We start from the raw sequence: 56489 nt of genomic DNA, 5'->3' as shown, positions 1-56489 counted from the left end.
TGAAGGAGATGTCCGGAGCGAAGCCCGCACGCGCGCACAACCGCAGCAGGGGGCCGCGGCACCGGTCGCAACCCCCGATCCACGGGGAGTCCCGGTGCGCGGACAGGTCGCCGGGCACACCCGAGGTGACCAGGTAGCCGGGGTCGTCCATCAGGTGGGTCAGCCGGACGCCCTCGGCCTCGGCGCCGGTGCCGGAGTGGTGGAAGACGACCGCCACGTCCACGTGGCCGGCGCGGAGCATCCGCAGCGCCTCGTGCGGTTCGGTCTCGGTCAGGCGCAGTTCGAGTCCCGGATGCTCCCTGGCGAGCAGCGAGACCGCCCCGGGCACGAACGTGCCGAGCGCCGCGGGGAAGGCGGCCAGCCTGACCCGGCCCGCGCGCAGGCCGACGTGCGCGGAGAGTTCGGCGGCGGCGGAGTCGATGCGGCCGACGATCTCGGCGGCCCGTTCGGCCAGCAGGCGCCCCGCCTCGGTGAGCCGGATGCCCCGGCCCGCCCGCTGGATCAGTTTGGCCCCGGTCTCGGCTTCGAGCCGGGCGAGATGGTGGCTGACGGAGGGCTGGGAGTAGTGCAGTTCCCTGGCGGCGGCGGTCACCGAGCCGTGCCGTGCGACGGCGGCCAGGACACGAAGCCGTACGACGTCGAGCATGTATCAAAGTTATCGATGAATCAGCGGAAAGACAGGCACTGGACGTTATGCATTGGTACGGCCATGCCGTGCCTATGACCTGCCGGTCGGCTGATCCCCCGGCCCCTCCTCCCGGCCGAGGCCGAGACCGCGCCTGATGTCCTCAAGGCGGGCGGCGCCCTCGACGTCGAGGGTGGCGCGCTCGACCTCCAGCATCCTGGCCTCGACGGAGCCCGTGGTCAGCTCCGCCTCACCGAGGGCACGGGCGTACCGTTTGTCGATCCTCTCCCTGACCTCCCCGAGGGTCGGGGTCTCCCCGGCGGGGCCAAGCCCGGACAGCTCACCCATGGCCCTGTTGAGCTGTTCCTGCATCTCGGCCTGGTCGAGCTGCGACAGCAGGCGCATCCGTTCGGTGAGCGTGCGCTGCAGGGCGGCGGCGTTGGTGTCGACGGCCGCGCGGGCCTGGTCGGAGGCCTGCCGCGCGCGCTCGTACATGAGCCGGGTGTCCCGCAGCGAGTCCTCAGCGGCGACGAGCCGGGAGGCGAAGGCGCGGGCCGACTCCTCGTAGGAACGGGCCTTGGCCTCCTCCCCTGCGGCCCTGGACCCCTCGGCCAGCAGGACCGCCTGGCGGGCGTTCTCCTGGAGACGGTCCGTCTCCTCCGTCGCGCGGGTGAGCCGCAGCTCAAGTTCGTGCTCGTTGCCGATGACCGAGGCCGCCCGCTGGGTCAGCACCCGGTGCCGTTCCCTGGCCTCCTGTACGGCCTGCTCGATCTGGACCCGGGGGTCGGACAGCTCGGAGAGCCTGCCGGACAGGGCGAAGACGAGATGGCGCCAGGCCCTGCGGACGAGTGCGAACATGGGGACTCCTTACCGATTACCGCTCCGGAGGGGGCTGCCGGTCCAGCGCGTCGCGAGTGATCTGTTCGGTTTCACGCAGGCCCACGCGGACCCCTTCGAGCCCGGCGGCCAGCTCGTCGAGCACCCGCGCCGGGTCCAGGACCCCGGTGGCCGACGTCGCCGCCAGCTCGACCACCCGCGCCAGGAGCCCCTCGATGCTGATCGTGCTCGACTCCATCCGGGCGAGCGCCCGGTCCCTGGTCTCCGCGAGCCGGTCGACCACCTCAAGCTGGGCGGCCAGCGAGGAGAGCGCGCGGTCGATGTCCTCGACGACCTCCTTCCTGGCCTGCTCCCTGGCGCCGGTCAGCCGGAGGCGCTCCCGCATGAGCTGGTCGAGGTCGAACCTGTCCAGCGCGGCACAGGCCAGCGACGCCTGCTGGGCCAGCCGCCGCAGGGCGGCCATCGCGTCGTCCACCTGGGGACGCATCAGCGCGACCCGCCCGGCCAGCGGGCCGTCCCCCATCGAGGCGCCCAGTTCGTCGAAGCTCCGCGTCGCCTCCTCCGCCCGCCGCAGCCACCGCTCCTCCTGGCTGCCCGAGGTGACGGTCGCCGTACGGCCGCCGCCCCGGCCCTGCAGGACGGCGCTGCCCACCTTGGTCAGCCAGACGGCGGCCCCGACGAAAACGGCGGCCGCCGGGGGCACGTTCACGGCCCAGGCGGCGCCCGCCGCGGTCACACCGAGCAGCAGCCCCCACGGGTCGCGTAGTTCCTCACCGAGCCGGGACATCAGAAGTTGGACACCACCGCGGTGAACACCTGGTCGATGCTCCCCGGCTCCCTGGAGTCGTAGGCGGCGGCGTTCGTCATCTGGGAGATCTGCCTGAGCACGCCGAGGTCGGCGTCCTGGCCGTAGGCGATGGTGAACATCCGCACCGACTCCCCGGACGGTTCGGTGCGCAGCCCGGCCAGCAGTTTGTCCAGGGAGAGACTGTTGTTGTCCTCGTTCCTGCCGTCGGTGAGGAAGACGACCGCGTTGATCGCGTCACCGCTGTGCCGCCCGCGCACGTGCTGGTAGGCGGCCATCGCCGTGTCGTACAGGCCGGTCCCGCCGTCCGGGGTCAGCCCGCCGAGCCTGGCCCGCAGCCGCTTGCGCTGGGCGTCGTCGACGGTCGCCATCGGGGCCAGCTCCAGATGGTCCTTGGCGCCGTCCCGCTCGGTCGAGAACATCCACAGGCCGACCTGGTCGTGCGGCCCGAACTGGGGCAGCGCGTTGACGGCCGCCTGCTTGGCGAGTTCGAGCTTGCTCCTGCCCGTGCCGGGCACCTGGGCGCCCATCGAGCCGGAGACGTCGATCACCATGAGCACGTTGGCGGGCTTGCGCAACTCGGCCCAGCTGGACAGCACCTTGTCGAGCACGTTGGGGGCGGGCGGGCTGAGCGTGTTCCCCGGTTCGGCGGGCAGCAGCCCGTTCGCCTGGGTGATGAGCCCGCCGGGCTTGCCGTCGTGCGACCTGAAGGCGTGGTCGGTGAACTGCTTCTGCTGCGGCGCCGCCTGGAGGTAGGCCAGGAAGTCGGCGGCCACGGCGCGCTTGGCGTCGTCCACCCACGGCGTGGTCAGCACCGCGTACGGGTTGTCCGAGTAGAGGGTGCCCTCCTTGGGGTAGATCGCGACCAGCGGCACCTTGGGTTTGCCGTGCTCGCCGAGCGTCGTGGGGTCGCCGGTCGGGTTGCCCTCGTTGTAGTCCCAGACGGACTTCTCCTCGACGGCCACGGCGGAGATGTAGCTCAGGCCGGTCCCGGCGTCGTCGGCCCGCTGCAGGTTCGACAGGAACGTCAGCGTCGTGTCGCCGTAGTGCACGATCGAGTGCTCGACCCCCCGCACGAACTCCCGCGCCGCGGGGTCGGCCACGTTGTGCTCGGACAGGTCGCCCGACAGGCCGGTGGCCGCGAAGTAGGTGCCGATGGTGGCGTTCAGGCCACTGGTCGAGAAGTTGGGGTTGGTCTTGCCCAGCCGGAAGGCGCCCCACTCGGGATGGCCGTACTTGGCCCACGAGCTCTTCGACAGTTCGAGCAGGTCGGACCAGCCGAGTTTCTTGCCCGGCCAGCCGAGCGCCTCGGCCATCGGCTTGGGCATCGCGATGACCAGCGGCGTCTTGGCGATCGACGGGTTGTCGTCGGCGACGGGGGAGGCGGTGTCCGCCGCGGCGGCGCGCTGCCTGAGCAGGGCGATCCAGCTGCTGCTCGCCGGAGACCAGACGTCGGGGCGCGGGCCGTCCCGTCCCTCGTCCCAGCCTCTGGCGAGCGCCTGGATCAGGCCGCCGCTCGACCTGGTCACGGCGATCTCGGCGCACCGGCCGCCGACCTTCCTGCCGCTGTAGCCGGCCGCCATCTTCCTCAGCAGCTCGGCCTTCTCAAGGGAGGCGGCCACGGTCAGCCGTATCCCCTCGCCGTCGCAGGCCGCCGCGGTTTCGGTGCCCTTCCGGGATTCGCCGCCTCCGCCGCCCTCGTCGTCCCGGGCTCCGATGAACAGCCGCAGGCCGACGATCAGGCTGCCGGCGACGAGGATCGCGATGACGAACGGGGCGACGTTCCTGCGTCGTCGCTGCGGCTGCTGCACCCGGCCTCCCGAGGATGGTGGTGTCTGTCCGACGCGGAGTTCGCCACCGCCCCGGCGGGAACCGTGATCCGCGATCAAGGGCGAAGAGCCGGTGCATCGTCAGACGATCGTAGGAAGAACCGTTTTACTCGGACAAGAGGTGATCGGCTACCCGTCCGTGGACGAGGTCGACGAGGGTGGCGTGCAACTGTTCGACCGGGCGGGTGGGATGCAGCGCCCTGCGCTCGATCGAGGTGGTCAGGACCATGCCGAACAGCGCGGTCGCCGCGGTCTCCACGTCCAGGTCAGCGCGGACCGTTCCCCGGATGACCGCCTCGCGCAGCGTGTCCGCGTAGACGCCCAGCACCTCCCGCCTGAGCGTGGCGATCGTCTCCTGCCAGGCCGTACGCCACATCTCGGTCAGCAGCACCCGGGCGAAGGCCGCGTACTCCTCGAAGAAGCGCAGCTGCGCCATGATCACCGCGTCCAGCGCCTCCAGCGGGCTCTCCTGGGCCTGGGCCGCCCGGGTCATCGTCTCCGCCAGTTGCCGGATGCCGTGTTCGAGCAGGGCGGTGAAGAGCCCGTCCTTGCTGCCGAAGTTGTAGAAGACCGTGCCCTTGGCCACCCCGGCCCGTTCGGCGATCGCCTCGACGGTCGCCGCCGCGTAGCCGTCCTCGGCGATCACCTCGACCGCCGCGCCGAACAGCCGAAGCCGTGTCGCGGCCCTGCGGCCGTCCTCCCCGCCCGCGGCCCGCTGTCTCGTCATGCGCCAACCGTAGTCACAGCGCCAGCTCCGGGTGCAGGCGGCGCATGGTCCAGGTACGGCCCCGGTGCACCGCGTAGACGCTCAGGGCCAGGCCCAGGACGGTGAACAGGGCCAGCACCCCGCAGGCCTGCCAGGCGACGGTCAGGTCACCGCCGCCGATCAGCCTGCGCAGCGCGCTGACCACCCAGCTCATCGGCAGCCACGGCGAGATCGCCCTGAAGAAACCCGGTGAGGTCTCGATGGGGTAGGTTCCCGCGGCCGAGGTGAGCTGGAGCATCAGCAGCGCCAGCACCGCGACCCGTCCCGGTGGCCCGAGCAGGGCGTTGACCGCCTGCACGATCGCCAGGAACGCCGCCGTGGTCAGCAGCAGGACGCCCACGACCCCGGCCCAGTGCGCGGCCTCCATGCCGAGCCCGAACCTGATCACGGCCAGCAGCACGCCGACCTGCGCCGCGCCCAGGGCGACCCCGGGAAGCCAGCCCGCGAGGGCGATCCGCCAGGCGGGAGCCGTACCGGCGAGCAGGCGCGGGTTGAGCGGGCGCAGCACCATGTAGCTCACCATCGCGCCGACCCACAGCGCCAGCGGGACGAAGAAGGGCGCGAAGCCGGTGCCGTAGTTCGGCACCCGGTTGAGGACCTGGCTGGCCAGCCTGACCGGTTCGCTCATCATGTCGGCGCGCCGCGCGCGCTCGTCCCCGTCGTAGTCGGGGATGCGGGCCGCGCCCTCGCCGAGTTTGTCGCTCAGCTCCTTCGACCCGTCGGCCAGCTTGCCGAGGCCGTCGCTCAGCTCTCCGGCGCCCCGGCTCAGCCTGCCGACGCCGCTGTCCACCCTGGTCGCGCCGTCGCTCAGCCTGACGATGCCGCCGTCGAGCCGGGACAGGCCCTGGCTGAGGCGGTCGGCTCCGGTGCCGAGCCTCGTCAGGCCGGAGGTGAGCCGGCCACCTGCCGTACCCGCCTTGCCGAGTCCGGCGCTGACCTTGGCCGAGCCCGCGGCCAGTTCGCCGAGGCCCGCCTCCAGCTGTTTCACGGCCTTCCTGGCCCGTTCGAGGCGGGCGCCCGCGGAGGGGGCGATCTCGGCGGCGCGGCCCGCGAGTTCGGAGACGCGCCGCGCGTCCCGCCGCAGCCTGGCCGCGGTCTGTCCGTCACGTGCGGGGCCCGAGGGCTCGCCCGCCTGGGTCGAGGCGGAGAGCCGGTCGGCGATGCCGCGCAGCGCGGAGTCGGCCTCCGGGTTGGCGGCGATCCAGTTCTGCAGCCGCCGTGCCTGCTGCGCGGCCTGGCCGGAGACCCGCCCGCCCGACCCGCCCGAGCCGTCCGCGAGCAGAGCCGCGTCCCGCTCGACGGCCTGGGCCAGGGACCGCAGCCGCGCGCCGTTGGCGTCGAGCAGCCTGGTCAGCTCGCCTGCCGCCCTGTCGAGCGCCGCGATCTGGGCGCGGACCTGCCGGTGGACCTTGGCGTTGCCCGCCGCGACCCGTTTCGCGCCGTCGCCGAGCCTGTCCAGGCCCCGGCCGAGCTCACGCGCGCCGTCGCGTGCCCTGCCCAGCCCGCCCGCAAGTTCGGCCGCCCCCGAGGAGAGCTTGCCGGTCGCCGCGTTCGCGCCGCTCAGGCCGGTGACGAGCCTGCCGGTGCCGTCCTTGGCCTTGTCGAGACCGGTGTCCAGGGCGGAGGCGCCCTCGCCCGCCTTGGCCGCGCCGTCGCGCAGCTCGCCCGCGCCGTCGGCGGCCTTGGCCGTCGCCTCGTGCAGCTCTCCGAAGGAGACGAAGACCCGGTCCCAGTAGTCCTTCAGCGCCGTACGGCCCGCGGACTCCCTGACCTCGGCGAACACCGCGTCGGAGATCGTGCGCATGACGTAGCTGCGGCCGGTGTCCACCCGCACGCCCAGCTCGGCCGGGGTGGGCGCGCCCTCCCCTGAGGGGGAGGCGAGCCTGGCGCTGAAGTCGGCGGGGATGGTCAGCGACAGGTAGAAACGGCCGTCGTTGACGCCGTCCAGAGCCTGCCGCGCGTCGGTCGTGTGCCAGTCGAAGACCTCGCGCTCACGCAGCCTGTCGGCCAGCTCCCGGCCCGCGTCGACCGTCTTCCCGTCCACGGTCGCGGGCCGGTCCTCGACGACCAGCGCGACCGGGATGTCACCGAGGTTGCCCTGCGGGTCCCAGAACGACCACAGGTACAGCCCGGCGTACAGCAGCGGCAGCATCACGACCCCCGCCAGCGCCGCCCTGGTCAGCCGTGACCGGGTGAAACGCCGCAGCTCCAGGTCGCCCAGCCGAAGTGATCTCATCGTTCCTCCTGGCCCGGCAGGCGCAGCGTCCCAACCGGGCGCGCCTTGGCGGCCCCGGGGGTCGTGGTGGTTTCGAGGGTTCCACCGGCCCGCGGGGGCTCGGGGGGTTCGGTGCACGCGGCGAAGACGGTCAGGCCCAGCGCGGCCAGTCCGGTGAGCGTCGCCCAGAGCGCCGCGCGCCGTACCGCGTCGAGCCCGGTGTCCACGTTGTCGAGGACGAGCAGTCCCGGTTCGTCGAGCAGGGCGAGGGCGAGGCCGAGCCGTACACGCTGTTCGCGGTCCAGGGCCCGCACCAGGGTCCTGTCACCGGGGGAGCGTTCGAGGCCGGCCAGTTCGAGCGCGACGCCCGCCCGTGTCTCCTGCCGGCCGCCCCGCCGTGACCCCAGAGGACCCCGTGCCCGCTCACGCAGGTGCTCGGCGACCGACAGCGCGGGATCCAGGTCGTTGACCCCGTCGACCAGGCCGAGCGCGGCCACCCGCCTGATGGTCCTGGGCGTGTGCCTTCCGGCGACCGTGAGTGTGCCCGCGGTGGGTTTCATCCGGCCGGCCAGGGTCAGCAGGAGGCTGGTACGCCCGCTGCCCGCCTGTCCGGCGACGGCCGTGAGCGCGCCGGGGGCGGCCTCGGCGGTGACCTCGCGGTAGACCCAGCCGTGCCCGCCCCTGAGGGAAAGGTCGTCGGCGCGCACCGCCACCCCGGTGAACATCTCGCCTCCACGTTTCAAACTGACCAGTCAGTACAAAAACTAACACAACGAAAAACCCCGCCCGTTCCCGGGCGGGGCCTTTCGCGTCACCGCAGGTCAGAAGGGGGCGGAGCCGTACTCCTGGAGGAAGAGCGCCTCCGTGGCGATCGTACGGCGCAGCTCCTCGATGACGACACGCTCGTTGGGCGCGTGGATCGAGGCGTCGTCGTCCTCGGCGCCGAAGAGCAGGATCGAGGCGGCGGGGAACTGCCTGACGAGCGTGGAGACCAGCGGGATCGAACCGCCCGCCCCGACGTCGCGCGGCGGCCTGCCGTAGGCGCGCTCCATGGCCCGGTTCAGCGCGGAGCGGGCGACGCCGCCGGTGTCGGCGAGGAAGCCGGAGCCGAGCACGTGGTCGCTGAAGCTCACCCTGACCCCCCAGGGGGCGACCTGCCGCAGGAAGTCGAGCACGGCCTCGGTCGTGGCCTTCGGGTCGCCCGCCGGGGGCACCCGTACGGTCACCCGCGCCCTGGCGACGGGCTGGACGGCGCTGATGGCGCCGGAGACGGTCGGCACGTCCAGGCCGGTGACCGTGATGGCGTAGGAGGCCCACAGCCGGTCGGCCAGCGAGCCCGAGCCGACCAGGGAGACGTCGTCGAGCACGCCCGCCGTCGCCCTGAAGTCCTCCTCGGAGGGGCCGGTGCCCAGGAAGGTGCCACGGGGCAGGCCGGGGACGCGGATGTCGCCGTGGTCGTCGTGCAGGGAGGCGAGCATCCGGATCAGCGCGGCCAGCGCGTCGGGGGCGGCACCGCCGAACGAGCCGCTGTGCAGCGACTCGCGCAGCGTGCGCACCTCGACGGTGAAGGCGGCCATGCCGCGCAGCGAGGTGGTCACCGCCGGGTCGCCGACGCGGGGGTTGCCGGTGTCGGCGACCACGATCGCGTCCGCGCGGACCAGTTCGGGGTTGTGCTCGATGAAGGACTCAAGGCGCTCCCCGGCGTACTCCTCCTGGCCCTCGACGATCACCTTGACGCCCACCGGGAAACGGCCCCTGAAGGCGCGCAGCGCGGCGACGTGCGTGATGACGCCGGACTTGTCGTCGGCGGCGCCGCGTCCGTGGATGGCGCCGTTGATCTCGGTCGGCTCGAAGGCCGGGGTGCGCCACAGCGCGGGGTCGCCCGCGGGCTGCACGTCGTAGTGCGCGTACAGCAGGACGGTCGGCGCGCCGGGCGGAGCGGGAGCCTCGGCGTAGACGGCGGGGAAGCTCCCTGGGACCGGTACCTGCTGGACGTGCGGCAATCCCGTACTGCGCAGCAGTTCCTCGGTCACCGCGGCGGCGGCGAACACCGGCTCCTCCGGGTGGCCGGGGAAGGCCACGGAGGGGATGGCGACGAGGCGCTTGAGGTCCTCGACCGCCTGGGGCAGTCCCGCGGCGACGGCGCCCTCGATCTCGTCAGGAGTCACAACGTTCCCTCGCATCTCAACATCTGGTCCGTCCTATTGGATCACAACGAGTGGACGACCCTTCGTCATTGGTGTCCGTTTCCATCGTCCAATGGTTTCGCGTCTCATTCCGTGGGACGGAACCCGGAGACCGGAGCGGCATGGGCCGCGCTCGCGGATTTCGTTGATGTCGTGGGATGTCATTGCGGATTCCGATGTCATTGCAGTCCGTTGCCACGTTTTCACTTGGCAAGGTGATGTTCGGCGTGCAGACTGTGGGGAGCCCAGCTCATCGAGGGAAGATCGCCATGAACCACCCCGAAAACACCGACGTCGCCTCGATCATGAAGGCCGCGCAGGACAACCTGTGGCTGCACTTCACCCGGCACGGCTCCTATCGGGACGCGGAGATGCCGATGATCGTGCGAGGCGAGGGCAGCTACGTCTACGACATCCACGGCAAGCGCTACCTCGACGGCCTGGCCGGGCTGTTCGTGGTCCAGGCGGGCCACGGCCGCAGCGAACTGGCCGAGGCCGCGGCCAAGCAGGCGCAGGAGATGGCCTTCTTCCCGCTGTGGTCCTACGCCCACCCCAAGGCCGCGGAACTGGCGCAGCGGCTGGCCGAGCAGACCCCGGGCGACCTCAACCGGGTCTTCTTCACCACCGGCGGCGGCGAGGCCGTCGAGACCGCCTGGAAGCTCGCCAAGCAGTACTTCAAGATCACCGGAAGGCCGCTCAAGCACAAGGTCATCAGCCGCCAGATCGCCTACCACGGCACCCCCCAGGGCGCCCTGTCGATCACCGGCATCCCGGCCTTCAAGCAGATGTTCGAGCCCCTGGTCCCCGGCTCGATCCGGGTGCCGAACACCAACCACTACCGCGCCGACGAGATCACCGGCGTGCCCGGCATGACCCCTGAGCAGTACGGCCACTGGGCCGCGGAACGCGTCGCCAGGGCCATCGAGATGGAGGGCCCCGACACCGTGGCCGCCGTCTTCGTCGAGCCGGTGCAGAACGCGGGCGGCTGCTTCCCGCCCCCGCCCGGATACTTCCAGCGCCTGCGCGAGATCTGCGACGAGTACGACGTCCTGCTCGTCTCCGACGAGGTCATCTGCGCCTTCGGCCGCCTCGGCACCATGTTCGGCGGGCAGAAGTTCGACTACGTCCCCGACATCATCACCTGCGCCAAGGGCATGACCAGCGGCTACTCACCGATCGGCGCCATGATCGCCTCGGAGCGCCTCTTCGAGCCGTTCAAGGACGGCACCGAGATGTTCGCCCACGGCTACACCTTCGGCGGCCACCCGGTCTCCGCCGCCGTGGCCCTGGCCAACCTCGACCTGTTCGAGCGCGAGGACCTGCTCGGCCACGTGACCCGCAACGAGCCGGTCTTCCGCGCCACCCTGGAACGCCTGCGGGACCTGCCGATCGTCGGCGACGTGCGCGGGTCCGGCTACTTCTGGGGCATCGAACTGGTCAAGGACAGGACGACCAAGCAGACCTTCGACCTGGAGGAGTCGGAACGCCTCATCCGGGGCTATCTGTCCTCGGCCCTGTACGAGGCCGGGCTGTACTGCCGGGCCGACGACCGGGGCGACCCGGTCATCCAGCTCGCCCCGCCGCTCATCTGCGGCCCCAAGGAGTTCGACGAGATCGAGTCGATTCTGCGGTCGGTTCTGACAGAAGCGTGGAATCGGCTCTGACTTCACCCTGGCAGCAGCACAATGGATCTCACCCAATCGTCACGGCATTCGCTGAAACGTCACCACGTTCAGCGGGCCATGCGGTGACATCCTTTGGAAGCTGAAAGGACCGATTATGAAGATCGGCGTGCCTGCCGAGGTCAAGAACCACGAGTACCGCGTCGCCGCTACTCCGGCGGGCGTCCACGAGCTGGTACGACACGGCCACGACGTCTACGTCCAGCGCGGCGCGGGTCTCGGCTCGCACCTGACCGACGAGGAGTACCTGTTCGCCGGAGCCAAGATCCTCGACACCGCTGACGAGGTGTGGGGTGAGGCGGACATGATCCTCAAGGTCAAGGAGCCGATCGCCGAGGAGTACCACCGCATGCGTCAGGGGCAGGTGCTCTTCACCTACCTGCACCTGGCCGCGGGCCCCGAGTGCACCGAGGCCCTGTTAAGGCAGCAGGTCACCGGTATCGCCTACGAGACCGTGCAGGTCGGCGGCACCCTGCCGCTGCTCGCCCCGATGTCGGAGGTCGCGGGCCGCCTGGCCCCGCAGGTCGGTGCCTACAACCTGATGCGCTTCAACGGCGGCAGGGGCGTGCTGCCCGGCGGCGTGCCCGGTGTGGCCCCGGCCAAGGTCGTCGTCATCGGCGGCGGCGTCTCCGGCCTCAACGCCGCGCAGATCGCGGTCGGCATGGGGGCGGACGTCACCGTCCTCGACCTCAACGTCGACCGGCTGCGCTTCATCGACGCCGTCTATCAGGGGCGGCTGAAGACCCTCGTCTCGACCTCCTACGCCATCGAGAAGGAGGTCCTTGAGGCCGACCTGGTCATCGGCGCCGTGCTGATCCCCGGGGCCAAGGCGCCGACCCTCGTCTCCAACGAGCTGGTCTCCAGGATGAAGCCGGGTTCGGTCCTGGTGGACATCGCCATCGACCAGGGCGGTTGCTTCGAGGACTCCAGGCCGACCACCCACGCCGACCCGACCTACCAGGTCCACAACTCGGTCTTCTACTGCGTGGCCAACATGCCCGGTTCGGTGGCCAACACCTCCACCTACGCCCTGACCAACGCGACGCTGCCCTACGCGGTCAAGCTCGCGGGCCTCGGGTGGAAGTCGGCCCTGCAGCAGGACGCGGGCCTGGCGCCGGGCCTCAACACCCACGCGGGCCTGCTCACCAACGACCAGGTCGCCCAGTCCCTCGGCCTGCCGTACACCCCGGTCTCGCAGGTCATCGCCGACTGACCGTTCCACACCGTGACCGTGCCCCGCGCTCCCGGCGCGCGGGACACGGCCCCCCTCTCTCCGCGTACGGCCCCGCGCTTCGATTCCGCGCGGGAAAGCCGTTTTCGGCCGCCAATTCTCCGCATATAGTGCCGAGTTCGAACGGCGGAATGTCACGGCCGGGTTGTCCCCAGGTGCCAGCGCTTCTCAGAGAGCGCCGCTTCTGAGCACCGACATCCGCTCGAAATACTCCTCGGCACCGAGCTCGCCCCTGGCATACCGCTCGGCGAGAATCCGCTCGGCCGCCGCCGTTGTGCCCTCCTGGGGCGTCTGGACCTCAGGACGCCGCCACGGCCCCAGACCCCGGCGCCGGGCCCGCACCACCAGCGTCGCGACCCCGGCCCACACCAGCACCCAGAACACCGGGAAGACCGGCCACCAGGGCACGTGCCACCCCCACGGCGGAGCCGCCGCGACGACCTCGTGACCCACGGCGAGAACGTTCATCTTCTACCTCCTTCGACGTCTCCACCCTCCCGTGCGGGACGTGACGGGCAATCGCCCCCACGTCCCATCACGGCGTACGGCGCCGGGCGTATCCGGGGCCGGGGTGGATACGACCCGCTCAGGAGCGCACGAAGACCGAGGTGTCCAATGTGAAGCCGACCGGTTCCGGCAGGTGCACGGGCGAGCCCATCGCGACCCGGGTCGAGGTCAGGTAGGCCCCCTCCTTGGGGTCGCTGAGGACCGTCACGGTCGCCGGGGTGGCCACGGGGTCGATGATGACCATCACCGGGACCTCGCCGAGGGCGTAGACGCCGGGCTTCCTGTCACGGTCGTCGGCGACACTGCCGGGCGAGACGATCTCGGCCACCATGATGAGACCGGACGACAGCAGCTCCCGCTCTCCCCAACGGGGGCAGTCGGGCGGGGCGAGCACGAAGTCGGGCTCCACGGGGTCGCGAGGCCCGTCGATGCAGACGTCGACGTTTCCGCTGAAGCCGTCCCAACCCTTCTCCTCGATGAGAGGAAGAAGCGCGCCGTACAGGCGCATCGCGATCCTGGCGTGTTCGGGGGTGCCCACCGGGCTCACTATGAGTCTCCCGTCGATGATCTCGGTGCGAAGCCCGGGAAGCTGGGGGAGGGCCTCGAACAGTTCGCGTGGCGTCCCGGGCAGGGGGTGGGACGCGGTTTCGGGAGTGGGCCTCAGAGTGGCGGGGCGCCGTCGTGACATCATGAGCACGATTGTTTCCCTTCGTGTCCTTGGGAACACGCAGGGTATCGCCGACATGCCGTGCGGGCATGGGTTTTCCCTGAAAACGATCACAGCCAGCCGGGGCGGACCAGGCCGGACTCGTAGGCGATGACGACGAGCTGGGCGCGGTCGCGGGCGTGCAGTTTCATCATGGTCCGGCTCACGTGCGTCTTGGCGGTCGCGGGGCTCATGAAGAGCCGCTGGGCGATCTCGTCGTTGGTCATGCCGGTGCCGACCAGGGTGAGGACCTCCCGTTCACGCTCGGTGAGCAGGGAGAGGTCCTGGGAGGGGTGCGGCGCCTTGGCCCGGCTGGCGTACTCGGCGATCAGACGGCGGGTCACCCCGGGGGACAGCAGCGCGTCCCCGGCGGCGACGACGCGGACGGCCTGGATGAGCTCGGCCGGCTCGGTGTCCTTGACGAGGAACCCGCTGGCGCCGTTGCGCAGCGCCTCGAAGACGTACTCGTCGAGTTCGAAGGTGGTCAGGATGATGATCCGCGGCCCCGGGGGCATCTCCCTGGTCGCGGTCAGGCCGTCCATGCCGGGCATCCTGATGTCCATCAGCACCACGTCGGGCCGGTGCTCGGCGGCAAGGCGCAGCGCCTGGGCGCCGTCGGAGGCCTCGGCCACGACGGTCATCCCGGGCTGGGCGTCCAGCAGGGCACGGAACCCGGCCCTGACCAGCGCCTGGTCGTCGGCGAGAACGATCTTGATCATGCGGGTTCCTCCGGGATCGGCAGCCGGGCCTCGACGCGGAAACCCCGTCCGTGCGGGCCCGAGGTCAGGGTGCCGCCGAGGGCCGTGGCGCGTTCGCGCATGCCGGGGATGCCGTTGCCGCCGCCCAGGGGTTCGGCCGCGCCGACGCCACCGGTGTCGGTGACCCGGATCAGCAGCTCACGCGGGCCGTACCGCAGGAGCACGGTGACGGTCGAGCCCGGAGCGTGCCGGGCGGCGTTGGTCAGGGCCTCCTGGACGATGCGGTACCCGGCCCGGTCGGTCCCCGGGGGCAGCGCCCTGACCCGGCCCTCGACCTGCCGTTCGATCGTCAGGCCGCCGTGCTCGGCACGTCCGGTGAGCTCGTCGAGGCGGTCGAGCCCGGCCGTGGGGGAGCGGGGAGCGCCCTCGCGGAGCACGTTGATCACCGAGCGCATCTCGGTCAGCACGTCCTTGGAGGCCTGTTTGATCGTGGTGAGCGCGGTGCGGGCCTGCTCGGGGTGGTCGTCGATGAGATGCAGGGCGGTCGAGGCCTGCACGTGGATGAGGGAGATGTTGTGCGCCAGCACGTCGTGCAGCTCCTGGGCCATGGTCAGGCGCTCCTCGCTGGCCTGCCGCCGGGACTCCTCGGCCTCGACCCGCCTCCGTTCGGCGATCCGCTCGCGCCTGGCCCTGGTGTACTCGCCGGCCGCCAGCACCACGCCGATGAAGGCCGCCACGGCCAGGTTGTGGTACCAGGAGGGGATCGGCAGGTTGGCGGCCCAGGTCGCGTAGGACAGGAGGAAGGCGTACATCAGCCCGCCGGTCAGCCAGGCGGCCCTGCGGTGCCCGGCGGAGACGGCGCAGTAGAGCGCGATGGCCGGGCTGGCGAAGACGGGGCCGTAGGAGTATCCGAGGACGACGTACGCCCAGGTCGCGACCTGGGTCACGGCCAGGCTGACGACGGGGTTGCGGTGCCGTACGGTCAGGGCGAGGGGGCCGGTCAGCAGCAGCGCGTATCCCACGGCGTCCAGCGGGACCCGCATCAGCCCGGCGCTGTGCAGCTGGTTCCACTGGGCCCCGGTGCTGCCCGCGACCTGGACGACGGCCACCAGGAACGGCAGCAGCGGAAGGGGAAGGCGGGTGACGCGCACGGTGAGCACTTTACGTCCCGGCCCTGACCTGCGCGTCCGCCCCCGGCGGCAGACGGCACTACACCGCCGGGCGTAGGAGGGGGGCTGACATGGGCGGTCAACTGAGTCAAGCTGGGCTGCGGGAGGCCAACATGATCAGTCGAGGCTCAACCGTGCTCGCCGCCGCGATTCTGGCGGGAAGCTCCGTCCTGCTCGTACGGCCCGCCACCGCGGCCCCGCAGCAGGAGAAACAACCCGTCGCCGAGGGGTACGGCGGCGCGGTCGCGACCGTGGACCTGGACGCCAGCAGAGCCGCGCTCGGCGTGCTGCGCAGGGGCGGAAACGCGATCGACGCCGCGGTCGCGGGCGCGGCCACGCTCGGCGTCACCGAGCCGTACTCGGCCGGGCTCGCCGGGGGCGGCTACATCGTCTACTACGACGCCCGCCACGGCAGGGTGCACACCATCGACGGCAGGGAGACGGCGCCGAGGGCGATGCGGTCCTCCTCGCTGGAGGGCGTCCCGTTCGACGACGCGGTGACCAGCGGCCTGTCCGCCGGGGTCCCGGGCAGCGTCGCGCAGTGGGAGCTGGCCCTGAGGCGGTTCGGCACGCTCTCGCTCGGTCAGGCGCTCAGGCCCGCGATCGAGGTCGCCTCACGGGGGTTCACGGTCGACCAGACCTTCCACGACCAGACGGCGTCGAACGCCGCCCGGTTCAAGGACTTCACCTCGACCGCCAGGCTGTACCTCCCCGGGGGCGCGCCACCCGCGGTCGGCTCGACCTTCCGCAACCCGGAGCTGGCCGAGACCTACCGGCAGCTCGGCAGGCGCGGCGGCTCCTGGCTGTACGGCGGGCGTCTCGGCGCCGAGATCGTGGCCACGGTCAAACGGCCGCCGGTCACCCCCGGCTCGACCAGGACCGTACGGCCCGGCCTGATGGAACTGTCCGACCTGGCCGCCTACCGGGCGGTGGAACGCCGGCCGACCAAGGTCACCTACAAGGGCATGGACGTCTACGGCATGGCGCCCTCCTCCTCGGGAGGCTCGACGGTCGGTGAGGCGCTCAACATCCTGCAGGCCCTGCCCGGGGTCGGGGCGCACGAGTATCTGGAGGCCTCCAAGCTGGCCTTCGCCGACCGGGGGAAGTACGTCGGCGACATCCCCGGGGTGCCGCTTGGGCAACTGCTGTCGGAGGGGTTCGCCAAGGAGCGCGCCTGCCTGATCGGGGAGCGGGCGATCCCCGCCCCGGCCGCGCCCGGTGACCCGGACGGCTCCTACGGGGCGTGCCGGGCCGTATCGCAGGAGAGCGCGAAGCCGATTCCCGCAGAGGGGCCGGAGACCACCCACCTGGTGGTGGCCGACCGGTGGGGGAACGTCGTGGCCTACAACATCACCATCGAGTCCACCGGCGGCAACGGCATCGTCGTCCCGGGACGGGGGTTCCTGCTCAACAACGAGCTGACCGACTTCACCTTCGGCCCGGCCCCCGGCGACCCCAACCTGCCGGGTCCCGGCAAGCGGCCCCGCTCCTCGATGGCCCCGACGATCGTGCTGAGGAACGGTGAGCCGCTGCTGGCGGTCGGTTCGCCCGGCGGTTCGACGATCATCACCACCGTGCTGCAGATCCTGGTCAACCGCTGGGACTTCGGCATGACGCTGCCCCAGGCGCTGGCCGCGCCGCGCGCCACCCAGCGCAACACCGCGCAGACCCAGGCGGAGCAGGGCTTCATCGACCGCTACGGCCCCGAACTGACGGCAAGGGGTCACAGCCTCGTGCTGAACCCGGAGATCGGCGCGGCGACCGGTCTTGAGTTCCTCGGCGGCGGCAGGGTCCAGGCCGTCGCCGAGCCGGTCAGGCGAGGGGGCGGCAGTGCGCTGGTGGTGAGCGGGCGCCGCTGACGACCTCCCGGCCCCGGAGAACGCGAAACGCGCCGATGGCGAATGCCGTCGGCGCTGCGTTCTGTCAGGGTGGCCCCGGGAGGAGCGGCCCTAGCGGAACAGGAGGAAGGCCAGGACCGCCACGATCAGGACTCCGACCACGATCAGGATCGGGGTGAGCAGCGACCGCCCGGCGGGCGCGGCCTCGGGCTCGTTACGCTGGGCGAACGCCTTGAATTGCTGGGTGTTGCCCGCAGGGTCCATCTGAGGTTCAGACATGGGGCTGACTCTAGCGACATCCATGACCGCGTCACTACCGGTTCATGTCACTTTCGTAGGCATCCATGGTGCTTGGGTATTCGGTGGGCGATGCTGAAGACAGGACCACCGGGTCGGGCGGATAGCGTGGTGTCATGCTCCGGACCCTGTTCTCTCCTCGCGCGCTGGTGCTCCACCTGCTCGCGATCGGAGCGCTCGTCGTGTGCGGGCTGCTCGGCCGCTGGCAGCTGGGGGTGTTCGAGGACTCGGGCAGGCCACAGGCGGCGCAGGACCCCGCACCGGTCGCCGTCGCGACCCTCACCCAGCCCGGCAGGCACATGACAAGCGAGGCGGTCAGCCGCAGGGTCACCGCCTCGGGGACTTACGACGCCTCCAGGCAGCTGCTGGTCGCCGGACGGGACGGCGGGGCGTGGCTGCTCACCCCCCTCGACCTCGGCGACGGCACCTCCGTCCCGGTCGTGCGCGGCTGGGTGCCCGGGGCCACGGACCCCGCCGCCGGGGCGGGAGCCGTACCGTCGGGGACGGTGACCGTGACGGGGCGCCTGAAGCCCTCGGAGGCGACCGACAGCGTGCGGCGCGGGGGTGAGAGGCTGCCCGAGGGGCAGGTGCTCACCGTCTCGTCGGCGGAGCTGGTCAACCTGTGGCGCGGGGTGAGGCTGCGGGACGGGTTCGTGATCGCCACCGCCCACAGTCCGGCCCCGGCCGTGGCGGTCAAGCCGGTCGCCGTCGCCCCGCCGACCGAGCCCGGCGGCTTCTCCTGGCGCAACCTCGCCTACGCCGCCCAGTGGTGGATCTTCGGTCTCTTCGCGGTCTTCATGTGGTGGCACTTCCTGCGTGACATGGTGCGAAGCCGTACGGCGGAGCGGGAGCAGGAACCCGAGCCCGCCGCGGCCTGAAGCCCGCGGAAGCCGACATATCGTTTAGTGTCCCGAACTCCCAGACCGAGGTAGATGACGTGGAATCCGCCCTCAAGCCCTTTCGCATCCTGGCGTACGTCGTCGGCGTGATGCTGCTCGTCCTTGTCACGTGCATCGTGCTCAGGTACGGCTTCGACATCGCCGGGCCGTCGAGGGTCGTCTCCCCGATCCACGGGTTCCTCTACATGCTCTATCTTGTGGCCGCGATGAATCTGGGCATGAAGGCCCGCTGGTCGTGGCCGTACATCGTGGGCGTGATGCTCGCGGGCACCGTCCCGCTGCTGTCGTTCGTCTTCGAGCGCAAGGTCACCCGGCGGGTCGAGGCCGAGCTCGCGGCGGCCTGACCGGCCTCTCATGGCCGGCCCTGATGGACGGGCGGGGCCGCGGGGGTGCCGCGGCCCGTCCGCCGGCTATCGTCCGAGGCCGCGCTTGCGGGCGCGCTTGAGCCTGGCGCGCTGCGACGGGTCGAGCATCAGGTAGCCCACGATCGGGGCGGCGATGACGCCCAGGACCACGAGCGTGAACAGCAGACCGGGCAGGAACAGCCACGACAGGAACACCACCGCGCCTGCGCCGAGCAGGTACTTCTGGACCGGCGACATCGTCAACATCCTCCGAACGCGGAGCGCTCGCCCCGCCTGTCGTTCATTGTGCGTCTCCTGTCCAACGCGTGGGCGCCCTCCCGGGTTCCATCCGAGATATATCGTGTTGACCCGGCCGGGATCAGTGGCCCCGGGTGAGTGACTCGACCCCCCACCTGGCCGCGGTGAGGGCGTTGCGCATGATCTCCTCGTCGGCCGGACCGGCGGAGTTCTGGTACTGGACGAAGAGCAGCAGGTTGTTGACCCGGACGATCACGGTCACCGAGTAACCACCCCCGGAGACCTCGCCCACGACGGCCTCGTTGCCCAGCCCACCGACGGGCCTCAGAGGAGTCTGCGCGCTTCCGTAGTCGTTCGTCCGCTTCTTGGCGGCCGTGGCCACGCGGCGAGCGAGTGCCTCGGAGGCCTCGGCCGCCGACGGATACAGCTTCTCCTCGACGGCGAGCTGACGCTTGAGGTTCCCCGGGTCGTTGTCGTTCGCCGTACCCCAGATGAGGTGATCGTCGGGGCCGGTCGGATCGGTCCTCACACCGAGCCGCCCGAGCTGCTCGGCAGTGAAGAGCCCCTTCGCGGCGGGTTTCCCGGCGAAGGGCCCGGGGTCCACGTACGGCGCCACCTCGACCACGGGCGCGGAGGAGCGGGTCAGACCCCAGACGACCCCTCCGGCGACCGCGAGCACCACGGCCGCGACGGCCGCGATGACGAGCGGGGACCGGAGAGGCGACCTCGCGGGCTTGGGGGAGACCTGTTCGAGCGCGAGACGGACCGAGGTCGCGTCGGGACGCTGGGAAGGGTCGGCCGCGAGCAGGCCCTCGACGATCGGCGCCAGCACGCCCGAGCCCGTGGTCACCCCGCCGGTGAGGTCGGAGGGGGCGGCGAGCGGCGAGCCGTCCGCCATCCTGGGGACGGTTACCGACCCGGTGCTCGGCGCCCTGCCCTCCATGGCGGTGAACAGGGTGGTGCCCAGATCCCGCATCTCGTCGGCGCCGGAGGGGTTCAGGATGCCGGTCAGCACGACCCGGCCGTCCGCGGCGAGCACCACCGTGTCGGGGGTCGCGGCCAGGTTGACGCCCCGCTCGTGGGCGGCGTTCAGCGCGTCCAGCACGCGCAGGCCCACCTCGGCCGCCCGCTCGGGGGGAAGCGGACCCTCGTGCCTGACGATCTGGACCAGCGAACGGCCCGTCACCGCCTCGGCGACCAGCCACATCCGGTCGGGGGCCGAGATCACGTCGTGCAGGGTGGTGACCCCGGGGTGCCTGAGGTCGGCCGCCGCGCGGATCTGGGCGAGGAGCCGGTCACGGACGGGGCCGGGAGGCGGCAGCCGTACCTCGGCGATCGTGACCTCCCTGCCGAGCAGCTCGTCGCGGGCCCGCCACGAGGTGCCGGTGTGGTCACGGCGTTCGAGCAGCCGGTAACGCCCGGCCAGCAGACCGGGATCGGGGGACACGTCAGTCACGGCTGTTCAGCTCCTCGGCGGCGAATCTGGCGGCGCGAAGGCTCCGCGCGCGCAGTTCGGGGCTCACCCGCTTGGCCTTCTCCGACAGGCTGACCTCGACCAGCAGATTGCTGATCCGGAAGCGGATCACGGCGTGCGCCTGGTCGAGGACGCCCATGTCGTAGGCGAACGCCTCGGCGCCGACCCGGTTCACATCGCGCAGCGGGCCGACCCAGCCGACGGGGGAGGTCCCCTCGTCGGCCTTGGACTTGACGCGTTCGGCGACGAAGAACGCGTGGGCGACCTCCGGCGCCGTTTTCCCGGAGACCGGGGTCTTACGGGCGAACCGCACCCTGAGCGCGGGGCCGTCCGAGGGGTCGGACCAGCTGCAGTACGCTTCCTCGTCCCCCTTGGCCTTGACGAAGAACGGGGCCGAGGTGGGGCCGAGGGTGCGGACCTGGGCGGGTTCGAGCATGGAGCACGGGTCGGGATCCGCCGAGAACCGCCCCGCGCCCGCCTCCGCCGTCGTCCCGGACGGGGACGGCGAGGGGGAGGGCGTCGCCGTGCCCCCGGTGGCCAGCAGTACGGCGGTCGTCATCCCGGCCGCCACGACCGCGGTCCCGCCTCCGACGAGCCACCCGGTCCTGATCCGCCCCGCCCGCCGCGAGGCTCCACCGGGTTCGGTGACCGGCTCGGCGGGGGTCAGCGGGCCCGCGGGCAGCCCCTGCGCCACCCGCTGCAACGCCGTACGGAGCATCGCCGCACCGGGCCGCAGCCGGGGATCCTTCTCCAGTACGGCCAGCAGTACCGGAGCCAGGTCCCCCGCGCGGGCGGGGAACGGGGTCGGCTCGGTCAGCACCGCGCCCAGGGTCGCCACCGGGACACCCCGCTGGAACGGCCCCCGCCCCTCGACGGCGGCGTAGAGCGCGGCGCCCAGGGACCACAGGTCGGCGGCGGGGCTGTCGTCGCCGCGCAGCCGTTCGGGGGCGATGTACCCGGGGGAGCCGACCAGCGAGTCCGCCGAGGTCAGCTGGGCGTCCCCCTCGACCGTCGCGATGCCGAAGTCGGTCAGCAGCACCCCGCCGTCGTCGGCGAGCATGATGTTGGCCGGTTTCACGTCGCGGTGCATGATGCCCCTGCCGTGCGCCATGGTCAGCGCGTCGAGCACCGCCACCCCGATCGCGGCCACCCGCCGGGGCGGCAGCGGTCCCTCGGCGCGGATCACCCGGTCGAGGGAACGGCCCCGGACGAGGTCCATCACGATCCAGGGGCGCCCCTGCTGGGCGATGACGTCGTGCACCGCCACGATGGACGGGTGGCTCAGCCGGGCCGCCGCCCTGGCCTCGCGGAGGGTGCGTTCGTACGCCTCCACCCGCTCGGCCTCGGTCAGGTTCCGGTTGAGCAGCACCTCCTTGATCGCGACCTCGCGGTGCAGCAGCTCGTCCCTGGCCCGCCAGACCACCCCCATCCCGCCCGCGCCCAGCCGGTCGAGCGCACGGTAACGGCCCGCGAGCACGGGCGGCGCCTGGTCAGCCATTGGTCTTCAGAGAGGTGCTGAGCCAGCGGGCGACCTTCTCCGCGCCCGCCGCGATCTGGCCGTCCGAGTCGTTCTTGACGCCGTACCGGCTGTAGTCGATCTCCGCGACCAGATTGCTGATCCGGAGGACCACGGTGACCCGGTACGCCCCGCCGTACAGGTTGTACTGGTTGAAGACCCCGGTGCTGAAGGCCTCCTCACCGACTCCCTGGAGGGCCTTCGGCGTCGTGGGCTTGGGGGTGAGCACCTTGATCTTCTCCAGGATGTCCTGCCGCTTTCCGGACAGGTACTGCTTGGCGCGTGCCACCCCGGAGGCGTCCTGCTTCTGGGCGACCAGCCGTACGCTGAGGTCGAACTTCTCGACGCCCGGTTTGTGCAGGTCGAGCGAGGCGAGCCAGTCGCAGGAGGAGGGCTCGACCTCGGAGCTACGGAAGCCGGGCACGACCTCGGCGGCCTGCTTGTCGTCCAGCAGGCTGCACGCCCTGGGCGCGGAGGCGAAAAGAGCGCCGCCGGGACCGGGGGCGCGGGCCTCGGCCTCGACGGGGGCGCCGATCCGCTGGGAGAGCAGGACACCGATGGTGACCGCCATGGCCAGGAGCAACCCGCCGGTCAGCCCGACGATCGGGCGGGGCACGAGCACCCCGGAGGAACGCCGCGCCGATGTGGGCGGTCGCGTCGCGCTCTCCTGGATCGGCGACACCGGAACCGGCTCACGCGGGGCGGGTGCCTGCTGGGGCTGCTGGACCTGGATCTGCTGGGCCTGGACCTGCTGAGCCTGGGGCGCAGGGGGCCGCGGTGCCGGGGTCTGCGGCTGGGGATGCGGGTTCTGGGGCTGGTTCGGGAAGGGCGAGGTGGGGATGGCCCCTTCGAACTGCGGCGGTGACTCCGGCGGCGGCCCGGCCAGCAGTTCGGCCAGCGGTTTCGACGGCGCTCCGGGCGCTGCTTCGCGTACCGCTCCGGTCGGTGGTTCGGGCAGTGGTTCAGACAGTGGCTCAGGCTGGGGCCCGGGTCGTGTCTCGGCCTGACGGCTGTTCTCAGGGCCGTTCTGGGAGTGTTCTTGGGGACTGGACGGTCCTGATTGTCCTGTTGGTTCCAGTGTTTCCTGGGCTCCTGACGCCCCTGGAGGGCGCGGCGGTCCCGGCGGCCCTGACGGCCCCGACGGTCCTGACGAGAACGGGTCCGAGCTGAACGGGCCCGAGGTGAAGGGGCCTGAGGAGAACGCCTCGGAGGGCCCTGAGGTGAACGCCTCCGACGGTCCCGAGGCGAACGCCTCCGACGGTCCCGAGGCGAACGCCTCCGAGGGGCCTGAGGCGAACGCCCTCGAAGGGCCCGAGGTGAAGGATTCCGAGGGTCCCGAGGTGAACGCCCCGGAGGAGAGGGGGCCGGAGGAGAACGGGTCCGAGGGGTAGGAGGAGGCCGGGGGGATCGTCGGGAGATCCGCGGGGAAGGGCGTGGAGGCCGCCCAGGGGGACGGCGGAGGCACCGCGTCCGCGCGGACCGGCGGCAACGGGGTGTGGCCGCCGTTGCGGGACAGGTCGAGCAGGGTGTTGCGCAGCACCCCGGGCTCGGGCCGCTGGGCGGGGTCGCCGGAGAGCAGCGCGAACAACACCGAGCCCAGCATCCCCGCGTTGTCCAGGGACCCGCCGGGCGAGGGAGCGCGTCCCTCGACGGCGGTGTAGAGGGTCGCGCCGAGTGACCACAGGTCGGCCGCGGGCCCCGTCACCCCCTCGGGGGCGGTGAACGCCGGGGAACGCAGGGTGGGCGTCGCGAGGGTGACATGGTCACGGGGGCCGATCAGCACCGAACCCGGACGCACGTCACCGTGGAGCATCCCCCGGTTGTGCACGGCCACGAGCTGGTCCAGTACGGCCAGGCCGATGGTGGCGGCCTGCTGAGGGGTCAACGGTCCGGCCCGCTCGACCACCTGCTCCAGTGAGGACTGTTCGAGCACCGCGGAACCGGGCGCGTTCACCGCGTGCCTGCCCGAGCGCCTGCCCTGCGAGTCCGGGACGTCTGGACGGTTCATCCTCTCGCTTTCTGCTTGTTCAGTGCCTGCGCGACCCAGGTCGCTGCGGTGTGGGCGCCCGCCTGGATCGCGGGACCGTCCTTGGAACCGTTGACCACCGTGTAGGTGACGTCGAGGACCAGGTTGTCGACGCGGAGGACCACGTGGCTCTGTTCGAGCCTGCCGGTCTTCCTGTTGTCGTACAGGTCGTAGCCGAACGCCTCGTCCCCCACGGGTTTGACCGTGAGAGGCCCCGTGGTCCTGGCCGAGTGCATGGCCGCCCCGATCTCGGACCAGCCCCACCCGATCTGCCCGCTGGGCAGTGTGCCGTTGCGCTGGTTGACGAAGAGTTCGTGGGCCTGGCGTGGGCTCTTGCCCCACTGTTTGCCGGGGGGAGCGGGCTGGACGTCAAGGCCGATTCCGGGGCTCATCCACTCACAGCCTCCCTGGTTGGTCGGCTTGCCCGGGGCCTTCACGACGGGCAGGAGCTTCTTGACGTCGGCCGCGGAGATCAGCTCGCACAGGTCCACCGGGACGGTGAAGGCGCCCGGCTTCTCGCTGAGCCTGGGCGGCCCCTGCTGGACCGTACGGCCGAAGGCGAAGTGGGCCACCCCCGTGGTCGCCGCGATGACCGCGACGACCGCCGTGACCTCGACGGCCGCCCACACGAGGGTGCGCCCGCGGTTGCCCGCGGGGACGGGCGCCGCCTCGGGTTCCGCCGGGGGGAGGGACTCGGGGGCGGGGGAGACGACGGCCACCTCGGCGCCGGGGCGGCCGAGGGCGATCTCCTGCAGGATGCGGGCGGCCTCCTCGAAGGAGGGCCGTTCCTCGGCCCTGGGGGCGAGCATCCGCATGAGCAGCGGGCCGAGATGCCCCGCCCGCTCGGGAGGTCTGGCGGGGTCGGTCAGCACCCGGCCGATCGCCGCCACGGGGCTCTCCGCCGGGTGCGGGGGTGTTCCCTCGACGGCGAAGTAGAGTGTCGCGCCCAGCGACCACAGGTCGGAGGCGGGGCCGCCGCGTTCGCCGCGCAGGCGTTCCGGGGCGATGTAGTTGGGGGAGCCGATCAGCTGGCCGGTGCGTCCGGCCGTCTCCTCTCCCTCGACCGCCGCGAAGCCGAAGTCGGTCAGTACGGCCCGCCCGGTGCGGGTGAGGAAGACGTTGCCCGGCTTGACGTCCCGGTGTACGACCCCGGCGGCGTGCGCGGCGGCCAGCGCGCTGAGGATTCCCACGCCGACCCTGGCGACCTGGTGCACAGGCAGCGGCTGCCGTCTGCTGACGGTCTCCTCAAGGGAGGCTCCGGACAACAGCTCCATGACGAGCCAGGGACGCTCGTGCTCGATCACCACGTCGTGGACGGTCACGATCGAGGGGTGCTTGAGGCGGGCGGCCAGGTTGGCCTCCCTGAGAACGGAGGCGCACGCCTCCTGCCGCCGGACGGGGTCGAGGCCCGGCGGGAGCCGTACCTCCTTGACCGCCACGTCACGGCGGAGCATCTCGTCAGCGGCGAGCCAGACCGCCCCCGTGTCGCCCTCAGCGAGGGGGTTGAGCAGCCGATAGCGGCCCGCTAGCACTTGAGTGTCGATCCCACCCACCCCGTTCGCCGTCCCATCGCGGACAGCAACATAGCCACTTAGCGCCATATGAACCAATGAATGAGGACTTGCTGAAACGAAAGGTGGCCGCGCACGGGGTGCGGAGTTATCCACAGAACGGGATTCGGTGCCGACGGCCGTTCCCGGATCGGGCCATTCTGTCGGCGTGATGCCCACGGTGACGGTTCCGGGGAGGCGGCTGCACCCCGCTCGGAGGCCGGTTTATCCGGTTGAGCGCGGGTCGCTCGGCCGGTTAACGTCTGCCCGCCGGTCCTCAGGAGGCCGGCCCTGGAAAGAAAGGAGTGAGGAACAGATGCCCACCGATCTGATCACGCGTCCCCGTCTTGGGTGGCAGACCACCTGAGATCCGGGAGGCGCACATGCTTTCTGGAGTTTCACATGTCCGATCTGCTGTTCCGTCCGCTCCAGGCGGACGAGTTCCCCCTGTTCCACCGCTACGGTCCGGTGCCCGCATCGGGAGTCGGCCTGCGTCCCCGGCCCTTCGAGGAGCTCGGCTACCGGTCGGGGTGGGTCTGGGTCGCGTCGCGTGGCGACGAGGTGGTCGCGCGTGCGGCCTTCTGGGCCCCTGAGGGTTCCGACCGTCCGGCCTTTCTCGACTGGTTCGACCCCGGCCACGGTGACGACCGGGTCGAGACGGGCGCCGCCCTGCTGGAGGCCGCCCTTACGGGGCTGTTTCCCGAAGGGGACACCCGGCCCGAGTACCACCTGTTCCTGCCCGTCGGCTGGCAGGAGCAGCCGGACGCGCTGGCGGACGCGACCGACCGGATCGACGCCGCCGAGCGGTTGGGCTGGCGCAGGACCGTCGAACGGCTCAACCTGCGCTGGCTTCCCGAGTACGGTCTGCCACCCAGGTCGGTCCGTCTCACCTTCACCCCGGCAGACGACGACGAGACCGTGCTCGGCCTGCTCGCCAGGGTCGCCGGGGACAGTCTCGACTCCTGGGACCGGCGCACCAGCGCCGAGAAGGGGGCCGAGGCGACGGCGAGGGAGACCCTCACGGCGCTCGCGGGGTATCCCGGCGGGCGCTCCCGCTGGCGCCTGGCTCACGACGCGTCCGGAGCGCTGGTCGGCGTCGTGATGCCGACCCGCAACGACAGCTCGGCGACGGTCGGCTACGTCGGGGTCGATCCCGCGCACCGTGGCCACGGCTACTCCGGCGATCTGGTCACCGAGGCGCTGCACATCTTCGCCGCGGAGGGCGAGCCCCAGGTCTACGACAACACCGACCTGGGCAACGTCCCCATGGCCGCCTCGTTCGCCCGGCTGGGTTACCGCGTCACCGGCCACCGGATGGTGCTCATGTAGTTCCGGCCACGCCCGCGCCCTCTGGCCGTGATGTCGGAGATATCAGAGATGTCCGAGACGCTCGGGGCGCCGGAAGTCGGTCAGGGGGCCGGGCGGAGTGCGCGAAACCTTCACAATTCATCACAGGTGATCTGCACGCGGCCCCCTTACGCTGCGAGGCATGACATCCCCCCAACAACGACGTGTCCTCGTGGTGGAGGACGACGAGACGATCGCGCGGGCCGTGGGGCACCGGCTGACGGCCGAGGGCTTCGACGTCCAGGTCGTGGGTGACGGGGAGGGGGCGCTCACGGCCTACGCCAGGGCCGGGGCCGACGTGGTCGTGCTCGACCGGCTGCTGCCCGGCCTCGACGGCCTGGAGGTCTGCCGCAGGATGCAGGCCGCCAGGCCGGTGCCCGTGCTCATGCTGACCGCACTGGGTGAGGAGACCGACCTGCTCGTCGGCCTCGGGGTCGGCGCGGACGACTACATGGCCAAGCCGTTCAGCATGCGCGAACTGGTCGCGCGGGTGCACGCGCTGCTGCGCCGGGTGGAGCGGGCCTCCCAGCTCGCCGTCGAGGACACGGTCATCCGGGTCGGTGACGTCGAGATCGACACCGCGGAGCGGCGGGTCTACGTGCGGGGAGCGGAGGCGCAGCTCACCAGGACCGAGTTCGACCTGCTGTGCCGTCTCGCCGAGCGGCCGGGCCAGGTGTACGAACGTGAACGGCTGCTCGCCGACATCTGGGGGTTCTCCGAGGCTGCCGCCACCCGGACGGTCGACAGCCACGTGCGCGCGCTGCGCCGCAAACTCGGCCCCGGCGTGGTCAGGACCGTCCACGGAGTGGGCTACGCCCTCGTCCGTAACTGACCCGCTCCTCTTTCAGTACCGGAAATCCTCCGAACCGCCACCACTCGACCAACGGACGGGCCCCATTGAGACCCCTCGACTTCCTCGGCAGGATCAAGGTCAAGATCGGCATGGTCATGCTGCTGGCCGTCGCCGCGGCGTTCGTCGCCAACGAGGTCGGCATCAACGCCGGATATCCGCGCAACGTCCGCGTCGCGGTCGCCGTCGCGTTCGCCCTGGTCATGATGCAGTTGCTCGCCCGGGGGATGACCAAACCGCTGCGTGAGATGGCCGCCGCCGCGCAGACCATCGCCAAGGGCCGCTACGGTCTGCGCGTCGCCGCCACCTCACGTGACGAGGTCGGCGAACTCGCCCGTGCCTTCAACGCGATGGCGGCCGACCTCGGCGAGGTCGACCGGCAGCGGCGCGAGCTGGTCGCCAACGTCAGCCACGAGCTGCGCACACCGATCACCGCGCTCAGGGCGGTCCTGGAGAACGTGGTCGACGGCGTCTCGACGCCCGACCCCGTCACGCTGGGAACCGCCCTGTCCCAGACGGAGCGGCTCGGCAGACTGGTCGCCCAGCTTCTCGACCTGTCCCGTCTCGACTCCGGGGCCAGGCCGATCGAGCTTGAGGAGGTCGAGCTCCGGCCGCTGTGCGAACAGGCGCTGCGCGAAGCCGTACTCGCCAGGGAGGGCGTCACCGCCCGCTGTGAGGTGCCCGCGGGCCTGAGCGCCCACGCCGACCCCGACCTGCTGGCGCAGGTGCTGGCGAACCTGCTGGACAACGCGGTACGGCACAGCCCCGCGGGCGGGGTCGTGGTGCTCGGAGCCGCCCCACGGGAGAACGGCGTACGGCTGCGCGTGACCGACCAGGGGCCGGGCATCCCGCAGGAGGACCGGGCTCGGGCGTTCGAGCGCTTCTCCCGGCTGGACGCCGGGCGGGCGGCGGACGTGGGCGGCGCAGGCCTCGGGCTGGCCATCGTCAAGGAGATCGTCGAGCTGCACGGCGGCTGCATCCACGTCGAGGACGGCGGGGGCTGCCGTGTCGTGGTCGACCTTCCGGAAAGTTCTTCGGCCTCGACCCTCACCCGGGCGTCGCGCGGACCGGCTGACGCCACCGGCCGTACCGGTGCCACGGGGGGCGCCCGGCTCTCCCAGGACGAGGCGCCCGTCGAGGGATCTGGTTTTCGGGAGATCGCAGGATCCGAAACGCCCGGCAACCCCGCCAAGGCGCGAGGGGAAGGCCCACGGCTCCCTGAGACGGCGGAATCCACCGGGGACTCGGGGGTTGAGGCGCTTCGGGAACACGGCGATTCGGACGAGGCCGGGAAAGCCGTGCCTTCCTCCGAGGGGACGGGGTCGCCGGAGATCACGGAATCCGGCAAGTCCGCCGGGCCCGCCCACCGGGCCGGGGGAACCGGTGAGAACGCGAAGCTCTCCGATGCCGTCGAGGGTGGTCTGGCCGGACCCAGGGAAAGTGCCGGCGCAGCCGGATTCGCGCGGTACGCCGAAGGAGACGGTGAACCTCCCCGGAGGACCGAGCCCGGGGCGGTGGAGCCGTCGGCCCCGGGTGAACCGCACCCGTCCTCGGCGAACGGGCCGGTGGTGAGCGAGTCCTCAGCGCGTGAGCAGCCGAGGGCAGGCGAGTCGCATCTGTCCTCCGAGCGGAGACCCGCGGTGGGCGGGTCGTATCGGTCCGCCGCGTGGGGGCCGATGCCGGGGGTCCCCCGTCGGTCCCGGCCGCCTCGCAACTGGGCGGGGGCGTTCGCCGGACTTTTCGGCGGCGGGATCGCCGGACTGGTCTGCGGGGTGGTCACGGGGTTGATCATCGCCTCGATGAGCCCGCTGCTGGGGGCGCTGGCCGGTTTCCTGATCACGCTGGGCGGCGGGTTCGTCGGCACGGTGCTCGGGATCACCGACTCCTACGCCAGGGCCGCGGGAAGCCTCCCGGAGCGTCCCGTCATACCGAGGCCGGCGGGGCACGGCAGCGGGCCGTGGGGCGCGCGAGCGACCGGCGCCACGCGGGAAACCACCGGTGGCGAGCGGGGGACGGGCTCCTCGGGAGGTTCCCCGGACGGCACGCTGGAAGGCCTCCCGGGAGGGACGTCGGAAAGTTCTCCGGGAAGCCCCTTCGGGGGTCCTTCGGGAAAGGGCTCGGGAGGGCCGCCGGGGGGATATGTGGCCCCGCCGTTGTTCCCCAGGCCCGAACTGCCCGCCACCCCCCGCTGGATGCTCGCCGCCGGCGCCTGTGTCGGCCTCGTCGCGGCGCTGGCCCTGCCGTACAGCCGGATCGGGCTGGGGTTCGTGCTCGTCGCCGTCGCCATGGGTGTGGCGGTTCTGCCGGTCGCCCGGCACCGGATCACACCGTGGTCGGCAGGACTGGGGGTGGTCGCGTACGGACTCGTCACGGTCGCGGTGTTCAGGGACTCGGACTGGCTGGTCGCCTCGCTCCTGCTGGCCGGGTTCCTGCTGGCCGCCCTCGCCCTGTCGGGGGTGGGACGCGGCTGGCTCGGGGTGGTCAGGGGCGCCGCCTCGGTGCTGATCGCGCTACCGCCCGTGCCGTGGTTCCTCGCGGAGTCGGTCAAGGGGGCGTCCCTGCGCAGACGAGTGGTGCCCGCGCTGGTCGGGGTCGGGCTGAGCCTGGTGCTCGTACTGCTGTTCGGCGGGCTGTTCGTCTCGGCGGACGCGGTCTTCGCCGACGCCGTCGAACGGATTCTGCTGGCGCAGGACTGGGCGGCGTCGATGCCGGTGCGGATCGTGCTGTTCGCGGTCTTCGGGGTGCTGGTCGCCGCGGCGGTGCTGGTCGGCCTGCGTCCCGTGGCCGAACCGAGGGTTCCCACGCTGCGGCTCACGGTCGGCCGGAGCCTGTGGGTGCCTCCGCTGGTCGCTCTCAACCTGCTGTTCGCCGTGTTCGTGGGGATGCAGCTGACCGTGCTGTTCGGCAGCACCCGGTGGGTGGTCTCCGCCGTGGGGCTGACCTACGCCGAGTACGCCAGGTCAGGGTTCTTCCAACTCGTCATCGTCAGCGTGTTCGTGCTGGCCATCGTGGCGGCGGCCTCGGTCCTGGTCGATCTCGGGGGGCGTGAGAGGTGGCTGATGGCCGGCCTGCTCGGCCTGCTCTGCGCGCTGACCCTGGTGGTCCTGGCCTCCGCGCTGCACCGTCTCGACCTCTACGTCGACGCCTACGGCTTCTCCCGGCTGCGGGCCTCGGTCGAGGCGGCGATCTGGTGGCTGGGCGCCGTCTTCGTGCTGGTCCTGGCCGCGGGGGCGGTACGGCTCACCCGGCGTGGCCACGCGGGATGGCTGCCCAGGGCGATGGTGATGATGACCGGGGTCGCGCTGCTGGCGTTCGCCGTGTGGAACCCCGACCTGCGGGTCGCCGAGACCCAGGTCGCCATCCGGGGTGTCGAACGGCTCGACCAGGCCTACCTGGGCGACCTCGGGGCGGAGGCCGTACCCGCGCTCGACCGGTTGCCCGAGCCGATGCGCAGCTGTGTGCTGCGGGACGTGGTCGCCGCCAACGACCTCGCGGCCCCCGACCCGTGGAACGGATGGAACCTCGCCCGCCAGCGGGCCAGGGATCTGCTGGCCGAACGCCCGGTGCTCTCCGGCCCTGAGTGCGCGACCACCTCCTCCCGGGGGCCGTACGACTGATTCCGGCGGGGACTCGCCGACCGCCTCCGGCGTCACGGCGAGTCACCCCCGGACGGCTGGAACGCTCGAAGATGCACGGAATCCCTCTTCAATGATTGAATCCGAGCATGTCCTTTGATGTGTTGATCAGAGACGGCTGGGTGTTGGACGGAACCGGCGCCCCGGCCTTTCTGGCGGACGTCGGGATCACCGGGAGCGAGATCACCGCGGTCGGCAGACTGACGGGGGCGGAGGCCGCGACGGTGATCGACGCCTCTGGGCGCCACGTCATGCCCGGTCTGATCGACTGCCACGTCCACGGCGACGCCCTCGTCTTCGACCCGGAGGTGCAGCTCGCCGCGCTGCGCCAGGGCGTGACGACCTTCGTCCTCGGTCAGGACGGCCTGTCCTTCGCCCCCACCTCGACCCCCGAGACCTTCGCCTACGCCACCCGCTACTTCGCCGCGGTCAACGGCGCCCACCCCCACGCGGAGGGCCCGCTGAGCGTGGCGGAGCTGCTGGCGGGCTACGACGGGGCGAGCGCGCTCAACACCGTCTACCTGCTGCCGCACGGCACGATCCGCTACGACGTGATGGGCGCCGCGGAACGGGCGGCGTCGGCCGACGAGCTCGCCGCCATGCTCGCCCGGGTCGAGCGCGGCCTGTCCGAGGGGGCGGCCGGGTTCTCCACGGGCCTGGAGTACGCCCCGGGACGCTACGCGGACGCCGCCGAGCTGGCCGCGCTCTGCGCGCCCCTCGGCGCTCTGCCGTACGTCACGCACATGCGCGGCTACGGCGTCAATGCCACGACCGGGATGACCGAGGTGACCGACATCGCCAGGCGCTCGGGCGCCGCCGTGCACGTCTCGCACTACCACGGTCCGGCGGCGACCCTGCTGCCGATGGTCGACCGGGCGCGCGACGAAGGTCTCGACGTCACCTTCGACACCTATCCTTACCTGCGGGGCAGCACGATCCTGGCGATGGTCGCGCTGCCGTCGTGGATTCCGGCCGCCGACACGGACAGGGCGCTCAGTCTGCTGGAGTCCGAGCGGATCGAGTGGGACGAGACGATCTGGCCGAGGATCACCCTCTCGCACGTCCCGGGGGCCGAGTGGGCGGAGGGGCTGACGCTGCCCGAGGCGGCGGAGCGGGCCGGCGCGGAACCGGGTGAGTTCTGCCGCGCGATCCTGGTCGCGACCCGCCTTGAGGCCGGGTGCGTGATGGCCCGCCCCGACGAGGGACCGGAAGGGGAGGAGTCGGTCCGCGCGATCCTGCGGCATCCCGCCCACACCGGTGGTTCCGACGGCATCTACGTCGGAGGGCATCCGCACCCCAGGGGCTACGGGGCCTTCGCCCGCATGCTCGGCCACCACGTCCGCGACACCGGTGACCTGACCCTGGAGCAGGCCGCCGTCCATCTCGCCTCCCACCCCGCCCGGCGTTTCGGCCTGACCGGCAGGGGCCTGATCCGCGCGGGTCAGGTGGCCGACGTCGTCGTTCTCGACGCCGCCCGCGTCCAGGACCTGGCCACCTACGCCGACCCCCGCGTCCCCGCGGCCGGTGTCGACGACGTCCTCGTCTCCGGAGTCGCGGTGCTCGCCGGAGGAACGCTCACCGGGGCCACCCCCGGAAGGGCGATCAGACCCTGACGGATAGGGTCCAGCAAGGGAAGCGAAGGGGGTAACACGTGAAGGGGATCGTCGATCCCAGTCGGGCGGTCGGGTCCTCACTGTTCGGGGGAGCCTTCAGCTTCCCCGTGATGGTGGCCAACCGTGACGCGCTCGAACACAACATCGCCACACTCGCGGGATTCGCCGCCGACCACGGGTTGCTCCTCGCCCCGCACGCCAAGACGACCATGTCGCCGGAGCTGGTCAGAGCCCAGCTTGAGGCGGGCGCGTGGGGGCTGGCGGTCGCGACCCCGAGCCAGGCGCTGACCCTGCGCGAGTTCGGCGTGTCACGCGTCCTCATCGCCAACCAGGTCTTCGACCCCGCGGGCCTTGACGCGATCGCCGCCCAGCTGGACCAGGACCCGTCGTTCGAGTTCCTCTGCTTCGCGGACTCGGTCGCCGGTGTCGAGACACTCTCCCGGCACGCGGGCGGCAGGCCGTTCCAGGTGCTGGTCGAGCTGGGACACGAGGGCGGCAGGGCGGGCTGCCGTACGCTCTCCGACTTCCTTGAGGTCGCCGCGGCGGCCCAGGAGGCGTCCGGCGTCGAACTGGTGGGCGTCGCGGGCTACGAGGGCGGGCTGGGGAACGCGCAGGAGGTGCGCGCCTACCTCGGCAGGCTGGTCGAGGCGCTGGAGCACCTGCGGGTGCGCGACCCGATCCTGTCGGTCGGCGGCAGCCAGTGGTTCGACGTGATCGGCAGGGAGCTGGCCACCTGCCAGGCCAGGGTCGTGCTGCGCAGCGGCGCCTACGTCTCCCACGACGACGGCTACTACCGCGAGCGCACGCCGTACAACCGGATCGAGGGGGAACTGCGGGCGGCGCTTGAGGTGTGGGCGTACGTGCTGAGTGTGCCCGAACCCGGTCTGGCCGTGGTGGGCTTCGGCAAGCGGGACGCCCCCTTCGACGAGGGGCTGCCGGTGCCCAAGGGGGCCGTCGAGGGCGCGACCGTGCTCAAGGTCCAGGACCAGCACGCGATCCTGCGGCTCACGCCGGACTCGACGGTGAAGCCCGGAGACCTGGTCTCCTTCGGCATCTCCCACCCGTGCACCGCCTTCGACAAGTGGCGGGTCATCCCGGTCGTGGACGACGACCACACGGTCGTCGATCTGATCACGACCTATTTCTGACGTTCTGTCGTTGTCGTAGAGAGTCTCCTAAGGAGTTGTGACATGAGTGGCAAGCAGGAACTGCGGACGGACGAGGGCGCCGCGCCGGTCGGGGCGTACTCACAGGGCCTCGTGGTCGGTGACTTCGTCTACACCTCCGGCGCGGGCCCGCTCGACCCCAAGACCGGTGAGGTCGTCGGCACCGACGTGGCCGAGCAGACCCACCAGGTGATGCGCAACCTCGGCGCGATCCTGGCGGCCCACGGTCTCGGGTTCGACGACGTGGTCAAGTCGACCGTCCACCTTCAGCACTTGAAGCGGGACTTCGCCGCCTACAACGAGGTGTACAAGTCGTACTTCACCCAGCCGTACCCGGTCCGTACGACCGTCGGCTCCGACTTGATGGACATCCTCGTCGAGATCGACTTCGTCGCTTACAAGGCACGTTAGAGTCTGACCGACTGCGTGGGAAGGCGGCGGTTTGGACAGCTCGCTATACGTCTACGTCGAGGACGTGCGGGGTGAGGGCCTTGAGGCGGTCCTCGACCGGGTCACCGGGTACGGCGTGGCGGGCGTGACCGTCGCCGCCGCCTATCACCGCGCTCGCGACGTCACCCCGCACGGCCGCCCCCGGGTGACCGTGCGTGACGACGGCGTCCACTTCCTTCCGCCGGCCGACCTGTTCGACGGGCTCCGCCTCGTCCCGCCTGTGCAGGCGGGTGCCGAGGAGGAGCCCCTGACCGCGTTGCGTCTGGCCACCGCGGAGCGGGGCCTGAAGCTGCACGGCTGGACCGTCTTCCTGGAGAACACCACACTCGGCCTGGCCAACCCCGACGTCACCGTGCGCAACTGCTTCGGCGACCGGGGTTCGCCCGCCGAGCTGTGCCCCTCCAACCCCGACGTGCGCCGCTACGCGGTGGCGCTCGGCAGGGCCGTGGCCAGGCAGGGGGTGGACAGTGTGGTCGCCGAGGCGCTGCACTTCGGCACCTTCGGCTGCGGCTACCACAACGACCGCTGCTTCGTGCCGCTCGGGCCGATGGACGTCTTCCTTCTGGGCCTGTGCTTCTGCGACTTCTGTATCCGCCGCGCCGCGGACCTCGGTGTCAACGCGGAGGTCGCCAGGGAGGAGTGCGCCAGGATCGTGGGCGGTGTCCTCGACGGCGACCCGCCCGCGCAGGGCGAGGTGACCAGGGCGGCGCTGACCGCCTACGCGGGGCCCGAGGTCGTCTCCTACGCTCGGGCCCGCTCCGAGGTGGTGACCTCGCTGGTCTCCGAGGTCTCCGCCGCGGTCACCGCGGAGGGCACCAGGTTCGTCTTCCTCGACGCGACCGGCGCGGCGAAGGGCTACATGGACGGTCTCCCCCCTTCCGGGCTGTCCGCGCACGACTCCTGGCAACTCGGCGTCGACCTGGTCGCCCTGGGTGACCTGGTCCCCTCGCTCGGAGTGCTCGCCTACGCCCGCGACGCCGAGCGCGTCGCCGACGACCTGGTGGCCTACCGTCGTTCCACGGGCAAGGAGCTGCGGGCGGTGCTCCGGCCCGGAATGCCGGACACCGACTCGGCGGAACGGCTGGCCGCCAAGGTCAGGGCCGCCAAGGTCGCCGGGGCGGACGCGGTCGACTTCTACGCCTACGGGCTCATGCCGTACCCCATCCTCGACCGCATCCCCGGGGCTCTGTCCGGCTGACCGTTCACGGAACTGTCACGCCGGTCGGTGGCGGGGGATCACCAGGGCGGGCACCAGGGCCACGGCGATGATCACCAGAGTCCAGGTGAAGCCACCGGAGAAGGCGGCGGTGCCGTACGAACGGGTCAGCGCCTGCAGGACGACCGCGGTCACGGCGGCGCCGAGCGCGCTGCCCACCCTGATCACGATCTGCGAGGCGGTCGCGGCACCCGGAACGGCCGCCCTGGGCAGGGTGCGGTAGGCCGAGGCCATGATCGACGGGGTGACGAGACCGTGCCCGAGGCCGATCACGAAGAGCGCGGCGGCCGACGGGCCGATCACGGCGCAGGCGAGGGTCCCGGCGAGCACGGTCACGATGCCCGCCACCCCGGGCAGCCGGGCGCCGAGCCGGTCGGTGAGCCGTCCGGCCAGCGGCATGGTGACGATCGCGCCCACGCCCATCGGGGCGATCAGGAGGCCCGCGTCCAGCACGCCCGTTCCCGGGACGCTCTGCGAGTACAGCGGCACCAGCAGCAGCACACCGAAGACCCCGACGGAGTAGAGGAACAGGGACGCCGCGGAGGTGGTCAGCCCTCTGTCGCGGAAGAGACCCACGTCGATCAGGGCGCCGGTGCCCCGGCGCAGCGAGTGCGTGACGAAGACCGCGACGAGCGCGGCGCCGAGGCCGAGTCCCAGGACCGCCCGCGTACCGCCCCCCGCCTCACCGAACTGTGACAGTCCGTAGACCAGCGCGGCCAGCCCGGGGGACAGCAGCACCAGACCGAGCAGGTCCAGCCGCCCGGCGTCGCGCTCCCGGTCACCGGGCAGCAGCCGTACGGCCAGCAGCAACGCGACCACGCACACCGGGACGTTGACGTAGAACATCCACCGCCAGCTCAGGTGGTCGACGAGCACCCCGCCGAGCAGCGGCCCGAGCACCGGGGCGAGCATCGACGGGACCGAGATCACGGCCATCACCCGGCCCAGCCGTTCGGGGCCCGCGGCGCGGGCGAGCAGGGTCTGTGCGATCGGCATGAGCAGCCCGCCGCCGATCCCCTGGAGCACGCGGAAGGCGATCAGGGCGCCCACGGACCAGGCGGCCCCGCACAGGACCGACCCGGCTCCGAAGATCGCGAGCGAGGCGATCCAGGTCGTCTTGGCGCCGAAGCGCCCGATGGCCCATCCGGTCACCGGGATCGTCATGGACAGGGCGAGCACATAGCCGGTGACCGTCCACTGGACGGTGCTGAGCGGGACACCCAGGTCACGGCCGAGAACGTCGATCGCGACGTTGACGATGGTCGCGTCCAGCATGGTCATGATCGTGCCGAGCACCACGGTGATGGAGACGGCGCGCAGTGCGGGGTCGGATCGGGCTTGGGTGACGGTCATCCAGATCACCGTTCCGTACGTTGTATCGGTTTTCCGTACACTGTAGCGCTCATGCGCTACGCCGTACACTCTTCGGATGGGAACCGAACAGGCGCAGGGGCCGGTCTGGGCACGTGAGACGGCCGGGCGCCGTCCGAAACTGACCCGCGAGGCGATCGTGAGGACCGCGATCGAGGTCGCCGACGCCGAGGGGCTCGACGCCGTCTCCATCCGCAGGATCGCCACCGAGCTCGGGGCGCGGGCGATGAGCCTCTACACCCATATCGAGCGCAAGGAGGACCTGCTCGACCTCATGGCCGACGAGACGAACGCGGAGATCCTGGTCGAGGGGGAACTGCCCGACGACTGGCGCGAGGCGATCTCAGCCGTCGTACGGCGCACGCGGGAGACGATCCGGCGCCATCCCTGGCTGGTCGATCTTGTCGCCAGCCGTCCCCAGGTCGGCCCGAACGGCCTGCGGCACGGGGAGCAGTCACTGGCCGCGCTCTCCGGACTGCCGATCCCGCCCGAGCAGAAGTGGCGGATCATCGCCGCGGTCGACGACTACGCGCTGGGGTTCGTGATCAGGGAGACGCTGCGGGGGGAGGGGCGCAGCGGATACACCTGGACACCGCAGGAGCGCGAGGCCCTCATGCGGCCATACCTACGTGAGCTTCTCGAAAGCGGCGAGTTCCCCAACCTCGCGCCACTGGTGAACGAGATCGCCTCCGGCCCCGCCGACCCCGCCGCGGCGGACGAGGACTTCGAGCAAGGCCTGCGCTGGATGCTGGACGGCATCGCCGGGGACCTCGGCCTCTAGCGCACTCCGTCAAGGACGACGGACACCGCCTGGGTGGCGAAGTCGTCGTCGAGAGGGAGGCCGCGGAAGATCGTCCGAATCCACACCGCGCCCCCGAGCAGATCCACGATCAGCAGCGGATCGGCCGTCTCCGGAAGCTCGCCGCGCCGCCGGGCACGGTCGAAGACCGCCTCCTCCCTGGCGAACCGGTCGGTGAAGAACCGCCGGACCGCCGTGGCCAGCTCGGGATGGTTCACGGCCGCGCCCAGCGTCGCCACCGCCACGTCCGAACTGGGGGAGGTGGTCAGGAGTGTGGCCATCCCTCGCACCAGCTCCTCCAGGTCTCCCCTGAGGGTGCCGGTGTCCGGAGGGTCGAACAGGAGCAGGTCCGCCTGGGTCAGCGCGGCGGCGAGCAGGGCCGCCTTGGAGGGCCACCAGCGGTAGATGGTGGTCTTGTTGACTCCGGACCGCTCGGCCACCCCCTCGATGGTCAGTCCCTCGTATCCCCTCACGGTGAGCAGTTCGAGCGTCGCCTGGAAGATCTGCTGCTCCTTGCGCGGTGCCATGCGCCAACCATAGCAACGCAACGGTGCGTTGTGTTTCAATGGGGCTGTTCGTCCGACATGTCTGGAGATCTCCCATGCAGCCAATCGTCTTCCTGCACGGCATCCGGGTCAGCGCGACCATGTGGGACCCCGTTATCGACCACCTCGACCGCCCCGCGAAGGCCGTTGACCTGCCGGGCCACGGCACCCGCGCGGGAGAGCCGTTCTCCATGGACGACGCGGTCTCCGCGGTGTCCGCCGCGATCGACGCACTCGGCGGCAGAGCCGTCGTGGCGGGCCTGTCCCTGGGCGGCTACGTCGGCATGGCGACCGCCGAGCGCTTCCCCGACAAGGTCGCGGGCCTGGTGGCCATGGGCTGCACGTCCCGCAGCCAGTCGATGCTCGGGGTCTACCGGTTCGCCGCCAGGCTCGCCGCGAGGAACCCCGCCCGGGCCAACCGGATCAGCGAGTACGGCTTCCGCCGCTTCCTGCCCGCCCCCTCAGCCGCCGCGATGGTCGCCGGGGGGCTGTCGTGCGAGGTGCTGCCCCAGGTGGTCGAGGCCGTCGCCGCGCACGATCAGCTCACCGCACTGGCCGCATACCCCGGCCGTGTGTGGCTGGTGAACGGCTCCCGCGACCCGTTCAGGGCCGACGAGCGCGACTTCCTGCGTGCCTGCCGGAACGGCAGGCTCATCCTGATCCCCGGGCGTGGCCACCTGGGTGTACTGGCGGCTCCAGGCTCCCTGGCCCGCCTCGTCGACGACCTGTGCTCCCAGGTCGAGCCGTGCTCTCCGGTGGGTCCGGGCGGCTGGTCCGAGCCGGGTTGTGCCTCCGGCCCGGATGGTTTCCCGGGCTGAGCCGATCCCTCAGGCCGTGCGTCCGTTTCCGGATCGGGCGTCTGGCCTCTCTGGCCGTGCGTCGGGTTTCCCGGATTGAGGGCCTGGCCTCTCTGGTCGTGTGTTCGGTTTCTCAGATGGACGTCCGGTCTCTCAGGCTGTGTGTTTGGTTTCCCGGTTGAGGGTTCGGTTTCAGATGGACGTCCGGTCTCTCAGGCGGAGCCTGATCTCTCAGACCGAGCGTCCGGCGAGCGCCGTCGCGACCCCCAGGCCCAGGTAGACCACTCCGCTGAGGCGCCCGACCGTGTTCGAACGGCCACGCAGCCTGGAGCCGAGCATTCCCGCCCCCAGTGCGTAGACCATGTCCGAGACCATGCCGAGAAGCAGGAGGGTGACACCCAGGACCACGACCTGCAACGGGACCGACCCCGCCTCGGGGTGCACGAACTGTGGAAGGAAGGCCAGGAAGAACAGGATCACCTTGGGATTGAGCAGGTTGACCACCATGCCCTCCAGGAAGATCGCGCGAAGCGGCTGGGGCCGGGTCTCGTAGGAGGCCTCCTCGTGCCTGCGGACCAACGCCCTGAGCCCGAGATAGGCCAGGTAGGCCACCCCGGCCCACTTGATCACGTTGAAGAGCGTTGCGGACCTGGCGATCACATAGGACAGTCCCGCGGCCGCGGCGGCGATGTGCACCAGCGTGCCCGTCCCGACGCCGAACACGCTCGCGATCCCGCCGGACCTGCCCTGGGCGATGCTCCGGGCGGCGATGTACAGGTGGTTCGGCCCCGGAATCAGGACGAGCGCCGAGGATGCGACCACGAAGACCAGGAACGTGGACATCGAGACCATGCCCCAACCATAAGAGCGTTTCGGTCCTATGGAACGGGCCATCAACTTTGTCGACGCACGGTGGCATACTCACCAGGTGGGACAGAGAGCTTCGAACGGTGTTCTGGGCGCCACTTCGGGCACCGCTTCGAGCGGAGTCCTGATCGGACGGTCGTCCGAGCTGGGCAGGCTCGCCGCGCTGCTCCGCGCGGCCTCCGAGGGCCTCGCGGGTGTCGCCCTGGTCGGCGGTGACGCGGGCATCGGCAAGACACGTCTCGTCACGGAGCTCGCCGAGCAGGCCAGACGGGACGGCTTCGCCGTACTGGTCGGTCAGTGCGCCGAACTGGGTGACGCGCTGCCGTACCTCCCGCTGGCCGACGCCCTGCGCGGCGCCCCAGCCGAGCTGCGTGCGGAGATCGACGCCCGTCCCGTCCTGGGGAGGCTGCTGCCGGGAGGCACCGACCCGGGCACCGAGAGCGCCTCCGGCCTCACCCAGCAGCGGCTGTTCGGGTCGATGCTCGGCTTCCTGGCCGTACGGCCCATGCTGCTGGTGCTCGAAGACCTGCACTGGGCCGACCGTTCGACCCGTGACCTGCTGGTCTTCCTCAGCCGGATGCTGCAGACCGAACGTGTGCTGCTGGTCGGCACCTACCGGACCGACGACCTGCATCGACGCCACCCACTGCGCCGGGTCCTCGCCGAGCTCAGACTCCTGCCCTCGGTGACCTCCGTCGAACTGACCCCGCTCGACCAGGCCGAGATGGCCGACTATCTCGCGGCCCTCGGCGGCACCGACGCCCGGGTCATGGACGAGGTCGCCGAACGAGCCGAGGGCAACCCGTTCTACGGCGCCGAGCTGCTCGAAGCCGTGACCGAGGGCTCCTCGATGACCGACGACCTCGCGGGCCTGTTGCTGTCCAGGGCCGAAGTGCTCTCCGACGAGGCCCAGCGGGTGCTGCGCGGCGCCGCCGTCGCGGGAAGGCGGGTCGACCACGACCTCCTCCAGGAGGCCTCCGGCCTGCCTGACCTGGCCTTCGACGAGGCCATGCGGGAGATCGTCTCGCGTGGGCTGCTCCGCCCCGACGGAGAGTACGGCTACGCCTTCCGGCACGCCCTGCTCCAGGAGGCCGTCTACACCGACCTGCTGACCGGTGAGCGGATCAGACTGCACTCCGAGTTCGCCCGCCTGCTCACGGCCCGTCAGGGAGCGGCGGCCGAACTCGCCTACCACTACCTCGCGGGCCACGACCTCGCCGAAGGCCTGTCCGCGTCGGTGGAGGCGGGACGCAGGGCCGAACGTCTGGGCGCCCCCGCGGAGGCCCACCGCCACTTCGAGCAGGCGCTCAGCCTGTGGGACCGCGTCCCGGACGCCGAACAGCGCGCCGGGACCGATCGCGTACGGCTCACACTGCGCACCGCCGCCGTCGCGGCCGACATGGGCGACAACCACCGGGCCATAGCCCAGTTGCGTTCTCTCACCCCCTCGGCGGAGATCTACGAGCGGCTCGCCTACTACCTCTACGACTCCGACGACGTCGAGGGCGCGGTCGCCGCCGCCAGGGCGGCCGTCGATGCGGCACCTCCGGACAGCCCTGACCTGGCCAGGGCACTGGCCACGCTCTCCCGCACACTCGCCTGGCCACCACGACCGGCCGAGGTCAAGGTGCTGGCCGAACGCGCGCTCGGGGTGGCCAGGGCCACCGGGACGAGCGACGCCGAGAAGGGAGCGATCCTCGTTCTCGCCCTCTGCGCCGAATACGAGGGGGACGTCGAAGAAGCCGAGAAGCTGCTCGACTCCGTCGTCCTGCGAGACTCCGGCGACCTGGCCATGGACCTGCGCGCCCTGTTCCACCACGCCCGGACGCGATACGAGCGCGGATTCATGGCGAGTGCGGCCGAGACAGCCGAGCGTGGTGTACGGCTGGCCGAACGCACCGGACTGTCGTGGAGCACCTACGGCACCGACCTGCGGTTCCTGTGGCTGCTCGTCCACTACTCGTCAGGAGAGTGGACCCGCGCCGCGGAGATGGCCGCCGGGTTCGGCGCCAGGGTCGGCAGGGTCGCCGAAGCCGTGTTGTCCTCCTTCGCGTTGTTCGTGGAGGTCGCCTCAGGGGCGCCTCAGGTTGAGCAGCGTCTCGCCTGGCTCAGGCCGTTCTGGTCCGACCCCCTTGTCGCTTACATGTCACGCGGCCTGGCCGCCGAGCACGCCCTCTGGCAGGGCGACCCCGAACTCGCCCTGGAGCATGCCACCGCTGTGCTGGACACGATCTACCCCGCTGACCTCGGGGTGATCCGTATCAGCGCCGTCGCGCTGTGGGCACTGGCCGACCTTGGCCGCACCGAAGGGGCCGACGAACTGCTCGCCCGCGCCCGTGGTGCGGTCAGGGCAGGGATGGGCACCGAGGGACACGGATGGATGGCACGCGCCGAGGCCGAGTGGCACCGCGCGAACGGCCGTTTCGACGTCCAGGCCTGGCGTCGGGTCGTCGAGATCTTCGACCCCGCCTTTGTCTACGAGACCGCACGCGCGCGGTGGCGGCTGGCCGAGGCGTTGCTTGCCTCAGGAGATCGCGCCGCCGCGCTTGAGGAGTGGCGACTCGCTGTCGAGACCGCCGACTCCCTGGGTGCCAAACCTCTGGCCAAGGCTCTGGCCGAACTGGGACAACGCGCCAGGTTCGTCACCGCCCAGCAGAGCCTGCTCACCAGCCGCGAACAGGAGGTGCTGGCCCTGGTCGCCGAGGGCCTGCCCAACCGCGAGATCGGCGAACGGCTGTTCATCGCCCAGAAGACCGTGAGTGTGCACGTCTCCAACATTCTTGGCAAACTCGGTGTCTCCTCTCGAACGCATGCCGCCGCTCTCGCGCGTAAGCGGGGCCTTCTCTGAGATCTGTCCTTGGTTTTCCTTTAGTGATATCACCCGGCGGGAACAGGGATTCGAGGGTTTTGATGGGCTTCGATAGGTGGGCCCGCCTTTGTTGTGAACCTGTCTTGTTGTAGACACGGCGCAGGACTCAGTGGCGACTCGCACTCAGCAGGGTAGGCGGGCCGTTTCACCACGTGGCGGGATTAGGTCCCGGCGTAGGGGCCGGAGGTGATCGTGACCTGGGCTGATCCGCCGTCTCCCTGGCCTGTGCGGTCGCCGGCCAGGATGCTCCAGCCCAGCGCCGGGGAGATCTCGTGTCGGGTCCCGTCGGAGCCGGTGTAGCCGCCGTCCGCGTGTGCGGCGGGAATCGTCGTCAGCGGTCCTGTGGGAACGGCGATCGCGGTGACAAGAAGAGCACGCCAGAACCGGATATCGCGGTGATTCCCGGAGCTCATGTGCGACTTCTTCATTTCATTGAAAGGGAACGTTCTCATCCGGGAGGCGTTCCGCCCGGAGAATACGCCATGGATGGAGTGGGTCAAGAGAGCCCGTGGCGTCTTCGAGTCTTTTCCTGAGGTGTTCGCTTACTTGGATTCGGCGCCGAGGTTCCGGAACGCGGAGGTTTCAAAGGAGCGGCATCGAGGTTTTCGAGTTCGACGCCGAAGATGATCTTCGTTCGGGAGGCCGAGGCTTCTGAGTGAACGGCGGGTTCTTGGGGCGTTCCCGGGCAGGCGTCTGTCTGGAGTCCGGAGGCATGTGATCTTGCTCGGCGTGCTGGGCGGCCGTTATCGGTCGTGCCGCCCGGCTGGGACGGCCACGACAGGCAGGCTTGTGCCGTTCGGGGGAGCGGGTTCAGCCGTTGTGGGCGGCCAGGGCCAGGTCGCGGACGACCTGAATGAGCTCGGACGGGTCGAACGGCTTGGTGAGATAGGCGTCGACACCGATCCCCAGCCCACGCCGCTTGTCGTCCTCCTGCGCCCGTGCGGTGATCAGCACCACCTTGATGTGGCTCGTCTCCTCGTCGCCGCGCAGTCTTGTCGCCGTCATCCAGCCGTCGAGCCTGGGCATCATGACGTCGAGCGTGATGACATCGGGCCGCACGTCCAGCACCCGATCGAGGCAGTCCTGCCCATCGGAGGCCGTCTCGACCTGGAACCCCTCCAAGGTGAGATTGACCGCGATGAGCTGTCGGATGACCTCGTCGTCATCCACCACCAACACTTTTCCCAGAGGCTCGCCCACGGCCGTGAGGCTAACTCCTCGAAGAGGTGTCCCGCGCGGTTTTCGATGGATGTGTACACAGAGCTGTTCATGGGCGACAGGTTCCCGCAGGCGGGGACCGGCCAGGAAGACGTTTTTCGTCAGGTTTCCCACCTCCAGGATGGCTGTCACCGTCGTGCGCTCCACGGATGGCGTCGATCATCGGGGCTCTCCCTCGGGTGGTCGTTCGGGGCGCTGCGCCGTACGGGGCGTCGGAGAACATCTTCAGCCCGGAGGCGCGCGGAAGCGGTTACCGAACGCGGTTCTGTGGATAACTTGAGTTATCCACAGAACCGCGTTCGGCCGCTTGGCGACCCCGCCGTTTCTTTGATCCTGGGCCTCGACCGTTCACCGACCCCAGGAGGCCACACATGATCACGACCCTTGTCACCGTCACCGTTCTTGTGGCTGCACTCGTGGTCACCCCCCGGATATCCGTGACCCGACCCTGTCGTGAGGCCGCCGACAGCTGGACGAGGCGGCTCATCATGGGCGGTCCGCCAGGCCTCCTTGAGGGCCTGTCCGGGGGCGAACAGGACGCCTGCCATGCGGAGACGGCCGGAGCCGTGCCTTCACCAGGGGCGGCCGCCTTGACACCGGAGCCCGCTACGAGCCGCGACACCCCGCAGGAGGCTTCCGCAGGGCCAGCCAGGTCCGATACGTCCATCCGCGGGCAGGCCGCTCACCCCATGGCCCCCGTGAAAGCGAATCCTCCGTCCACGGATCCCGGACCTCACGCCTGGAGTCCGGTCGGCTCCCCGCCTGCTCCACCTTCCCTGAGGGCTTCGGACGGGCTCGCTGGCGCCGACGAGACGAGCGACGCCGCAGTAAAGGGCGGTCAGGTCGGCGACAGGACAGGTCACCATGCCGACGAGAACGACATGGCCAGGGGAGACGGTGAGATCGCCGAGATGGCGAGCCCGGAGCCAAGCGGTCCTGAACCGCGCGGATCCGGGACGACCACAGGTCGTAGCGAGGCGGCCGGCAGGATCGCCTTGCGATGGTCGAGCCGTTTATCCCCGGTGAGGACGGCTGTCGCGTTGTCCCCTGGCCGGATGGCCGTGACCGCGGCCTTACGCCAGATCGGCAGGCCCTACGTCTGGGGAGGTGGTTCGAGCACAGGGCCGACCCACGGCGGCTTCGACTGCTCGGGGCTCACCTTGCACGCCTGGGCGAGGGCGGGGGTCCGGCTCACCCACTACACCGGCAGTCAGTTCAGGCAGGGCCGGAGGGTGCCGTTCTCCCGCCTTCGCCCCGGAGACCTGGTCTTCTTCGGGGGAGGCAGTGGAGATCCCGCCCATGTGGGGCTCTATGTCGGTGGTGGCCGCATGATTCACGCCCCACGACGTGGTGACGTCGTCAAGACAACGAGCTTCGCCACCTCGCCCTACTACCGTGCCCGTTACCGGGGCGCCGTTCGCCCCGCAGGCTGACCTCACCCCAGAGCGATCTTCTCCCCGGCCTGTCCGATCTCCACCCCGGTCCCAAGCCGCCCACCCAGGGCTTCCCGCCTGTCTGCCCTCTAGATCACCCGCTTCGGGTTTCGAGTGTCGGTTCCCTCCAGGATGCTGGTAGCCTATTCACTCGTTGGCCCCCTTAGCTCAGGGGATAGAGCACCGGCCTCCGGAGCCGGGAGCGCAAGTTCGAATCTTGCAGGGGGCACCAGCGATCTACCAGGGGAAACCCTCAACGACCTGCGGCGACGCAGGTCGTTTCGCTTTTCGGGGTGTGCCGCCCGGTGCGGCCGGATCCGGCCGTGTGCCACTGGTCGCGTACCAGGGGCGTACCGATCTTGTGAGCGGTCATTCGGGTCGCCTGGTCATCGGATCGTTACGGTATGAGCACAAGATGCGATCTGCCTGACGATCGGTGCTTGACGCCTTCAGCATGGGCTTATGGATTGGCAAAAATTCTCTCTGGCGCTCATTGGTCATATCCTATCTTGGCCCGGTTTGGTACTGATCATCATCTTTGTCTTTCGTAAGGCGATCACCGGTCTGTTGGGGCGAGTAAGTAGTTATGAAGGACTCGGGCAAGTTGTGACTTTCGGCGATAAATTAGCGAAGGTTGAGAACGAAGTCGATGTCCTTGCTGTTGACCTTCCGGCCGAAGAGGAAATTTCAGATACGCCTGAGGATACCTCCGCGTCTGATTGGTTAGGAGGGCCTAAGCGAGGAATCCTTCCGCCTCATCCTCTTTCGCTCTATGGAGGGCCTGGGAGTGTTATTCAGGGATGGAATGCGGTAGAGGATGCGCTTGGCCGTTTGGCTTCTGCGGTAAACGTCGAGTCTCGCGGTGAGCGTGTATCGACGGCCTCGGACTTCTTGAGGAGGAGATCTCCTGGAGAGATTGTCGGACTGCTTACGGCAAAGGGGGTTATCCCGAACTTGCTTGGGTCTGTTTTGGATGACCTAAGAATGCTTCGTAATAGAGTTGCCCATGGGAGGTATACGCCTACTGATGGGGAGGCAATCACATATTTTCAGAGGTCGGCAGAAGTGGCTGACGTTATTAATCGCCTTGCTGATATAGCCGAAGGGAAGATTGGAGAGGGTGGGGGTTGATTTATTTGTATTAGGCTCCTTTGCTTTCTTGTCCTTTCAGGGCGTGCTCAACCATGCTGTGCCAGACGTGGTCATGGCCGTCTACGCACTTGGCGTAGATCTTGAGGAGGACTTCCACGCTGTGGCCTGCCCACTCGGCTACCTGGGTTGCTGGGATTCCGGCGTTGAGTTGTAGGGACACACCCGCGTGCCGCAGGTCGTAGGGCCGTCGTGCCAGCTCGCTTTCGACCTGGGTGGGGGTGAGCGCCAGGTGGCGCGCAGCCTTCCAGGTTCGAGCGTAGGCCGACGCTTGGAGCACGCCTCCGCGCTCGGTGCGGAATAGACGCCCGTCGGGGGCCGTGCCGTACCGGGCAATGTGCCGGCGCAGGATCGTCACCAGCTCGGGCGGGATCGGCACCGGGCGCTTAGCCTTCCGAGGACGACCTTTCAGCCCACGGGCTTCCTGAACCTGGCCATCATCCGTCCACTCGGTGCCCACGGTGGGGCGGGAGTTACCGAGCATGAGCCGTCCCCAGCCCTGCTCGGGAAGGTCGCAGTCCTGCTCTCGCAGGGCGATGACCTCGCCGGGGCGCATCATCGCGTAGTACATGCAGGCGTAGAACGCGACGAGCCGGGGGCCGCGTCGCCATCCGGAGTAGCTGACGGCGGTCAGCAGTTCGCGGACTTGAACAGGGGAGGCAACGACGGCAGGGTCTATCTCTTCGCAGACGGTCTCCGGCGCCTTCCAGTCGAGCCCGACGAGCGGGTGTTCCCGTAGGCGCTTCTTGGTCACCGCGTACTTGAGCACGTTGTAGAGCACTCGCCGACGACGACTGAAGTAACCAGGCGCTGCGGCCTTGCCGTCGAGCTTGGTCGCGCAGCACTCCAGCGCGGACGTGACGGTGTCGTACTCGGCGAGGTCGGCCAGAGGAACCGATACCTTGGTGATCCACTTGAGAGCGGCGGCCACCTCGGGCGGCTTCTCTCCCTCTCGGCGCTGCTTGTTGAACGCCCAGCGGTAGAGCGCGGTCCGTAGGACGGCAGGGTCCGGCGCCCCGCGCTTGTCCCGCACAAGCACGGGAGTAACTGCAGTAAGGGTCTCGGCGATCGAAATCCGCTGCTTACCGGACACCTTGTCCCAGCGAGAATCGACGTACTCACAGGCGTGCTCAAACCACGTCACGCCGTTCTTGGATCGCGTCATGGACTCGGGAAGGCCGGTCTCGGTGTCGAACGCCTCACCGCGGCGTGCTGCCTGCATGAGTTCCGAGCGGAAGCTGTCGGCGAGGGCCATCGTGGTGAAGTGGTGGGGGAAGACTGTGCCGTCCACGATCCAGCGGACAAGGTACGGCGCGGCACCGGCTTTCTTCTTGGAGATCTTCCAGAAGCGGACGTCATAGGTCTTCATCGGCCGTTGGTTCCTTCGCCCTCGGCAAGGGAGTCGAGCCATGTCTCGTAGTCGCGCAGCTTGATTCGCAGCTCTCCATTGGGCAGGCGGGTGCATTCCGGTGTCTTGCCGAGAGCGCGCCAGTGCTGCCAGGTCCGGCGGTGAATCTTGAGATCGGCGAGGATCTCGGGGACGGTCATCCAGGCGCCGCGCTGTTCGGCGGCCTCCTGAAGGTGGATGACGGTCATGATGGGTGTGCCTCCTTAGTGAGGTGCGGCCCCGACGCTGCTTTGGTCGGTAGGAGTCGGGGCCGCTCGGCGATGGACGGGCGGTGCTGGGCTAACAGCGGGCCAAAGGGGCGGGTAGCCGTCTACGGCCCTTTCGGTGGGACTCGTGAGCGGGCTGCTAGGTGCTAGATGATCGGGTTAGGTCGCCGGGCGGGAGTTAGGTTTCTAACTTGGGCTCTCGCGATGGCTTCGGTGCCGTTGAGCTGGGCGAAGTTAGGAAGTTAGGCCAGCTGGCGTCTCCCTTCGAGCGCTCGTGGAGGGCCCGGTGAAGCCGGGTCGCCGAGTGGATAGAGGGGCTAACTCCCTGGGCTGTCTCGTCGGGTCAGGCGGTTCGTCGTCGGGTCAGGGCGGCGGCCAGGCGACGGCTCTGGCGGTCGGTGGGTCGGGGGTTGGCGAAGTCCTCGCGGCGTCCGTCCCATCGGCGCCGTTCCAGCTCGTCGATCGGCGAGGTGCGGGCCAGCTGGCGGACGTGGGCGGCCAGGCGTGTCCAGTGGCCGGCCATTTCGTGGTGGGCGTGGCCGTAGCCGATCTGCCAGCCGGTTCGGTGGCCGTCGCGGTAGCCCTGGGCGTAGGCGTCCTGTTCGCGGCGGTGCTGGCTGTCGAGGTCGCCGACGAGAGCGGCCAGCCGGGCACCGAGAGAGGCAGCGGGGCCGGGGGCGGGAGTGCCGGGGGTGGGTGTGGGGTGGGTCATGGTGTCACCGCCTGTGCTGGGCAGGGAGGGGGATGGGGTGGCCCAGGCCGGTGCGGCGGGCGCAGCGTTGGCACAGGCCGTAGGCCAGCAGGATCGGCCCGGTCTGGGCCATGCCCGGGTAGATCGGCGAGCAGGGACGGCGGCACCGGTCACAGGTGCTGTCCTCGGCGCCGTCGGGGTGCAGGGCGCTGACGCAGGCGGTGCAGGTGAGGTGACCGGGTGCCCAGGCGGCGGTGTGGATGACCCGGGGTGAGGCGCCGATGTGGGGGCACAGGCGGGCGGTCCCGGTGGTGAGGGCGGTGATCAGGGTGATGATCTGGGCGTGCAGCCATGGGTGGTGGTTGATGGTGCGGACCTTGACGCCGGTGTGCTGGGCGATGCGGTCCTGGTGGCGGGCGGCGTCGGTGGTGGCGGCGTTGAGCTGGTCGGCCAGAGCCGTGTAAGCGGCGGTTGTCATGAGAGGGATCTCCTGATCAAGGTCTGACGCTGGGTCGTGTTCGTGAGGCGGTGGCGGTGCGCCGAAGGGAGCGAAGGGAGCGAAGAGCGCGAAGGGAGCGGGGGCACAGGAAGCCGCTCCCTTGCGCTCCCTTCGCAGGTGCGGGGAGCGGAGGTGCTGGGCGAAGGGAGCACCAAGGGGGTGGCCTCCCTAAGGCCCGCTCCCTTCGCTCCCTTCGCTCCCTTCGGCGGAGCCAGGGGCGTGCAGCGCCCAGACCCACCCGCCGCCGAAGTCGGACTTGCGGGAGACGGTGCGGGCTTTGGTCTTGGCGCGTTTGAGCTGGTCCTTGGAGAACCCGGCGGCGTCGCCTTCCTTGAACACCTCGCGGGAGGACGCCTCCCGGTTGGGCTGGCCGGACAGGTAGGCGCTCAACCAGGCGGCGGCCTCGTTGTTCTCGGCGCGGTCGCCGGGGTCTCTGCCAGCCTCGGCGAGGATGTCGTCCACGCTGCGGTCGGACTCGCCGGTGAAGTCCAGCATCCCCACCATCGCCGGGGCGTTCTCGTCGTCGGTGGGGACCTCTGCGGTGCGCACGACGTAGCGCAGTGAGGGCACGTCCAGTCGTCCGAGGTTGTTCTTGGCCTGGGACAGGACGCAGGAGCCGTCGTCGGCCTGCGGGTCGCGGGCGATGGCCAGCACCGCCCGCGCCACAGCGGAGAACGCCCGCGACCCGGTGATCAGATTCAGGGCGTCGGAGCTGGCGGACTTGTTGAAGTGGGCCAGGCCGACCACGGCGCATCCGGTCTGGTCGGCCAATCTGACGAGGGGTTCCAGGGCGGTGCGCAGGTCGCGGTCCTGGTGGGTGTTGATGGTCGAGCTGATCAGCGACAGCAGCGGGTCGGCGGCCAGAAGCACCACCCCCATCTCCGCGATGACCTGCGCGAGTTCGTCGCAGTCGCGGGGCAGGGTGAGCTGGTCCAGCCCGCCGGGCCGTTCCACCTCAACCTGGAAGACCTTCTCCATGTCGGCCCCGGCGGCCAGCAACCTCGGCGCGATGGTCTGCGCCCACGAATCCTCGGTCGCGGCGTAGATGACCGGCCGTGGTGTGCCGTAATGGATGCCGGGCAACTCGCCCCGGGTCAGACGGGCGGTCAGCCAGATCAGGGTCAGCGACTTGCCGATCCCCTCCCGCCCCGGGATGACGGTCAGCGCCCCGGCGGGCACCCGCTCATCCCACAGCCAGTGCACCGCACGGATACGGACCGAGGAGGCGGGGGTGAGGCGGATACGCCGTCCCGGCACCGGCCCGGCGGGGCCGAAGTCGCCGGGGGCGAGGTCGAAGCCGGGGCCGGGGCCGGTCGGGAAAGGGACGTCAGGTGTCTGCTGGGTCAGGGTGGTGAAGGTGCGGTCTGCCGTGAGCGTGGGCGGGTGCCCGTTGGCGGACCCGTTCAGATGGGACACAAGCACGGTCCTCCTGTGCGGTCGGACCACCCCCGCTGGGGCGGGCGGTCCGTACGGACGAACAAAGGGAGGTCGAACACGGGGCCGGTACCGACCGGTTGAGGTTGAGCCGGGGGTGTACCGGGGTGTGCTGGGCCGGGTATAGGGCGAACAGGCGGCCCCGGCGGGGTGCTGGCGAATCGGACAGTAAGGGTCAGTAGGGGGCAGTAGGGCGGCGGGTTTCAGCGCCGGGTGGTGGTCCAGCCGAGCAGCAGCAGCGCGGGGAGCACGGCCAGGGCCACGGCGAGCGGCCCCGGTCGGTGCCGTCGCGGGGAGTCCTCCACGCCCTCCTCCATGACTCCTCCACCCCTCCTCCATCGCAGGTCAACCAGGGGGCGGGGCAGCAGGGCGGCGGCGCGGTGGCGCAGGCCGGGGCGGAAGCCGCGCGAGCGCAGGAACTCGGCCGGGGCCTGGTGGCCCTTGGCGATGTTGCAGGGCTCGCAGGCCAGTACCAGGTTCGCGCGCACCCAGGTTCCGCCGTAGTAGACGGGCACCAGGTGATCGAGGGTCGCCTCCCGGTCCGGGCGGTGGAAGCGGCGGGCGCAGTAGAAGCAGCGTGATCCGTCGCGTTCGGCCAGCTGGCGGCGCAGCTGCTGACGGCGGCGCGCGTTGGGCTTGTCCGCGCTCACCGCGCCGCTCCCGTCTGGCCGGTCCGGTAGGCGGCGCGGGTGGCGTGGCGGTGCGCGGCCCGCCGGTACAGCGTGCCCGGCTCCTTGCGCACCGGCGTCGTTGCCTGGTCGTCCGGGGGGTTGGGGCCGTTGCGCAGGGCGTCGAGGGTGCGGGCAAGTTGGGTGGTCTCGCTGACCAGCCATTCCAGGCGGCGGCGCATCACCTCAAGGTCCCGTTCGATCGCCACCGAGACGGCTCGCTGCCCGGCGGGGGCGTCGGCCAGCGTGCCCGGGGCGCTGATTCCGGCGTCCTTGCCGGTCAGGCGCCTGCCCAGTGCCTGGCTGAGGGTGATGACGATGAGATCGGCCGTCTCGGCGCGCGGGGCCACGCCGTGCATCCACCGGCTGACGGAGGTGTGGTCGCAGGCGATCGGCCAGCCGATCCGCTCGGAGGTCTGCCGCAACGCGCGGGCGAAGGACTTGCGGGAGAATCCGGCCTCCCGCAGCAGGGCGGCCAGCCGCAGGTTCACGTCCTGCGGGCGCGGTGCGGGGGAGGTGGTCATCAGGCCACCGCCGTACCGGTCAGAGAGGGGGCGGGGGCGACCCTGCCGCGCCGGATGAGCCTGTACGCCAGGGCGCGCGCGGTGTCCTCGCGACGGAGGTCGGGCCACAGACCGGCCTCGTCGGCGCTGTGGTCGCCGGGGGTGATGTTCTGCTTGTAGTCCTGGAAGGCATACCACTTCACCGACCCCCGTCCGCCCAGGCGGGCGGTCCCCTGCTCGACCCACGCGGCCAGCCGCTCCACGGGGATGGCGTGTGCGCCGGTCGGCATGTCGGAGGCGTAGAGGGCGACGGCGAGTTCGGTGTAGGTCATCTCGACGCGCGGGGTCATCGGGTCACCGCCGTACCGGTGAGGGCGGGCTGGGCCTGGGTGCGCTGGGCCGGGATGGTCGGGGCGACCATGCGGCGGCACCAGTTGTAGAAGCCGGTGCTCTGGGGGTAGCCCTGTTCCTGGTCGAGGGTGGTGAGCGCGGCCTCGCGGACTGCCTGGAGAACCACGTCGGTGAGGATCTGCCCGGCGATGCGCGGGCCGTCCGCCGGGGTGATGCGCGGGTCGTTCTCCCGCATGCCGATGCTGAAAGCGGCCAGCACGGAGGCGGCCTCCTCCTGCGTCAGCTCCAACCGCAGGGTCACCGGCACCCGGGCCGCGTCGGCGGGGTAGGCGCCGTGCACGGGGGCGGACTCGAACTCGCTCGGGGTAGCGTGGACGTACATCGAGAGGTCTCCTAGCTGATCGATGTTTGGCCCTGGTGGGATGCAGCCCGCCAGGGCCGTTTGCTGTCCCAGCGCTCCAGAAGAGACGCCGTCTTCCTGATGCACATAGTGCACATAGTTTTGATGGGCGTCAACACCTTGCCTGTCATCTGGCTGACGGTGTGTTGTACTAAGTGCGTCAAGACCGCTGACGCCGGTAGGGAGGATGCGCGACCATGACTGCCATGTCTGGAACACCCGCCTATGTGCGGATTGCCGATGACCTTCGAGACAAGATCCGAAGAGGCGAGTTGGTCGATGGGGCGCAGCTTCCCTCCATGTCCCAGCTCCGCGACACGTACGGAGTCTCCAGCACCGTCATTCGCAGCGTGCTCGCGGAACTCCGCAATGCAGGGCTCGTGGTGGGGCAGCAAGGGAAGGGGGTCTTCGTCCGATCTGGCGCGGCTGACCGCGCCACGGCCCCGCCGGATCCGAGTGCTCTGCTTCGGCGGCTGGACGAGCTGACGGAGACCGTACGGGCCATGGACTCCCGTCTGCGCATCCTTGAACAAGCTGGCGTGAAAAGCTCCAGCGACTCCTGACCGGACCTTGCCTTGAAGGCTTCCTGTCTCCCTCATGCCAGCCATGACACCCGGTGGCCGAGGGTTGCCGGGAGGGTGATCGACGATCACCCCTCATTCACTCACTTTCACTCAACTATGCGAGAGGCTGTGAGTCGTGGACCACGTCAAAGATGACGAGCTACGTCAGCAGGCCGCAAACGCCCTAATTGCCGAGTTGAGGCACTGGCGCGAGGTATCGGACGTCTCGCAAAAAGCATTGGCTCGCCTCGTTCGCTATACGCCCTCCTACGTCAGCAAAGTCGAGAGCGGAACACTGGTTCCAAGCCGTGAGTTCATAGAGAGCGCTGACGAGCACCTTCGCGCGGGCGGAGCCCTGTTACGCAGATGGAAGGCGCTACGCGATGCAGGTGGAGAATCTCGCACTGACAAGGGTTCAGCATCTCCGCTCGTGGATGATCCTCAATCCGCTCCGAGTAACGCCCTTCTGGTGGAGCACGAAAGGGCGGAACTCATCTTCCGCGGCGGTATGTTCAAGACTCGAATCCGCAGGCATCTGCGGAATGTTGGGTCTGAGCCTGTCACCCAATATCTCATTCGAATCGCCGTGGACCGACACCCAGGAGATCCAGAGCGATCGAATCAGCTGTACCGCGAATTCCCTCTGACGTGGGAAGAGCTCGGCCTCGTTGCTGTTTGCCAGGATGAATCCATGGCGTGGCGTGTCAAGCACGACCGGGACGCCTTCAAAGAGGTATGGCTTCTATTCGAGAACGGCGACGGACGGTTCCCGCTCTACCCTGGGCAGAGCACATGGATCGAGTACGTCTACACGGTGAGTGCCGACAAGTGGGGGCCATGGTGGACGCGAGCGATCAGGCTTCCCACGAACCTTCTCAGCATGACACTCGACTTCCCTGCGGACATACAGCCATCGCTGTGGGGAATTGAAACGTCCATGACGGCAGAGGCTTCACCGTTCAAGACGCCTATAAGCCGAGCAGAGCGCGAGGGGAGAATCCTGTTCTCCTGGTCTACGGATTCTCCTCCTCTTCACGCTCGCTACAGGATCGAATGGAAGTTCAAGAATCCCGCTATCGGGAGAGAGGGCGAAATGGAAACCCTTGCGCCGAGCGAGCGGATGCGCTCACTGGGAATCGTTCAGGAGGGGGAGCCCATACTTGCGGAGATCGCAACGAGGTTCGACCTCCCAGGGGAAGCGGAAGATGCTCGGCGCGGGGTCGCCCAGCTCGTCGCGACGATGGAGCGAGTATCCCAGGTCCATACCTTCGCCAAGGGGATGGGCATCGCTGCCCCTCAGGTTGGAATTGGGAGATCGGTCGCCGTTGTACGTACTCCAGACGGTGCGACCATAACCCTGATCAACCCTCGGATAATCGACCAGTCGACCGAGACTGATGAGCAGTACGAAGGCTGCTTGAGCTTCTTCGATGTCCGGGGCATGGTGCCGCGTCCACTCCGCATCGAGGTTGAGCATCAGGGGATCGAGGGAGACACCCACATCACGGTGTTCGAGGGGCCGATAGCTCGACTCGTCTGCCACGAGATCGACCATCTCTTCGGACTGCTCTACCGGTCGCACATGCGGCCAGGGGTCGAACCGATACCCGTTTCCCAGTACAAGGGCACTGGCCGACCTTGGGCGAACCGTCAGGGGTAGGGCATTCCCGCAGCTGCACGGCTGGCAAGGGGGCGTATTGGGGTGACCAGCAAAACGCCGCTGGTACGGCTACCCCTTCAAACCGTGCAGCTGTTGAGACCGGTGGTGTTCACCGTGGCGTCTTGCGAGTGCCCTCCGAAGCGTTCACGCCGCTGCTGCCCGTGTTCAGGGCTTGGCGTTCACGGCGTTCGCGGGTCAGCGCCTCAGCCCGCTCACGGGCCTGCCGCTCCTGCTGTTCGCGCGTCTGGTGTTCACGTTCGGCGCGCTCGTGCTGTTCGCGTTCATGGCGCTCATGTTCAGCCCGTTCCTGCTGCTCACGGACCGTCCTCGCCCCATGGTCCCGCCGCCGTTCCAGCTTCGCGGCGTGTTCACGCACCCGGCGTTCGCGGCGCTGGTGAACACTCCGCCTCTCGGCTTCGGTGCACCGTTCACGCCCGATCCGATCGGGCGCCTTGGCGTCGGCCTGGCGGTGGGCGAGACCGGCCCCAGCGGTCACGATCAGCAGCAGCCTGGCGGTCGCGTGAACAGTGACCCCGGCAGGCTCCTGCTTGCTTCTCCGCGGAGTCGTCGAGGTTCAGCGCCGTCGTGAGGGTGGGCCAATGGGGCTCGGTGGGGCCGTGTTCGCGGGTGTGTGGGCCACACGTGTGGCCCACACACCCCACACACCCCCACACGTGTGGCCACACACCCGCCTGAGCAGGGAAAACAGCAGGGTGTGTGGGGGGTGTGCGGGGGCGTCGAACCCCCGGATTCCCCGCCCGGGAAGCCTGTGGCCCCCTCTTCGACGCCCCTGTGTGGCCCACACACCCCCAACCCGACCGGCCCCGGGAAGAAGGCGTCTCCCGGTTCGTCCCGCGATGTCGGCGGCGGCCTGACACCCTCTCTCCCAGGTGCCGGCCGTTCGGCAGCTGCGCCCGGTGAGACCTCCGCGTCAGGGGCGTGAGAGGGGTGTTGGACTCCCACGTGGGACCCCAACACCCCAACGCCCTCCCACGTGGGACTCCCACACCCCTGCTGAACAGCCCGAAAGCAGGGGTGTGGGAGGGGTGTTAGACCCCCGGGAGCCCCCTCTTTTCGCAGCCGTCGGGACCGGCACAGCCTTGCCTGGCCCCCTGTTGGACTCCCACACCCCGCCTGACGGCCCTCGTCGGCCAGGCCGGGGGTGTGACCCCCGTGACCCCCCGGGCGGAACAGGGGGTGAAAGGCCCTCAGGAGGGGGCGGCGGGGATGGGGGTGTGACCCGCACACCGGGTCACACCCTTCCTGTTCGTGCTGGTCAAGGGGGTCACAGGGGGGTCACACCGGGGTGTGCGGGTCACACCC

52 protein-coding genes and 1 tRNA gene (1 of these 53 running past the window's edge) are annotated in these 56489 nt (G+C 70.2%); 21 read left to right on the top strand and 32 right to left on the bottom strand.

Annotation, left to right across the window (positions count from 1 at the left end; translation table 11 throughout):
- The 8 genes from ABZ463_RS02900 to ABZ463_RS02865 all read right to left on the bottom strand — a co-directional run.
- On the bottom strand, positions 1-646 hold the 5' portion of the coding sequence (locus ABZ463_RS02900; RefSeq protein WP_362772310.1) for a LysR family transcriptional regulator. 233 nt of this gene lie to the left of the window's left edge; the window shows 646 of its 879 coding nt (coding positions 1-646); the start codon lies at positions 644-646; the stop codon falls past the left edge of the window.
- 72 nt (positions 647-718) lie between these two features.
- Complete coding sequence (locus ABZ463_RS02895) at positions 719-1483, bottom strand: PspA/IM30 family protein (RefSeq protein WP_352009797.1); 765 nt, start codon at positions 1481-1483, stop codon at positions 719-721.
- Positions 1484-1499: 16 nt separating this feature from the next.
- Positions 1500-2249, bottom strand: a complete 750-nt coding sequence (locus ABZ463_RS02890) for a hypothetical protein (RefSeq protein WP_362772306.1) — start codon at positions 2247-2249, stop codon at positions 1500-1502.
- Positions 2249-4078 carry a substrate-binding and VWA domain-containing protein gene (locus ABZ463_RS02885; protein WP_362772303.1) on the bottom strand — a complete coding sequence of 610 codons (1830 nt, stop codon included), beginning with the start codon at positions 4076-4078 and terminating at the stop codon, positions 2249-2251. The genes ABZ463_RS02890 and ABZ463_RS02885 overlap by 1 nt, the downstream gene beginning before the upstream one ends.
- 124 nt (positions 4079-4202) lie before the next feature.
- A complete protein-coding gene (locus ABZ463_RS02880) occupies positions 4203-4823 on the bottom strand; it encodes a TetR/AcrR family transcriptional regulator (RefSeq protein ID WP_352009794.1) in 621 nt (206 codons plus the stop codon).
- Between the two features lie 13 nt (positions 4824-4836).
- Positions 4837-7098 carry a YhgE/Pip domain-containing protein gene (locus ABZ463_RS02875; RefSeq protein ID WP_362772300.1) on the bottom strand — a complete coding sequence of 754 codons (2262 nt, stop codon included), beginning with the start codon at positions 7096-7098 and terminating at the stop codon, positions 4837-4839.
- Complete coding sequence (locus ABZ463_RS02870) at positions 7095-7802, bottom strand: ATP-binding cassette domain-containing protein (protein WP_352009792.1); 708 nt, start codon at positions 7800-7802, stop codon at positions 7095-7097. Before ABZ463_RS02870 ends, ABZ463_RS02875 begins: the two co-directional genes overlap by 4 nt.
- Positions 7803-7898: 96 nt before the next feature.
- Positions 7899-9245: a M20/M25/M40 family metallo-hydrolase gene (locus ABZ463_RS02865; protein ID WP_352009791.1), complete on the bottom strand. Its 1347-nt coding sequence runs from the start codon at positions 9243-9245 to the stop codon at positions 7899-7901.
- A gap of 287 nt (positions 9246-9532) precedes the next feature.
- Between ABZ463_RS02865 and ABZ463_RS02860 the strand changes: the two genes are divergently transcribed.
- Together ABZ463_RS02860 and ald are read left to right on the top strand one after the other, a co-directional pair.
- Positions 9533-10927: an aspartate aminotransferase family protein gene (locus ABZ463_RS02860; RefSeq protein ID WP_352009790.1), complete on the top strand. Its 1395-nt coding sequence runs from the start codon at positions 9533-9535 to the stop codon at positions 10925-10927.
- 115 nt (positions 10928-11042) lie between these two features.
- A complete protein-coding gene (ald, locus tag ABZ463_RS02855) occupies positions 11043-12158 on the top strand; it encodes an alanine dehydrogenase (protein ID WP_352009789.1) in 1116 nt (371 codons plus the stop codon).
- A gap of 186 nt (positions 12159-12344) precedes the next feature.
- On the opposite strand, the gene ABZ463_RS02850 is transcribed toward ald, so the two are convergent.
- From ABZ463_RS02850 to ABZ463_RS02835, 4 genes are all read right to left on the bottom strand, one after another.
- Entirely contained in the window at positions 12345-12644 is a 300-nt protein-coding gene (locus ABZ463_RS02850; RefSeq protein ID WP_352009788.1) for a hypothetical protein, read from the bottom strand.
- A gap of 118 nt (positions 12645-12762) precedes the next feature.
- Complete coding sequence (locus ABZ463_RS02845; RefSeq protein ID WP_362772294.1) at positions 12763-13371, bottom strand: Uma2 family endonuclease; 609 nt, start codon at positions 13369-13371, stop codon at positions 12763-12765.
- Positions 13372-13460: 89 nt separating this feature from the next.
- On the bottom strand, positions 13461-14108 hold the full coding sequence (locus tag ABZ463_RS02840; RefSeq protein WP_362772291.1) for a response regulator transcription factor: 648 nt from the start codon (positions 14106-14108) through the stop codon (positions 13461-13463).
- On the bottom strand, positions 14105-15238 hold the full coding sequence (locus ABZ463_RS02835; RefSeq protein ID WP_362772288.1) for a sensor histidine kinase: 1134 nt from the start codon (positions 15236-15238) through the stop codon (positions 14105-14107). Before ABZ463_RS02835 ends, ABZ463_RS02840 begins: the two co-directional genes overlap by 4 nt.
- Before the next feature lie 131 nt (positions 15239-15369).
- Between ABZ463_RS02835 and ABZ463_RS02830 the strand changes: the two genes are divergently transcribed.
- Positions 15370-17115 (top strand): gamma-glutamyltransferase family protein, encoded by a 1746-nt coding sequence (locus ABZ463_RS02830; protein ID WP_362772285.1) that lies wholly within the window; start codon positions 15370-15372, stop codon positions 17113-17115.
- A gap of 90 nt (positions 17116-17205) precedes the next feature.
- On the opposite strand, the gene ABZ463_RS02825 is transcribed toward ABZ463_RS02830, so the two are convergent.
- The gene (locus ABZ463_RS02825) at positions 17206-17373 is read right to left on the bottom strand and encodes a hypothetical protein (protein ID WP_352009783.1); all 168 of its coding nucleotides are present in this window, start codon (positions 17371-17373) and stop codon (positions 17206-17208) included.
- Between the two features lie 134 nt (positions 17374-17507).
- Here ABZ463_RS02825 and ABZ463_RS02820 point away from each other — a divergent pair, with 134 nt between their 5' ends.
- Together ABZ463_RS02820 and ABZ463_RS02815 are read left to right on the top strand one after the other, a co-directional pair.
- Entirely contained in the window at positions 17508-18269 is a 762-nt protein-coding gene (locus ABZ463_RS02820) for an SURF1 family protein (RefSeq protein WP_352009782.1), read from the top strand.
- Between the two features lie 59 nt (positions 18270-18328).
- Positions 18329-18634, top strand: a complete 306-nt coding sequence (locus ABZ463_RS02815; RefSeq protein ID WP_352009781.1) for a DUF3817 domain-containing protein — start codon at positions 18329-18331, stop codon at positions 18632-18634.
- 66 nt (positions 18635-18700) lie between these two features.
- On the opposite strand, the gene ABZ463_RS02810 is transcribed toward ABZ463_RS02815, so the two are convergent.
- From ABZ463_RS02810 to ABZ463_RS02790, 5 genes are all read right to left on the bottom strand, one after another.
- Entirely contained in the window at positions 18701-18892 is a 192-nt protein-coding gene (locus ABZ463_RS02810) for a hypothetical protein (RefSeq protein WP_352009780.1), read from the bottom strand.
- A gap of 121 nt (positions 18893-19013) precedes the next feature.
- Positions 19014-20348 (bottom strand): hypothetical protein, encoded by a 1335-nt coding sequence (locus tag ABZ463_RS02805; RefSeq protein WP_362772280.1) that lies wholly within the window; start codon positions 20346-20348, stop codon positions 19014-19016.
- Positions 20341-21864: a serine/threonine-protein kinase gene (locus ABZ463_RS02800; protein ID WP_362772277.1), complete on the bottom strand. Its 1524-nt coding sequence runs from the start codon at positions 21862-21864 to the stop codon at positions 20341-20343. Before ABZ463_RS02800 ends, ABZ463_RS02805 begins: the two co-directional genes overlap by 8 nt.
- On the bottom strand, positions 21857-23890 hold the full coding sequence (locus tag ABZ463_RS02795) for a hypothetical protein (protein ID WP_362772274.1): 2034 nt from the start codon (positions 23888-23890) through the stop codon (positions 21857-21859). The genes ABZ463_RS02800 and ABZ463_RS02795 overlap by 8 nt, the downstream gene beginning before the upstream one ends.
- The gene (locus ABZ463_RS02790) at positions 23887-25440 is read right to left on the bottom strand and encodes a serine/threonine-protein kinase (protein WP_362772271.1); all 1554 of its coding nucleotides are present in this window, start codon (positions 25438-25440) and stop codon (positions 23887-23889) included. The genes ABZ463_RS02795 and ABZ463_RS02790 overlap by 4 nt, the downstream gene beginning before the upstream one ends.
- Before the next feature lie 420 nt (positions 25441-25860).
- On the opposite strand from ABZ463_RS02790, the gene ABZ463_RS02785 reads away from it, so the two are divergent.
- From ABZ463_RS02785 to ABZ463_RS02755, 7 genes are all read left to right on the top strand, one after another.
- The gene (locus ABZ463_RS02785; protein ID WP_352009775.1) at positions 25861-26787 is read left to right on the top strand and encodes a GNAT family N-acetyltransferase; all 927 of its coding nucleotides are present in this window, start codon (positions 25861-25863) and stop codon (positions 26785-26787) included.
- Between the two features lie 160 nt (positions 26788-26947).
- The gene (locus ABZ463_RS02780; RefSeq protein ID WP_352009774.1) at positions 26948-27637 is read left to right on the top strand and encodes a response regulator transcription factor; all 690 of its coding nucleotides are present in this window, start codon (positions 26948-26950) and stop codon (positions 27635-27637) included.
- Between the two features lie 65 nt (positions 27638-27702).
- The gene (locus ABZ463_RS02775; RefSeq protein ID WP_362772269.1) at positions 27703-31272 is read left to right on the top strand and encodes a DUF4153 domain-containing protein; all 3570 of its coding nucleotides are present in this window, start codon (positions 27703-27705) and stop codon (positions 31270-31272) included.
- Between the two features lie 107 nt (positions 31273-31379).
- Positions 31380-32903, top strand: a complete 1524-nt coding sequence (locus tag ABZ463_RS02770; protein ID WP_362772267.1) for an amidohydrolase family protein — start codon at positions 31380-31382, stop codon at positions 32901-32903.
- Between the two features lie 38 nt (positions 32904-32941).
- Positions 32942-34051: an alanine racemase gene (locus ABZ463_RS02765; RefSeq protein WP_352009771.1), complete on the top strand. Its 1110-nt coding sequence runs from the start codon at positions 32942-32944 to the stop codon at positions 34049-34051.
- A gap of 42 nt (positions 34052-34093) precedes the next feature.
- A complete protein-coding gene (locus ABZ463_RS02760) occupies positions 34094-34480 on the top strand; it encodes a Rid family detoxifying hydrolase (protein WP_352009770.1) in 387 nt (128 codons plus the stop codon).
- Positions 34481-34511: 31 nt separating this feature from the next.
- Positions 34512-35717 carry a hypothetical protein gene (locus ABZ463_RS02755; RefSeq protein WP_362772264.1) on the top strand — a complete coding sequence of 402 codons (1206 nt, stop codon included), beginning with the start codon at positions 34512-34514 and terminating at the stop codon, positions 35715-35717.
- Positions 35718-35732: 15 nt separating this feature from the next.
- Here the strand turns inward: ABZ463_RS02755 and ABZ463_RS02750 are convergent, their stop codons facing one another.
- Positions 35733-37088, bottom strand: coding sequence for a DHA2 family efflux MFS transporter permease subunit (locus ABZ463_RS02750; RefSeq protein WP_362772262.1), 1356 nt, complete (start codon positions 37086-37088; stop codon positions 35733-35735).
- A 76-nt stretch (positions 37089-37164) separates the two neighbouring features.
- Here ABZ463_RS02750 and ABZ463_RS02745 point away from each other — a divergent pair, with 76 nt between their 5' ends.
- Entirely contained in the window at positions 37165-37887 is a 723-nt protein-coding gene (locus ABZ463_RS02745) for a TetR/AcrR family transcriptional regulator (protein ID WP_362772260.1), read from the top strand.
- Here the strand turns inward: ABZ463_RS02745 and ABZ463_RS02740 are convergent.
- Positions 37884-38432: a TetR/AcrR family transcriptional regulator gene (locus ABZ463_RS02740; protein ID WP_352009766.1), complete on the bottom strand. Its 549-nt coding sequence runs from the start codon at positions 38430-38432 to the stop codon at positions 37884-37886. The genes ABZ463_RS02745 and ABZ463_RS02740 overlap by 4 nt on opposite strands.
- A gap of 74 nt (positions 38433-38506) precedes the next feature.
- On the opposite strand from ABZ463_RS02740, the gene ABZ463_RS02735 reads away from it, so the two are divergent.
- Complete coding sequence (locus ABZ463_RS02735) at positions 38507-39268, top strand: alpha/beta hydrolase (RefSeq protein WP_362772257.1); 762 nt, start codon at positions 38507-38509, stop codon at positions 39266-39268.
- A 210-nt stretch (positions 39269-39478) separates the two neighbouring features.
- Here ABZ463_RS02735 and ABZ463_RS02730 read toward each other — a convergent pair whose 3' ends face one another.
- The gene (locus ABZ463_RS02730) at positions 39479-40099 is read right to left on the bottom strand and encodes a LysE family translocator (RefSeq protein WP_352009764.1); all 621 of its coding nucleotides are present in this window, start codon (positions 40097-40099) and stop codon (positions 39479-39481) included.
- A gap of 76 nt (positions 40100-40175) precedes the next feature.
- On the opposite strand from ABZ463_RS02730, the gene ABZ463_RS02725 reads away from it, so the two are divergent.
- On the top strand, positions 40176-42962 hold the full coding sequence (locus tag ABZ463_RS02725) for an AAA family ATPase (protein ID WP_362772255.1): 2787 nt from the start codon (positions 40176-40178) through the stop codon (positions 42960-42962).
- A 182-nt stretch (positions 42963-43144) separates the two neighbouring features.
- Here the strand turns inward: ABZ463_RS02725 and ABZ463_RS02720 are convergent, their stop codons facing one another.
- Together ABZ463_RS02720 and ABZ463_RS02715 are read right to left on the bottom strand one after the other, a co-directional pair.
- Entirely contained in the window at positions 43145-43396 is a 252-nt protein-coding gene (locus ABZ463_RS02720) for a hypothetical protein (RefSeq protein WP_352009762.1), read from the bottom strand.
- 397 nt (positions 43397-43793) lie between these two features.
- The gene (locus ABZ463_RS02715) at positions 43794-44162 is read right to left on the bottom strand and encodes a response regulator (RefSeq protein WP_184713476.1); all 369 of its coding nucleotides are present in this window, start codon (positions 44160-44162) and stop codon (positions 43794-43796) included.
- Positions 44163-45256: 1094 nt separating this feature from the next.
- On the opposite strand from ABZ463_RS02715, the gene ABZ463_RS02710 reads away from it, so the two are divergent.
- The 3 genes from ABZ463_RS02710 (at position 45257) to ABZ463_RS02700 (ending at position 46765) form a co-directional block, all read left to right on the top strand.
- Positions 45257-45634 (top strand): C40 family peptidase, encoded by a 378-nt coding sequence (locus ABZ463_RS02710; protein ID WP_362772252.1) that lies wholly within the window; start codon positions 45257-45259, stop codon positions 45632-45634.
- A gap of 157 nt (positions 45635-45791) precedes the next feature.
- Positions 45792-45866: transfer RNA gene (locus ABZ463_RS02705), tRNA-Arg, on the top strand.
- A 287-nt stretch (positions 45867-46153) separates the two neighbouring features.
- Positions 46154-46765, top strand: coding sequence for a hypothetical protein (locus tag ABZ463_RS02700; protein ID WP_362772250.1), 612 nt, complete (start codon positions 46154-46156; stop codon positions 46763-46765).
- A gap of 10 nt (positions 46766-46775) precedes the next feature.
- On the opposite strand, the gene ABZ463_RS02695 is transcribed toward ABZ463_RS02700, so the two are convergent.
- From ABZ463_RS02695 to ABZ463_RS02655, 9 genes are all read right to left on the bottom strand, one after another.
- Positions 46776-48152 (bottom strand): tyrosine-type recombinase/integrase, encoded by a 1377-nt coding sequence (locus tag ABZ463_RS02695; protein WP_362772248.1) that lies wholly within the window; start codon positions 48150-48152, stop codon positions 46776-46778.
- Positions 48149-48379 (bottom strand): hypothetical protein, encoded by a 231-nt coding sequence (locus tag ABZ463_RS02690; RefSeq protein WP_362772246.1) that lies wholly within the window; start codon positions 48377-48379, stop codon positions 48149-48151. Before ABZ463_RS02690 ends, ABZ463_RS02695 begins: the two co-directional genes overlap by 4 nt.
- A 361-nt stretch (positions 48380-48740) precedes the next feature.
- Positions 48741-49109: a hypothetical protein gene (locus tag ABZ463_RS02685; protein ID WP_362772244.1), complete on the bottom strand. Its 369-nt coding sequence runs from the start codon at positions 49107-49109 to the stop codon at positions 48741-48743.
- Positions 49110-49113: 4 nt separating this feature from the next.
- On the bottom strand, positions 49114-49566 hold the full coding sequence (locus ABZ463_RS02680; protein WP_362772242.1) for a hypothetical protein: 453 nt from the start codon (positions 49564-49566) through the stop codon (positions 49114-49116).
- 189 nt (positions 49567-49755) lie between these two features.
- Complete coding sequence (locus ABZ463_RS02675; RefSeq protein WP_362772240.1) at positions 49756-51003, bottom strand: AAA family ATPase; 1248 nt, start codon at positions 51001-51003, stop codon at positions 49756-49758.
- A gap of 221 nt (positions 51004-51224) precedes the next feature.
- Positions 51225-51671 carry an HNH endonuclease gene (locus ABZ463_RS02670; RefSeq protein WP_362772238.1) on the bottom strand — a complete coding sequence of 149 codons (447 nt, stop codon included), beginning with the start codon at positions 51669-51671 and terminating at the stop codon, positions 51225-51227.
- Positions 51668-52213: a hypothetical protein gene (locus tag ABZ463_RS02665; protein ID WP_362772236.1), complete on the bottom strand. Its 546-nt coding sequence runs from the start codon at positions 52211-52213 to the stop codon at positions 51668-51670. The genes ABZ463_RS02670 and ABZ463_RS02665 overlap by 4 nt, the downstream gene beginning before the upstream one ends.
- Positions 52213-52542 carry a hypothetical protein gene (locus tag ABZ463_RS02660; RefSeq protein WP_362772234.1) on the bottom strand — a complete coding sequence of 110 codons (330 nt, stop codon included), beginning with the start codon at positions 52540-52542 and terminating at the stop codon, positions 52213-52215. Before ABZ463_RS02660 ends, ABZ463_RS02665 begins: the two co-directional genes overlap by 1 nt.
- Complete coding sequence (locus ABZ463_RS02655; protein WP_362772232.1) at positions 52539-52925, bottom strand: hypothetical protein; 387 nt, start codon at positions 52923-52925, stop codon at positions 52539-52541. Before ABZ463_RS02655 ends, ABZ463_RS02660 begins: the two co-directional genes overlap by 4 nt.
- A gap of 215 nt (positions 52926-53140) precedes the next feature.
- On the opposite strand from ABZ463_RS02655, the gene ABZ463_RS02650 reads away from it, so the two are divergent.
- The 3 genes from ABZ463_RS02650 (at position 53141) to ABZ463_RS02640 (ending at position 55755) form a co-directional block, all read left to right on the top strand.
- The gene (locus tag ABZ463_RS02650; protein WP_362772230.1) at positions 53141-53506 is read left to right on the top strand and encodes a GntR family transcriptional regulator; all 366 of its coding nucleotides are present in this window, start codon (positions 53141-53143) and stop codon (positions 53504-53506) included.
- Positions 53507-53642: 136 nt separating this feature from the next.
- Entirely contained in the window at positions 53643-55166 is a 1524-nt protein-coding gene (locus ABZ463_RS02645) for a peptide deformylase (RefSeq protein WP_362772228.1), read from the top strand.
- Between the two features lie 172 nt (positions 55167-55338).
- Entirely contained in the window at positions 55339-55755 is a 417-nt protein-coding gene (locus tag ABZ463_RS02640; protein WP_362772226.1) for a hypothetical protein, read from the top strand.
- Positions 55756-56489: the final 734 nt, after the last annotated feature.

It is taken from the genome of Streptosporangium sp. NPDC020145 (genome assembly GCF_040631275.1).
Taxonomy (GTDB): Bacteria; Actinomycetota; Actinomycetes; order Streptosporangiales; family Streptosporangiaceae; genus Streptosporangium.
The sequence above is the reverse complement of the archived record's forward strand: the minus strand, read 5'-3'. Positions and strand labels throughout refer to the sequence as shown.

Coding starts and splice junctions, on each gene's coding strand:
- ABZ463_RS02710 (WP_362772252.1), top strand. CDS start 45,257: ATGGCCGTGACCGCGGCCTTACGCCAGATCGGCAGGCCCTACGTCTGG.
- ABZ463_RS02875 (WP_362772300.1), bottom strand. CDS start 7,098: ATGAGATCACTTCGGCTGGGCGACCTGGAGCTGCGGCGTTTCACCCGG.
- ABZ463_RS02650 (WP_362772230.1), top strand. CDS start 53,141: ATGACTGCCATGTCTGGAACACCCGCCTATGTGCGGATTGCCGATGAC.
- ABZ463_RS02825 (WP_352009783.1), bottom strand. CDS start 17,373: ATGTCTGAACCTCAGATGGACCCTGCGGGCAACACCCAGCAATTCAAG.
- ABZ463_RS02850 (WP_352009788.1), bottom strand. CDS start 12,644: ATGAACGTTCTCGCCGTGGGTCACGAGGTCGTCGCGGCGGCTCCGCCG.
- ABZ463_RS02810 (WP_352009780.1), bottom strand. CDS start 18,892: ATGTCGCCGGTCCAGAAGTACCTGCTCGGCGCAGGCGCGGTGGTGTTC.
- ABZ463_RS02695 (WP_362772248.1), bottom strand. CDS start 48,152: ATGAAGACCTATGACGTCCGCTTCTGGAAGATCTCCAAGAAGAAAGCC.
- ABZ463_RS02750 (WP_362772262.1), bottom strand. CDS start 37,088: ATGACCGTCACCCAAGCCCGATCCGACCCCGCACTGCGCGCCGTCTCC.
- ABZ463_RS02780 (WP_352009774.1), top strand. CDS start 26,948: ATGACATCCCCCCAACAACGACGTGTCCTCGTGGTGGAGGACGACGAG.
- ABZ463_RS02730 (WP_352009764.1), bottom strand. CDS start 40,099: ATGGTCTCGATGTCCACGTTCCTGGTCTTCGTGGTCGCATCCTCGGCG.
- ABZ463_RS02870 (WP_352009792.1), bottom strand. CDS start 7,802: ATGTTCACCGGGGTGGCGGTGCGCGCCGACGACCTTTCCCTCAGGGGC.
- ABZ463_RS02785 (WP_352009775.1), top strand. CDS start 25,861: ATGTCCGATCTGCTGTTCCGTCCGCTCCAGGCGGACGAGTTCCCCCTG.
- ABZ463_RS02685 (WP_362772244.1), bottom strand. CDS start 49,109: ATGACCCACCCCACACCCACCCCCGGCACTCCCGCCCCCGGCCCCGCT.
- ABZ463_RS02880 (WP_352009794.1), bottom strand. CDS start 4,823: ATGACGAGACAGCGGGCCGCGGGCGGGGAGGACGGCCGCAGGGCCGCG.
- ABZ463_RS02760 (WP_352009770.1), top strand. CDS start 34,094: ATGAGTGGCAAGCAGGAACTGCGGACGGACGAGGGCGCCGCGCCGGTC.
- ABZ463_RS02890 (WP_362772306.1), bottom strand. CDS start 2,249: ATGTCCCGGCTCGGTGAGGAACTACGCGACCCGTGGGGGCTGCTGCTC.
- ABZ463_RS02845 (WP_362772294.1), bottom strand. CDS start 13,371: ATGTCACGACGGCGCCCCGCCACTCTGAGGCCCACTCCCGAAACCGCG.
- ABZ463_RS02895 (WP_352009797.1), bottom strand. CDS start 1,483: ATGTTCGCACTCGTCCGCAGGGCCTGGCGCCATCTCGTCTTCGCCCTG.
- ABZ463_RS02840 (WP_362772291.1), bottom strand. CDS start 14,108: ATGATCAAGATCGTTCTCGCCGACGACCAGGCGCTGGTCAGGGCCGGG.
- ABZ463_RS02745 (WP_362772260.1), top strand. CDS start 37,165: ATGGGAACCGAACAGGCGCAGGGGCCGGTCTGGGCACGTGAGACGGCC.
- ABZ463_RS02795 (WP_362772274.1), bottom strand. CDS start 23,890: ATGAACCGTCCAGACGTCCCGGACTCGCAGGGCAGGCGCTCGGGCAGG.
- ABZ463_RS02820 (WP_352009782.1), top strand. CDS start 17,508: ATGCTCCGGACCCTGTTCTCTCCTCGCGCGCTGGTGCTCCACCTGCTC.
- ABZ463_RS02720 (WP_352009762.1), bottom strand. CDS start 43,396: ATGAGCTCCGGGAATCACCGCGATATCCGGTTCTGGCGTGCTCTTCTT.
- ABZ463_RS02680 (WP_362772242.1), bottom strand. CDS start 49,566: ATGACAACCGCCGCTTACACGGCTCTGGCCGACCAGCTCAACGCCGCC.
- ABZ463_RS02660 (WP_362772234.1), bottom strand. CDS start 52,542: ATGACCCCGCGCGTCGAGATGACCTACACCGAACTCGCCGTCGCCCTC.
- ABZ463_RS02770 (WP_362772267.1), top strand. CDS start 31,380: ATGTCCTTTGATGTGTTGATCAGAGACGGCTGGGTGTTGGACGGAACC.
- ABZ463_RS02860 (WP_352009790.1), top strand. CDS start 9,533: ATGAACCACCCCGAAAACACCGACGTCGCCTCGATCATGAAGGCCGCG.
- ald (WP_352009789.1), top strand. CDS start 11,043: ATGAAGATCGGCGTGCCTGCCGAGGTCAAGAACCACGAGTACCGCGTC.
- ABZ463_RS02690 (WP_362772246.1), bottom strand. CDS start 48,379: ATGACCGTCATCCACCTTCAGGAGGCCGCCGAACAGCGCGGCGCCTGG.
- ABZ463_RS02665 (WP_362772236.1), bottom strand. CDS start 52,213: ATGACCACCTCCCCCGCACCGCGCCCGCAGGACGTGAACCTGCGGCTG.
- ABZ463_RS02740 (WP_352009766.1), bottom strand. CDS start 38,432: ATGGCACCGCGCAAGGAGCAGCAGATCTTCCAGGCGACGCTCGAACTG.
- ABZ463_RS02735 (WP_362772257.1), top strand. CDS start 38,507: ATGCAGCCAATCGTCTTCCTGCACGGCATCCGGGTCAGCGCGACCATG.
- ABZ463_RS02830 (WP_362772285.1), top strand. CDS start 15,370: ATGATCAGTCGAGGCTCAACCGTGCTCGCCGCCGCGATTCTGGCGGGA.
- ABZ463_RS02655 (WP_362772232.1), bottom strand. CDS start 52,925: ATGTACGTCCACGCTACCCCGAGCGAGTTCGAGTCCGCCCCCGTGCAC.
- ABZ463_RS02800 (WP_362772277.1), bottom strand. CDS start 21,864: ATGGCTGACCAGGCGCCGCCCGTGCTCGCGGGCCGTTACCGTGCGCTC.